Origin of the sequence: Bifidobacterium ruminantium DSM 6489, assembly GCF_000770925.1 — a bacterium.
Taxonomy (GTDB): domain Bacteria; phylum Actinomycetota; class Actinomycetes; order Actinomycetales; family Bifidobacteriaceae; genus Bifidobacterium; species Bifidobacterium ruminantium.
Map to the genome: position 1 here is coordinate 1 of NZ_JDTK01000010.1, position 57,671 is coordinate 57,671.

The 57,671-nt window shown below is 57.6% G+C and carries 33 protein-coding genes, 6 pseudogenes and 1 CRISPR repeat array (1 of these 40 running past the window's edge); of the genes and pseudogenes, 8 read left to right on the plus strand and 31 right to left on the minus strand.

Annotated features, from left to right (window positions below; translation table 11 throughout):
- Positions 1-247, minus strand: a pseudogene (locus OU26_RS10330) (hypothetical protein); the annotation flags it as partial.
- A gap of 538 nt (positions 248-785) precedes the next feature.
- The gene (locus OU26_RS05260) at positions 786-1,004 is read right to left on the minus strand and encodes a DUF262 domain-containing protein (RefSeq protein WP_051593015.1); all 219 of its coding nucleotides are present in this window, start codon (positions 1,002-1,004) and stop codon (positions 786-788) included.
- Between the two features lie 256 nt (positions 1,005-1,260).
- Here OU26_RS05260 and OU26_RS05265 point away from each other — a divergent pair, with 256 nt between their 5' ends.
- Positions 1,261-2,049 carry an FxLYD domain-containing protein gene (locus OU26_RS05265; RefSeq protein WP_026647219.1) on the plus strand — a complete coding sequence of 263 codons (789 nt, stop codon included), beginning with the start codon at positions 1,261-1,263 and terminating at the stop codon, positions 2,047-2,049.
- 394 nt (positions 2,050-2,443) lie between these two features.
- Here OU26_RS05265 and OU26_RS05270 read toward each other — a convergent pair whose 3' ends face one another.
- From OU26_RS05270 to OU26_RS05330, 13 genes are all read right to left on the minus strand, one after another.
- Positions 2,444-3,859: a hypothetical protein gene (locus OU26_RS05270; RefSeq protein ID WP_152571328.1), complete on the minus strand. Its 1,416-nt coding sequence runs from the start codon at positions 3,857-3,859 to the stop codon at positions 2,444-2,446.
- A 7-nt stretch (positions 3,860-3,866) separates the two neighbouring features.
- A complete protein-coding gene (locus tag OU26_RS05275) occupies positions 3,867-5,588 on the minus strand; it encodes a DUF1998 domain-containing protein (protein WP_026647217.1) in 1,722 nt (573 codons plus the stop codon).
- Positions 5,582-8,953, minus strand: coding sequence for a helicase-related protein (locus OU26_RS05280; RefSeq protein WP_160257600.1), 3,372 nt, complete (start codon positions 8,951-8,953; stop codon positions 5,582-5,584). Before OU26_RS05280 ends, OU26_RS05275 begins: the two co-directional genes overlap by 7 nt.
- An 8-nt stretch (positions 8,954-8,961) precedes the next feature.
- The gene (locus OU26_RS05285; RefSeq protein WP_026647215.1) at positions 8,962-9,906 is read right to left on the minus strand and encodes a hypothetical protein; all 945 of its coding nucleotides are present in this window, start codon (positions 9,904-9,906) and stop codon (positions 8,962-8,964) included.
- The gene (locus OU26_RS05290; RefSeq protein WP_026647214.1) at positions 9,900-10,886 is read right to left on the minus strand and encodes a hypothetical protein; all 987 of its coding nucleotides are present in this window, start codon (positions 10,884-10,886) and stop codon (positions 9,900-9,902) included. The genes OU26_RS05285 and OU26_RS05290 overlap by 7 nt, the downstream gene beginning before the upstream one ends.
- 342 nt (positions 10,887-11,228) lie before the next feature.
- Positions 11,229-16,324: a CRISPR direct-repeat array (repeat unit 29 nt; unit sequence GGGATCATCCCCGCGCATGCGGGGAACAC).
- A gap of 61 nt (positions 16,325-16,385) precedes the next feature.
- Complete coding sequence (gene cas2e, locus OU26_RS05295; RefSeq protein WP_026646756.1) at positions 16,386-16,745, minus strand: type I-E CRISPR-associated endoribonuclease Cas2e; 360 nt, start codon at positions 16,743-16,745, stop codon at positions 16,386-16,388.
- Positions 16,739-17,782 (minus strand): type I-E CRISPR-associated endonuclease Cas1e, encoded by a 1,044-nt coding sequence (gene cas1e, locus OU26_RS05300; RefSeq protein ID WP_081815652.1) that lies wholly within the window; start codon positions 17,780-17,782, stop codon positions 16,739-16,741. Before cas1e ends, cas2e begins: the two co-directional genes overlap by 7 nt.
- The gene (gene cas6e / locus OU26_RS05305) at positions 17,779-18,480 is read right to left on the minus strand and encodes a type I-E CRISPR-associated protein Cas6/Cse3/CasE (RefSeq protein ID WP_026646754.1); all 702 of its coding nucleotides are present in this window, start codon (positions 18,478-18,480) and stop codon (positions 17,779-17,781) included. Before cas6e ends, cas1e begins: the two co-directional genes overlap by 4 nt.
- A 10-nt stretch (positions 18,481-18,490) precedes the next feature.
- On the minus strand, positions 18,491-19,237 hold the full coding sequence (cas5e, locus tag OU26_RS05310) for a type I-E CRISPR-associated protein Cas5/CasD (protein ID WP_081815651.1): 747 nt from the start codon (positions 19,235-19,237) through the stop codon (positions 18,491-18,493).
- 19 nt (positions 19,238-19,256) lie between these two features.
- Positions 19,257-20,372 carry a type I-E CRISPR-associated protein Cas7/Cse4/CasC gene (gene cas7e, locus OU26_RS05315; protein WP_026646753.1) on the minus strand — a complete coding sequence of 372 codons (1,116 nt, stop codon included), beginning with the start codon at positions 20,370-20,372 and terminating at the stop codon, positions 19,257-19,259.
- Between the two features lie 57 nt (positions 20,373-20,429).
- Positions 20,430-21,062: a type I-E CRISPR-associated protein Cse2/CasB gene (gene casB, locus OU26_RS05320; RefSeq protein WP_033498946.1), complete on the minus strand. Its 633-nt coding sequence runs from the start codon at positions 21,060-21,062 to the stop codon at positions 20,430-20,432.
- A gap of 2 nt (positions 21,063-21,064) precedes the next feature.
- Positions 21,065-22,750 (minus strand): type I-E CRISPR-associated protein Cse1/CasA, encoded by a 1,686-nt coding sequence (gene casA, locus OU26_RS09670; RefSeq protein WP_051592956.1) that lies wholly within the window; start codon positions 22,748-22,750, stop codon positions 21,065-21,067.
- Between the two features lie 221 nt (positions 22,751-22,971).
- On the minus strand, positions 22,972-26,076 hold the full coding sequence (locus tag OU26_RS05330) for a CRISPR-associated helicase/endonuclease Cas3 (protein WP_026646751.1): 3,105 nt from the start codon (positions 26,074-26,076) through the stop codon (positions 22,972-22,974).
- A 227-nt stretch (positions 26,077-26,303) separates the two neighbouring features.
- On the opposite strand from OU26_RS05330, the pseudogene OU26_RS09440 reads away from it, so the two are divergent.
- Positions 26,304-27,015 (plus strand): annotated as a pseudogene (locus OU26_RS09440) (alpha/beta hydrolase).
- A 12-nt stretch (positions 27,016-27,027) separates the two neighbouring features.
- On the opposite strand, the gene OU26_RS05340 reads toward OU26_RS09440, so the two are convergent.
- The 4 genes and pseudogenes from OU26_RS05340 to OU26_RS05355 form a co-directional block, all read right to left on the minus strand.
- On the minus strand, positions 27,028-28,248 hold the full coding sequence (locus tag OU26_RS05340; protein ID WP_026646750.1) for a Fic family protein: 1,221 nt from the start codon (positions 28,246-28,248) through the stop codon (positions 27,028-27,030).
- Between the two features lie 598 nt (positions 28,249-28,846).
- Positions 28,847-32,161: a mupirocin-resistant isoleucine--tRNA ligase gene (ileS, locus tag OU26_RS05345; RefSeq protein WP_026646749.1), complete on the minus strand. Its 3,315-nt coding sequence runs from the start codon at positions 32,159-32,161 to the stop codon at positions 28,847-28,849.
- Between the two features lie 416 nt (positions 32,162-32,577).
- Positions 32,578-34,049 (minus strand): annotated as a pseudogene (locus OU26_RS09445) (glycoside-pentoside-hexuronide (GPH):cation symporter).
- 269 nt (positions 34,050-34,318) lie between these two features.
- Positions 34,319-35,398: a LacI family DNA-binding transcriptional regulator gene (locus OU26_RS05355; RefSeq protein ID WP_033498948.1), complete on the minus strand. Its 1,080-nt coding sequence runs from the start codon at positions 35,396-35,398 to the stop codon at positions 34,319-34,321.
- Between the two features lie 21 nt (positions 35,399-35,419).
- On the opposite strand from OU26_RS05355, the gene OU26_RS10495 reads away from it, so the two are divergent.
- Both OU26_RS10495 and OU26_RS05360 read left to right on the plus strand, forming a co-directional pair.
- On the plus strand, positions 35,420-35,686 hold the full coding sequence (locus OU26_RS10495; protein ID WP_227561954.1) for a hypothetical protein: 267 nt from the start codon (positions 35,420-35,422) through the stop codon (positions 35,684-35,686).
- A 241-nt stretch (positions 35,687-35,927) separates the two neighbouring features.
- Complete coding sequence (locus OU26_RS05360; protein WP_026646748.1) at positions 35,928-36,785, plus strand: hypothetical protein; 858 nt, start codon at positions 35,928-35,930, stop codon at positions 36,783-36,785.
- Between the two features lie 369 nt (positions 36,786-37,154).
- Here the strand turns inward: OU26_RS05360 and OU26_RS05365 are convergent, their stop codons facing one another.
- The 6 genes from OU26_RS05365 to OU26_RS05390 all read right to left on the minus strand — a co-directional run bounded on the left by OU26_RS05365 (position 37,155) and on the right by OU26_RS05390 (position 47,388).
- Positions 37,155-39,173, minus strand: a complete 2,019-nt coding sequence (locus OU26_RS05365; RefSeq protein ID WP_026646747.1) for an ABC transporter ATP-binding protein — start codon at positions 39,171-39,173, stop codon at positions 37,155-37,157.
- A gap of 41 nt (positions 39,174-39,214) precedes the next feature.
- Complete coding sequence (locus OU26_RS05370; protein ID WP_026646746.1) at positions 39,215-41,032, minus strand: ABC transporter ATP-binding protein; 1,818 nt, start codon at positions 41,030-41,032, stop codon at positions 39,215-39,217.
- Entirely contained in the window at positions 41,033-41,647 is a 615-nt protein-coding gene (locus tag OU26_RS05375) for a MarR family winged helix-turn-helix transcriptional regulator (RefSeq protein ID WP_237743763.1), read from the minus strand.
- 248 nt (positions 41,648-41,895) lie between these two features.
- A complete protein-coding gene (locus OU26_RS05380) occupies positions 41,896-43,191 on the minus strand; it encodes an MFS transporter (RefSeq protein WP_026646744.1) in 1,296 nt (431 codons plus the stop codon).
- A 55-nt stretch (positions 43,192-43,246) separates the two neighbouring features.
- Positions 43,247-45,934, minus strand: coding sequence for an alpha-L-rhamnosidase (locus tag OU26_RS05385; protein ID WP_033498949.1), 2,688 nt, complete (start codon positions 45,932-45,934; stop codon positions 43,247-43,249).
- A 140-nt stretch (positions 45,935-46,074) separates the two neighbouring features.
- Complete coding sequence (locus OU26_RS05390; RefSeq protein WP_026646742.1) at positions 46,075-47,388, minus strand: MFS transporter; 1,314 nt, start codon at positions 47,386-47,388, stop codon at positions 46,075-46,077.
- A gap of 206 nt (positions 47,389-47,594) precedes the next feature.
- Between OU26_RS05390 and OU26_RS05395 the strand changes: the two genes are divergently transcribed.
- Positions 47,595-48,626 carry a LacI family DNA-binding transcriptional regulator gene (locus OU26_RS05395; RefSeq protein WP_026646741.1) on the plus strand — a complete coding sequence of 344 codons (1,032 nt, stop codon included), beginning with the start codon at positions 47,595-47,597 and terminating at the stop codon, positions 48,624-48,626.
- Positions 48,627-48,751: 125 nt separating this feature from the next.
- Here OU26_RS05395 and OU26_RS10270 read toward each other — a convergent pair.
- Positions 48,752-50,065: pseudogene (locus OU26_RS10270) on the minus strand (glycoside hydrolase family 3 C-terminal domain-containing protein); the annotation flags it as partial.
- Between OU26_RS10270 and OU26_RS10500 the strand changes: the two are divergent.
- Positions 50,063-50,218, plus strand: a pseudogene (locus OU26_RS10500) (TetR/AcrR family transcriptional regulator); the annotation flags it as partial. The pseudogenes OU26_RS10270 and OU26_RS10500 sit on opposite strands and share 3 nt — an antisense overlap.
- 201 nt (positions 50,219-50,419) lie before the next feature.
- On the opposite strand, the gene OU26_RS10615 reads toward OU26_RS10500, so the two are convergent.
- Together OU26_RS10615 and OU26_RS10620 are read right to left on the minus strand one after the other, a co-directional pair.
- Positions 50,420-50,704 (minus strand): SDR family NAD(P)-dependent oxidoreductase, encoded by a 285-nt coding sequence (locus OU26_RS10615; protein ID WP_272944581.1) that lies wholly within the window; start codon positions 50,702-50,704, stop codon positions 50,420-50,422.
- A gap of 14 nt (positions 50,705-50,718) precedes the next feature.
- Positions 50,719-51,108, minus strand: coding sequence for an SDR family NAD(P)-dependent oxidoreductase (locus OU26_RS10620; RefSeq protein WP_202805763.1), 390 nt, complete (start codon positions 51,106-51,108; stop codon positions 50,719-50,721).
- Positions 51,109-51,197: 89 nt separating this feature from the next.
- On the opposite strand from OU26_RS10620, the gene OU26_RS05415 reads away from it, so the two are divergent.
- Positions 51,198-52,376, plus strand: coding sequence for a glycerate kinase family protein (locus OU26_RS05415; RefSeq protein WP_026646740.1), 1,179 nt, complete (start codon positions 51,198-51,200; stop codon positions 52,374-52,376).
- A 96-nt stretch (positions 52,377-52,472) separates the two neighbouring features.
- Here the strand turns inward: OU26_RS05415 and OU26_RS05420 are convergent, their stop codons facing one another.
- A complete protein-coding gene (locus tag OU26_RS05420; protein WP_026646739.1) occupies positions 52,473-52,922 on the minus strand; it encodes a PH domain-containing protein in 450 nt (149 codons plus the stop codon).
- 89 nt (positions 52,923-53,011) lie between these two features.
- Positions 53,012-54,457: an MFS transporter gene (locus OU26_RS05425; RefSeq protein ID WP_237743764.1), complete on the minus strand. Its 1,446-nt coding sequence runs from the start codon at positions 54,455-54,457 to the stop codon at positions 53,012-53,014.
- A gap of 611 nt (positions 54,458-55,068) precedes the next feature.
- Between OU26_RS05425 and OU26_RS09455 the strand changes: the two are divergent.
- Positions 55,069-57,400, plus strand: a pseudogene (locus tag OU26_RS09455) (glycoside hydrolase family 3 N-terminal domain-containing protein).
- 135 nt (positions 57,401-57,535) lie between these two features.
- Here OU26_RS09455 and OU26_RS05435 read toward each other — a convergent pair.
- Positions 57,536-57,671: the final stretch of a TetR/AcrR family transcriptional regulator gene (locus tag OU26_RS05435; RefSeq protein WP_026646737.1), read on the minus strand. The gene runs 500 nt beyond the window's last position; the window shows 136 of its 636 coding nt (coding positions 501-636); the start codon falls outside the window, past its right edge; its stop codon occupies positions 57,536-57,538.

A 57,671-nucleotide genomic window follows, 5' to 3' on the forward strand; every position in this document is an offset into this window, starting at 1 on the left:
TCCGGATCGCGATCTGGATGTCGAGCTCGCGCTCGGTCCGTCGTCTGGCCTCGATGCCGGCGTCCAGCCCGTCCAGACGGGCCTGCATCTCCGCAAGTCTCCGCTCCAGCGACGCCACCGCGTCCGCCAGGCCGGCCGCGTCCCGCGGGCCGGCGGCGGCCGGCGGCATGGCCGCCGGCGTAGAGGGCTCCACGCCGGTTTTCCCCTCCCCGGCCGTCGAGGGCTTCCTTCTGGGTGTTTGTGTCACGTGCGTCTCCTTGGATCCGGCGAGCATCTGCCGTTTCCAGTTTCCCGACGACGGACGCCTCCACGCCCAGTTCGGCGGCCGCCTCGCGTGATTTCAGCCGTCCGGACGCGACCGCGACCACCGCCTTCCGCTTCAGTTCCTCGGGAACCGGGCCGTGCCCCGGTTTGCGTTGGCCGGGCGCCAGCTCGTCGATCCACGCGGTGAGCAGCTCATGGCTTTTCGGATAGCCGAGCGCGCGCATGGTGCGTTTCAGACGCCTGCCGTGCCCGAGGTAATGGTCCACCACGACCCGTTTCTGCTCGTCCGTGTACCGCCGGTACCGTTTCCCGCGAGTGGACTGTCTTCCGGCGCGTTCCTCCTCGAGGCGTTCCCGGTACCACACCGGCAGCATCCCCCTGCTGGGATAGCCGAGCTCGTGTATCACGTCCGCGGCGCAGCGCTCGTATCTGACGTACAGGTCCACGGCCCTGTCGCGCTGCTCCTTGCTGTACTTCGCCATAAGGGGGTTCTCCTCCCGGTCGGGGAGTCCAAGAAAACGTCACCACCTCGTACTGTGGACGCCAACTTGCAGAAACACAATCCACACGACCGAACCGGTGAAATGCGTGCGGTCCGGATGCCTGCCCGCCGTGACGATGTCAGTCCACAACTGGCGGCATTGCGCCTCGCTCCACGAGTAACGCCGCTGGTAGACCGGCACCGTGAAACGCAACGATCCAGTGAACAGGTCCAACAGGACCTTCTTGCCGGCATCCATACGGACACTCCCCTCAACCTTGAGCTTTCCGATATTCCATTATCGCGCCATGCGAAACGGGATAGCACCTATTTCGGATGCATGCGCGTCGATGGCGAATCGTCCGGCTGTAATGCACCAAAACAAATATAATTCGTTTTTTGAATTGCTGGATGAGCTCTCCCTTCCATACTATGCAATGACGTCCCAGGAAGTTTGCGACGGGATATCAAGGGGATATGCTGTATGTGTTCTGGAGAGAATTGGAAGGAGAAAAATGCTCAAGAGAATCGTTGGTGCCATCATCACGCTGACCATGGTTGCCGGAGTATCCGCTTGCGGAACGCAGCAAAGCAATGAACCCAAATATGCTGACGATGAGGCTATGTCGGTGATTGCCAAAGGCCTGCAAAAGCGTTTCGATGTTCTGGATCAGCAAGAAAAAAATAAGGAGAAAGACAGCGCCAAGAACCTTAAGAAGGCGGTTCAGGCTGAAATCGATAACGACAAGGAACTGAAATCCAGCCAGTTCAAGAATTCCAAGATGCAGGAGGATGTTATCTCGTATCTCAACCTCGTCGACGATTCGATGGACGTGTTGGATAAGTATGGGTACGACACGGCTAAATACGACGAGCAGTGGAGCAAAGTTTACGACAAAAGGACTGCGCAGCTGAAAAAACTTGTCGACAAATACGGTCTGAAAGTGGATGCCGCTCACCAAGATGAATTCAAGGAACTTATCGCCAACGGCACCTCCGTCCAAAAAGAGAACGAGACGAAGGACGCCATTGAAGGATTGTTGAATAATGTGACCTTTGATAAATCAGATGACGGATATGGATATTACACATATTCCGCGGTGATTGAGAACACCACCAAATACTCATTTAAGAACGTCTCCCTCATCCTCGCGTTGTACGACGCTGATGGAGTCAAGGCAGAGGAAGCTTATGCCAGCACCAATTCCTGGGCTCCTGGCGAAAAAGTGAAGTTCGAGGCGAGCAGCGATGTCAATGCTGCACAGGTGAAGCCATCCTTCCAGTATTACGATGTGGACGAGTGATACCTCACAATTGAACTGACCTAGACTATGGGTGGTGTCATCCGACATAAAACGTTGGATGACACCGCCCGTTTATTTTGTCTACCTTAGGAAGAAATGATTCGTTTAAGAACATTTTCAGTCATTGATTTTTTTGAGTAATGATGCAATGTCTTTATCGCCTCTTGTCTGAAGGCGATGCGCCAGTTTGATAATGGACGTTTCTTTTGGGAAGGGCACGGCAGATGCCAATTGACTGAGTATTTGTAGATTTCAGGACCACTGATTATCCCCTTTTCAATTGCAGGGTCGTAACCTGTCTATCTTGTGTTCGAAGTCAATCTTTGAACAGGTGGGATTCCCCGAATGCGCACCTGAGCGACATATTTGGATGCCATGTCTTCAAAACAGCTGATTAGGATATTTCTTCGACAGGATTCGTGATTGCATCGTTATTTTTTAGGATTCTGCCGGTGCGAATAAGAAGTCCGAGGGCTTTTTCCAATGCGGCGCTGACTTCAACCGACTCATTCGGAATATCGAATACCTCAGCCGTTCTGTCGAAAAGGATCGACCGATTCGTCTGAGGCTGTCTGGCGGCTATCCGATGCATTACCAAGGCGATTTCCGGAATGCAGATTTGGTCGATGGTACGTCCGCGGACAATCCGGTATTCTCTATCCGATATGTCCAGGGGGAAAAGAAATCCTCCTCGGTAGGCGATCTTCGTTTTGGCGAAACGTATCGCCCAATATAGATAATCATCTATATTTTCCTTTGGGGCTCCATCATCGAGCATTGGCTTGAATAGCTGACTGCGGAGTAGCCCATATTGCAGAGGGAATTCTTCGCGGACAAGCTCGACCACATTCTCGACGACCCAATCTGCACGTGTCTGCGACGAATCTCTCATGGGAATCAAGCCGGAATCAATGGGATCGGTGAAAACGAACCCGTAGCCGGTCTCGTCGTCGTTTTGCATGCCGGCCGTTTCGGCAGCATCGTTTTCCGTGACCAATTCTGCCTGTTCCGGATCGGACTCGTCGATGGAATCGGATTCCGACACGTTGTCCGGTGAGTTTTCAACGACCTGCTCGCCCGGATGGTTTTTCTGAGTTGATACGGCCGTGTTTGAATGCAGGATATGTGGCAACGAGAGAAGGAATCGAGTCGGACTGTTGCCGTATCCGACGCATGCGCAGGTGCTTGTATCAAAATTCTCCTCGACCAGACCATTGTGCAGGAGCAGGGAATGGGCTATACCGAGATTCGCATCAAGCAGATGGTTTGAGCAATCCATGCCATACAGTGATTTCGACTCATCGAAAAGCACTGCCCTGCATGTGTCCGGATTGTGGTAATACAAGGCGTTCAGAACGGTCATGAGCTCCATGACGCTTATCTCGTTCGCCTGTTTGCCTCGGATGACGCTGAAGGGATATGCGGCGGAGGATGGAATGTAGAACCTGTCATCGGTTTGGATGATGGAATTCTCGCGCAGAAGCTTCGCGAGTTCCAGGCTAATGGTCCTATGCAGCCTTAAGAAACCGGAATTCATTTCTCCAGGCGCTTTCGACCATGCTGATTGGAGGATTTGCCTGCGGAGAAGCGAATCGTTGATTGGATATTCATGGCCTATCAATGTCCTCAGGGTCATGTTGACCCATTCCGACAGTTTTTCGACCGACGCATTCTCCGGATAATTAGTGATGGAGATGGGCTTCATTATATCCAAACCGTATTTTTCCAACACGATTAAACGGGATACCGGTTCCTCCAGTTCCAATGTCGGCTGCGTTTCCATATCCTCGATTCCCTTCATGTCTTCCAACGGCGGATTATCGACTCTGATACTCGACAAAACCGGTCGTCGAGCCTCTTCCGATAAGCAGAGCGCGATCAAGATGCGAGTTACGAGGCCTTGATTCGCAACTGGTTTCCGGCAACATGCAGCAGTGGTGGCACGCCCCGCCATATCCTCCCCTGTCACTGCCGATGCAGACAGGATCCTGCGGACACCAGCGCGCTTCCTCAATCGCCCTCCTCATGATTTCGCAAAGCGCCTCCGAATCCGCGAGATCCACCAGACCGCCCAATGTCCCCAAATGGTCGCTGTTCGCGGTGTAGATCAGGAACCCGTAATGCATCCCCTCCTCCACGTAGAGGCGTTCGCACAAGCTGGCCGTAGGATAACCGCAATGATGGGCTATCGCGGATAGGAAGATATGGGCGAACGTGTGCGCAAGCGCGTAGGTGCTCGCCTCTCTCCCACTGGTCTTCCGCCATTTCTCCACGGAGACCGGATTCATCACGAAAAGCAGTCCTTCGCCATTCGCCCGGTATGCGGGCAGCCAATCCTTCCGCCCGTTCCGGCTCCATAACAGGTTCTTGCCCTCCTGCGGCGAGAATCCCTTCCCGTCCTCGGTCTCGACGAGACGTTGGAATCCTCCGAGGACTCTTGTCTCCGACAGCCTGTCAATCCTCACGAGTCTGGAGAACATGCCTTTGCCGCCAAAAAGGTCCGGATCATCTGGAAATACCGCATCCTGGAAGTCGAGCAGTTCCCTTGCCGCCCTGCCTTGCGGCCTTGGGCCGGTGAGGACGTCCCATTCGTTACGTCTGACGGCGGTCTCGTCCCAGGATTCGTCCCAATCCGAAGGTTCGAGCGCCTCTTTGACATGCCGTTCGAAATCGTCGAGGGACATGTCTTCCAATTCGTCCAGGAATCTTTCGGCGCGCTCCTTGAGCAGTCCCGGTTCGGGGGAAAGCTCGAGCATGGATTTGCGGTCGATGAGCCAGTCCATGAGATCGTCCCGGAGCCCGTGTTTATTCGGGAGCCTCAGTACTGACAGGTTCTCCGGATAGTAGATCTGCGTGTTCGTCCTTTCGACGAGGGTCATGTCCTCCTTGCATTCCTCGGGTCTGGCATCAGCTTCCCATGCCCGTATGCCGTTGCATTTCTTCCGTATCGGATAGTTGGTAGGGCCGGAGGCTGCTCCGCAATCCAAGCATTTGCAGCCAAGCGGACCGTTCAGCGTGACTCTACGTATCGCGGCGTTGGAAGAGCACGGTTTGCCGTGATGCGCGATTTCCGCCCAGTCGATCTCCTCCAAATGCCCATTCGGACAGATCCAGAACATGTCGACCTGATTCCCATAAAATCCGCAGTTCGGATTTGGGCATTTAGCGTGGGGTGTATCGGTTTCCTTGGCCTTGAATATTCTAGAGCAGTTCCAATTAGAGCATATTTGGGAGAGCGGGAAACGGTAGACGGACACCGTCGGGGCCGTGTCTTCGCTCCAGCCGTTCCTTCGTGTCGGCATGACCACGAATCCATCGACTCCGCAGATGCCTTCCAGATAGGGTTCATGAATGTACAGCTTCTCAAGCGTCTCACGCCGTTCCTCTTCCGACCTGCAGTCCTCGCAGATGCTCGCGTCCCAATCGTCAAGGGACGCGACCACGGCCGTGATGCCGTTGCTCAGACGGACCACGCTACCGGGGCCGGAATAGGTGGCCAGAGCGCTTTTCTTCACCGGACTTGAGTATTTCGTCACCATGCTTCGTCTTCCCCGTCCTCGTGGTTCTGAATCGAATAGACGGGGCGCAGGCTCCTCACGGCAGGGCTGAACCCCGCGTCCCCTTCAACGGTTCTCATGCTTTGGAGGATATCCCAGTGGGCTTCGTCCCTGTGCTCGGCGGGCGCGTCATCCCCGTATCCGCGGAGGAACTGGCTGCCTCCATCACGAAGGATCCATTGGATGCCGTCGTCCGCGTGCTGGAGAGTATTCATCAGCTTCGAGTATTCCGTCTCGAGATTGGCCTGGAACCGTTCCAGTTCCTCGGAATCGTCTACGGTCGACGAGAACCAGCCCGATATCAGCCGTTTCGCATACCCGGCCTTTTCCTCGGCCTGTTCCTTGACATAGCCCGGCCAGCCGGCGCCAAGCGAGCGGATGAGCATGGTCAACGCGGTGGAGAGCCAGCGCCGCACCGCTTTCCCGGCCATGGGCGTCACGCTGGTCGCCTCGACGGCCACATAAAGACGATCATGGTTTTGGATGAATGACTCGAAGTAGGACTGGTCGCGCCGGTTTCCGCGGTTGTGCACCACAAGGATGATGGCTGGTGAGGTGGTGCGACGTCCCACTCGGCCGGTCACCTGGATGTACTGGCTAAAGTTCTTAGGCATGCCGACCACCGTCATCAGACCGAGCCTGTCGACGTCGAGTCCGACCTCGATCATCGATGTTGCGTAGCAGAGGTCCACGCAGTTCTTCGCGCTGTTGTCGACGCCGAGGAGGTTCAATGTCGCGCCGACGTTCTCGGTCGCGACCGCCGTTATCTCTTTTCTCATGCTCATGGACCGGGAAGCCAGGGTCTTCCCGTCTTTGGGCAGTCCGGAATCCAATCCGGTCCGGCGGCGCAGCGTCCTTAGATCCATACGCATTTTGGAATCGACACTCGACTCCAACCGCGCCAGCGTCCAACGGCTAGAGAAAAAGGCGACGTTCGTCCACCACGGATCATTAAGCATTCCTCTGTTGCGCATCACGCCGACAAGATATGCGATGACGGACATCGGATAACGCTGGTTATCTTCGGACGTGCCGATAGCCGGGGAGAAGCCGACGTATTCCTTGTACTCCGAGTCCTTCCCGATGGAAGCGAAGAAATTGTCCTTGCTGGACACGCCGGCCGGAGGCACGAGACAAGCTTCCCTGCCGTAAAGTCTGCGGATCTGGTTCTCGTAGTCGCGTGTCGTGGCGGTCGAGGCGACTACGTAGGGGCGTGTGCCGTCTTTCTCTTCGCATAATGATTCGAAAACCGATTCGAGTCCTCCGTAGATACTTCCGAGGGGCCCTTCGATGAGGTGGAGCTCGTCCTGGATGAACAGCGCTGGAGGATTGGTAACGCGTTTGACTTCGCCGTTTTTTCCTTTTGCCAGTCCGAATAGTCTCTCGGCATTGTCTGTGCGCCATGCGAGGCGCACGGTCTTGTCCACCGTCGCGACGATGAAGTCGGGGCATTTGGCATATATCTGGTCGTCGACGACATGGATCGGCAGGCCCTCCCCGGATGATTGCTCCAAGCCGAACGGGCATCGCCGATCCGGACAGAACGGCAACAGCGTCTGATTATCCAACATGTATCCTGACAGGTGGCTGCCATCGACCTGCCGGTCCATTTCGGCTCCGCACCATGGGCATTGCGTGGTCAGGAATCTGGATACGGGCATCCCCTTGGACAATGCGTTTTTGAGCACGGTAAGCGCCTGGTTCTCAGAGTTCGGAGTCACGGCGCCGCCGAGCCAAGCACCTATCGACACGGGAGCCAAGCCGAATTCTTCCTTATGGGCGCGTCGTATCAGTTCCAGCGCGCAGATCAGCGAGGACGCTCGTTGGAACTGTTGCGACGTCAGCAGGCGGAGCGTGTATCTCATAAGCACTTTGACGCCCTTGCATTGCCTTAGTCCCTTTTTCCGGAGAGTGAGACGTTCATGGAGGATGGCGAAAGCCGCCAGGCCGAAATACGCTTCGGTCTTGCCGCCACCGGTCGGCATCCATATCACGTCGGCTTCGGGCTTTCTTTCCAGTAATGACGGAATCGACGCCAGGAGGAAAGCCATCTGGAACGGCCTCCATCGCGCCTGTCCGGCCAGTTCCTTGATTTTCGGATAATATTTCGAATCCATGGCCCGTCGTTTCGACTGGACCGCCGCGCGCTGCAATGCCATCGCCTCGTTGGCCAGACCAAAGCAGAGACCGGCGTCTTCGTCGGAATTCACCAGTCTCCATCCCTGACGGATCCGCTCGAGGAAGTCCAGTTGTTTTCGGATTTGCCTGTCCGGATAATCAGAGTGGCCATCGATGCCCATGGAATCCGCGCGCATGGCTTGTTCGCCAATCCATGTCTCGTATTGTTCGACAAGCGCCGATACGGCTTCTTCCGCCTTCTTGTTCATCTGGGCGAAATCCATCATCTTGAAATCGACACCGACATCGCACATATCCGGTTTGAATACCTTGACGACGGGAAACGACTCGGTACGCACTTTCGTGTTTCCATCGTATTCCGTCGCGGCGCAGCCATGCCCGGCGACATAAACAGGGGAATCCGAATAGGAAAGAGACAGGTCGCTCCCATCCATCGCTCCAGGCAATGGCAGCAGCTCACGTAATCCGGAACAGACGAGACGACATTGGAACAGGCTTCGTTCGTTCGCCTTCTGGTTGCTGGACGCCGGGTCCGAACGATTCGCGGCCCACACCGTGCAATAGAGGGACTCCCCCACATGTCTGATTGATAGTCCGGCTTCTGCGCGGCAACCATCCTTTACCGGAATACCGAAAATCTGGTTTCCCCTACCGAGATCGGCTTCGACCGACCAGCGGATGGGTCTGCGGATCCAATACTGCGACACGTGCTCGTACCTGGCTGCGGAGAATTCCAATTCGATGACGGGAGGATTGAAATCCGGTATCCGGAATGTCACGCCGATCACTGCGTTCGATTCCGTATGCTCCTTGTCATGTTCCTCGTCGTCATCCCTGTCCGGGACGAAGTCGTTCTTCGATTTTCGGCGGGGTTTGGACTCGTCCCCGAAATCAAGCTCGTCTTGGCCGCCTTCCTCGTCGTCATCCTGCTCCTTTGATGTTTTCGAAGCATTCAGGATTCCGATCCTGTAGACCTTCAACGGAGGATCGCGAAGGATTTCCTCCCCGTCGGAGTCCAAAAGCGCTCCGATATCGCGTTTGCCGTCTTCCTTGAACGTTTCCAAGGCCGGAACCACTTTGGGAGTGTTCGTGTATCCCAACGATGCGGAATCGCCGGTGGCGAGGGGACCGACAAGATGTCTCCGTAGCCCTTCGACAAGCCATTGGCGGGATTCGACGGCTTCGTTTTCCTTCTCTCCTGCTTTCATCTTCTCCCTCATCTGTCCTGATGGTTCCAATACTCTCCGAGCAGGCGCCCGAGTTCCACCGCAAGTCCGCGTTCATCGTCTTCTACGCTCACATAGACCAGTTCCTCATCGTCGACTCCAAAATCAAAGATCTCCTGCTCGTACCCGTTTTCATCCGGTTCGGTTTCATTGTTGAAGTCGGAGCCGTTGTCCTGGTCTCCGGCCAACAGGCTGGAGTCGGCAATGACCTCGGGCATTTCATATCCGGGCCAGGGAGCGTACCTCTCGACCTCGAAGTCTCCGAACATACGGAAATGGAAGACATGCAATTCCTCACATGGAGGGGCGCTGATAAGCCAGCCCACGTATTTTGCCCTGTCGCCCTTATCGATTTTATGGAAGGCGAAGTATTCCGGGAGGGTGAAAAGCAGACCATATCTGTATAGGCTCGCTGTGCGGGCGGAAGCGTTATCACGCAGATATCGCGCGTACAGGGCATCCTGCTTGAGGTTCTCCTCCACCAGATCGATTTCATCCTGATTGCGGAGGATCAGGCAAGTATCATCGCCATCGCCCATGGCGATGGCACCGGAAACCGCCTCATAGCATGGGTTTCCGCAGGAAAAAAGATTATCCAGAGCTGTTTCAAGACGCTGACGCTCTTCGACGAACTCTCCGGCGAAAGCATCGTCCAACTGTTTTCGGGCATCGGACAAGCCCGGAATCGATCTGGCCGACAATGGGGTAAACGCGAGCATGTAAAGCGAATCGCTGATTTTCTTGAGATCATTTGACGCGCTGGCAGGCAAGGCGACTTGTCCTGTTTTGTATTCAAGTTTCCGGTACGCCTTGAAAGCCTCCGACAGTTCGTCCCAATCGTAAGGATGGTCATAAATGATCCGGTCGACATACAACTCGCGAATGGAATCGTCAAGAAGGTCATGGGCCGCTTCCCTATAGCCGTCGCTCACCATTCCTCCTCGAGAGTGTCTTCCTCAGTGTCCTCCTCATCGTAATCCGATACGACGGGTTGTGGTTCCACTTCCTTGACCAGCCACTGCAGACAGGGAATCGAAGAGACCAGGTCATCCTCTTGACTGACGAAATCATGGAATATCCCTTCAGTCTGCGACATCGTCGCGTCATAAGCCATATGGTCGTAAATCGATACAGCATGGTTCTCGTCCCTTGGAGACAAAGTCACCACGACAGGACTGTTTCCGAATGCGCCGTATCTCCTCACTCTTTCGTATTGGCTCCATCCATTGGCGACCACAAGACCTGCTTTGACCTGAGATGTCCAGGAATCGAGGGATCTTCCTGTGGTAATTAGGATAGGAGTGCGGAAACAGTCGTTCCTCAAATCGCAGGGGCCTCTGTCCACGGTGTCATTGAGGATCAGCGAGCCAAGCTCATCGAGTTTTCCGAAAGCATCAATGCTCAAAAGATCCTGTAGACATCTGAGAATGGAACCTACATTTCTCGTAACGACCACAATCGGCTTAAGACTGTATTTCATCCATTCGCCGCAGGGGTTCGTAGTGTTCAGCTCCCGATGAATCCTATCGCTCAATTTCTTTTTCAACGGTTGGGGATCCCTCTTGTTGATGATGAAATCATTTGGCAACGTCACAGCAGGCCACTTGGAAATAGGCACTTTGGAACCCGCCAAACGAATGTGCCCCTCATCGCCAGGGACCTCTGACGCTTTGAGATCGGCTAACCGGCCGTTCTGCACTGTTGCATACCATTTGTCGGGAATGAGAGCGTCACCATTATCCGACAGGCAAATCGCCTGCAGGGCGCCAACAACAATGGGCCAGAAAACCAGCGGAAGACGGTTTCTCGGGATGGAAGCCATCAGAAAAGCATGCAGACCGGCAGACGAATCCGCTACGCCGCATTCCGTAATCGCATTTCCGAAATCGACCAGGTCCGATAAAACGTCATCCATTAGAACATCTCCATGCAAGTCAGGCTTTTGTAAAGCTCCCAGTATCAGTCCCCTTTTCACTGAACTTCATTGTTCCATCCTCCTAGCTTTCCCACCAATACGAACCATGCTACCCCCTGCTGAACGACACAGCGGTAAATCGTCAACCGAAAAGACTCGTTTCGAAACTGTCGTTATCATCAAAGAAAACTGAAAGGCAGAAGAAGAAAGCAATCGGCCTAAACCACAGTCCGAATCACACGAACGCAAGAGCATGCCGTCGGATTCGAATTCATGAATCGGCTGCACAGACTATGCGAGCGGACAGAACGTTTTATAAGCGTGGTAGTGCACATGCCACCCGGGATCATCCCCGCACATGCGGGGAACACTACAGCAGCCGCGAAACCCAATACGTGCGATCGGGATCATCCCCGCGCATGCGGGGAACACCGCCTGATTGATTCTTCCCGCATCGGACTTTCGGGATCATCCCCGCGCATGCGGGGAACACCGCCAATCATCCCAAAATTCGATGTCCACGAAGGGATCATCCCCGCGCATGCGGGGGAACACCAGTGAGGTGGAATTCTGATGTTGGATTATCAGGGATCATCCCCGCGCATGCGGGGAACACTTGTGAGCTCTACGTAATACGGAATACCTCACAGGATCATCCCCGCGCATGCGGGGAACACTCGTTCAACACCTGGTCATAGTAAAGCGTGCCGGGATCATCCCCGCGCATGCGGGGAACACCCGCCCGCATCCTTCAGCCAGTTCACCGCACCGGGATCATCCCCGCGCATGCGGGGAACACCATAAGGTCATTGACGATTTCACGCCGGAGCAGGGATCATCCCCGCGCATGCGGGGAACACGCATTGAATGCGCAGGACATGAGCAGTAAGCAAGGATCATCCCCGCGCATGCGGGGAACACCTGGTCAGCATGTCAACTCCTTTTCTGTATCCGGGATCATCCCCGCGCATGCGGGGAACACTTGGTGACCTTCGCGGTCACGGTCAATCCGGTGGGATCATCCCCGCGCATGCGGGGAACACGCAATAGTGAGCCTGTACGCTGCGGGCAACGAGGGATCATCCCCGCGCATGCGGGGAACACTTGCCAGACGCATTGAGATTGTCAATCTCATGGGGATCATCCCCGCGCATGCGGGGAACACAGCCGGAACCGGAACCGAAACATGAGCCGGACGGGATCATCCCCGCGCATGCGGGGAACACCTAAGAGCTTCGGCAAGGCGGTAAGCGCGAAGGGGATCATCCCCGCGCATGCGGGGAACACTTATCCTCACTGCTGTCGTCCCAGTCTTCATAGGGATCATCCCCGCGCATGCGGGGAACACCCTCGTAGTACTTGTTTAGAGCGTGCGAGGTCGGGATCATCCCCGCGCATGCGGGGAACACTATGGCTGATGTCTTCGGGCTTAGTTTTGCCGGGGATCATCCCCGCGCATGCGGGGAACACAAATTCCGCCGCTCCAAAGGATTCTTCAGATCGGGATCATCCCCGCGCATGCGGGGAACACAGGCTCCACGGCATTGCCAAGGATTACTGCCGGGGATCATCCCCGCGCATGCGGGGAACACGGCGCGCAAGCCGAATACCTCATATGCAAGACGGGATCATCCCCGCGCATGCGGGGAACACCGAATTCCGCCATACTACTTGGCTCAAGTCGAGGGATCATCCCCGCGCATGCGGGGAACACCCCCGGTTATCCCACCGCCGCCTGTTGGGTCGGGGATCATCCCCGCGCATGCGGGGAACACAGAACGTCTACTTGGTTTCGTCTGTTTTTGCTGGGATCATCCCCGCGCATGCGGGGAACACTCCGAGAGACCGCCGACGGTCAGGAGGAGATACCGGGATCATCCCCGCGCATGCGGGGAACACTATCAAGCATCTTCGTCGCAATCATAACCTACGGGATCATCCCCGCGCATGCGGGGAACACATTGTGGATTCCCGCTATCGTAGTGGCTTGCCGGGATCATCCCCGCGCATGCGGGGAACACCAAGGTGACGCAGCTTGTGGTGATCCCCGCGCGTGGATCATCCCCGCGCATGCGGGGAACACTTGCCTCCTGACATGATGGACGCCAAAAGGCGGGGATCATCCCCGCGCATGCGGGGAACACATGGTTGTATATGCAACTATCTCTAGGTTACGGGGATCATCCCCGCGCATGCGGGGAACACCCGTCCTCACAATCAAATCTGGCTCCAAATTCGGGATCATCCCCGCGCATGCGGGGAACACCCCGTTATCCAAGCTTGGGGAATTGCTAGGGAGGGATCATCCCCGCGCATGCGGGGAACACTATCAAGCATCTTCGTCGCAATCATAACCTACGGGATCATCCCCGCGCATGCGGGGAACACCCGACTCCTTCGGCTTGACCTCATCATCTACGGGGATCATCCCCGCGCATGCGGGGAACACTATTTTATTATTACTGCTGAGGGTTTTCAGGTGGGATCATCCCCGCGCATGCGGGGAACACCTGCCGATCGTGTTCAATTGCGCCATCTGATTGGGATCATCCCCGCGCATGCGGGGAACACATGACTCCTTCGGCTTGACCTCATCATCTACGGGGATCATCCCCGCGCATGCGGGGAACACTATTTTATTATTACTGCTGAGGGTTTTCAGGTGGGATCATCCCCGCGCATGCGGGGAACACATTCTCCGTATGAGACCGGATAGCCGCCCACCGGGATCATCCCCGCGCATGCGGGGAACACGACAGCCAATGGCGCCAGAATCGACTGTTTCGAGGATCATCCCCGCGCATGCGGGGAACACCGAATGGATCCAACCACGGAAATACACGGCTAAGGATCATCCCCGCGCATGCGGGGAACACTTCACCGGTGGTGCCGGTGATTTCGGCCACACGGGATCATCCCCGCGCATGCGGGGAACACATTGTTGTTGCCGGTGGGATTGTCCACGTCCGGGGATCATCCCCGCGCATGCGGGGAACACGTGGTGAGCGTATCCGGCAGGGTCACCGACTCAGGATCATCCCCGCGCATGCGGGGAACACCAGACGGTCATAAGCTTGCGACGCGCGTAGGCGGGATCATCCCCGCGCATGCGGGGAACACTCCCCCACTCTCGCCGCCGGACTCAACACCATGGGATCATCCCCGCGCATGCGGGGAACACTATATTAACAGCACCACAATCAACGGGTTGCTGGGATCATCCCCGCGCATGCGGGGAACACCGTGACCGTGTACGCGCTCGAATCATCCAAGATGGATCATCCCCGCGCATGCGGGGAACACGGGCATGTTTGCTTGTACCCAGTCATATATCTGGGATCATCCCCGCGCATGCGGGGAACACATCGAACGTTTCATCGTCGGGTTTGCAACCGAGGGATCATCCCCGCGCATGCGGGGAACACCAAGGCGTCAGCGACGGTCTATTGTAGAGCTTGGGATCATCCCCGCGCATGCGGGGAACACGAAAACCGATACTATGACCGCGAAATAGGCGTGGGATCATCCCCGCGCATGCGGGGAACACATAACCATGTAATTGTTGTCGTATGTGTAATCGGGATCATCCCCGCGCATGCGGGGAACACGCACATGTTTGCTTGTACCCAGTCATATATCTGGGATCATCCCCGCGCATGCGGGGAACACATCGAACGTTTCATCGTCGGGTTTGCAACCGAGGGATCATCCCCGCGCATGCGGGGAACACCTAACCATGTAATTGTTGTCGTATGTGTAATCGGGATCATCCCCGCGCATGCGGGGAACACGCGGTTTTCGTCGCCACCGCGACCATGATGCGAGGATCATCCCCGCGCATGCGGGGAACACACTTGGAACAATGTTTCAGCCCGTTATGGACTGGGATCATCCCCGCGCATGCGGGGAACACCCGACATCCTCTACGCGGCGCGCGTCGTGACCGGGATCATCCCCGCGCATGCGGGGAACACTCAGCAACCGTTTCAACACCTCGCGGCTGATACGGATCATCCCCGCGCATGCGGGGAACACTGATGTTCCAGGGTAGAGACGCGTTGCGTACCGGGATCATCCCCGCGCATGCGGGGAACACTAGCGTGCTGTTATCGAACGTTTCATCGTCGGGGGATCATCCCCGCGCATGCGGGGAACACTCCAATGATCTGCTTTACGCCGATACGCATGAGGGATCATCCCCGCGCATGCGGGGAACACGCGTTGACCTTGCGCAGCTTCTCGGGCGGCTGGGGATCATCCCCGCGCATGCGGGGAACACATTCCCGCTGCGATGATTCAGAACGGCGGCGAGGGATCATCCCCGCGCATGCGGGGAACACTAGGTTATATCGAATTTACTTAGTTCAACATCGGGATCATCCCCGCGCATGCGGGGAACACCGTTCCGGCGCATTGCGCCTTGTAAAAAGAATGGGATCATCCCCGCGCATGCGGGGAACACTTGGAGGATGTGCTTCAGATGACCGTCTACGAGGGATCATCCCCGCGCATGCGGGGAACACATCAAAAGGTCGGGAATCACCCGCCGCACCTGGGGATCATCCCCGCGCATGCGGGGAACACATGCGGGGTTCTTGTCCATGAGATGCAGCATCGGGATCATCCCCGCGCATGCGGGGAACACCCTGCAAGAGGTTCGTGACCATCGTCAATCCGGGGATCATCCCCGCGCATGCGGGGAACACACCGGCGGACCGTCCGGCGTGTACGGCTCCCTGGGATCATCCCCGCGCATGCGGGGAACACGGCGGCAAAAGCGGTGGACTGTTTGGACGCGCGGGATCATCCCCGCGCATGCGGGGAACACCCGTAGGCTGCAGCGTTAACTCCACGCGATGCGGGATCATCCCCGCGCATGCGGGGAACACTCGGTGATAATATCATCTTCGACCACGTTTCCGGGATCATCCCCGCGCATGCGGGGAACACTAGAGCGATGCACCGAACTTCCCCACCAATGAGGGATCATCCCCGCGCATGCGGGGAACACGGGCGGCACATTCCTGCGCGATGTTCCACGTGGGGATCATCCCCGCGCATGCGGGGAACACCGTTGGACGGCGGCAACAGACGGCGCAACACTGGGATCATCCCCGCGCATGCGGGGAACACCTCGTATTGGCGCGTTGGCGCGAACACAGAACGGGATCATCCCCGCGCATGCGGGGAACACAATTTTGATAAAAGCGAAAAACGCACAAACTGGGGATCATCCCCGCGCATGCGGGGAACACCACCAATGAGTTTAATAGTAGTTTCGCCATCTGGGATCATCCCCGCGCATGCGGGGAACACGTCCGGCAGCAACTATTAGGAGAAATCAAAGTGGGATCATCCCCGCGCATGCGGGGAACACCAAAGTCCTGGACATGACCGTGGGACTTGACAAGGATCATCCCCGCGCATGCGGGGAACACACTAAGAAATTAGCACGATACCAAGGCATCCGCCTTCGTATCAGTGTTTTTTCATTTAGTTTTACTTTGAGTACTTCTTCGCCTTTCGATATTTGCTGGCATTACTCCAACCACGCCGAGGAGTACCAGAGAATGATGCTTCCTTCATTTCTTTAGGACGTTTGACGAGTTCCAAACCTTCATAATCCATCGGCGTCCAATCCGCCCGATGCACTTTAAACGCCAGATGCTGTTCATTGCGCGCAGAATAAACCATAATGGCACGTCCCACCTTCGACAGCTCGACGATGCGCTTCCAAAGCTTTTCACGAATTCGCGCATCGATATGACCAACGAACACCCCTGGAGATATCTCCAACAGCCATCGGGTAAGATCGCCTCGCAAACCGGCCGGGCATGCGGTCAACACAACCACTACCATTTTCCTTCATCCCATTCGTCATCAGCATAGGATTTTCCAGCGGCAACCTCTCCGATCCGTTCATCCCACAAGCCCACATGATCTGCATCAGCAATATCCTCATCAGGCTCCGGAGAACCAAGTAATGCTCGAATGTCCTTCACCATTCGTTTAAGGAGGCCAAGGTCATACACCGCATCCCTGATGTTATGGCGAGTCGCAGAACCGATATCTTCAGGCTCCGTAGCCGCCGTTTCGAAAGCAACTGGGATAGATAGCTCGGCCTTATATAGATCAGCGACATCGTAGACAAATGATCGTTCATGCCCGACATGCACAAATCCCAGCCCCGGCGAACAGCCGAGTGCCACAATTGCGGCATGAGCCAAACCATACAGACAAGTGTGTGCGGCGGACAACGCCTTGTTGATTTCCGAACCGGCCATGAAATCATCATGGTCATATGTCCGTTTATCCCATTCCACCCCGGTACGAGCGGAGCATTCACGGTACACGCGTCGTATGCGAGCGCCTTCGCGTCCGCGAAGCTGTTGCATGGTCAAACCACTCACATCTTCACCCGGGAAACGCATCTGATACATCTGGCGTGCCACGGAAAGACGCTTCCGAGTGTTTGATACAAGTTCCGCCTGCCGCTGCAGGAGTGCGGACGAATGCGTCAGCGGTTTTCCGAATGCATACATACGTACGCCCCGTTCACCGACCCAGATTACGGTAGCCCCGTTCTCCCCTATTACGGTCATTGCCTGATGCGTTACTCGTGTTCCCGGTCCCAGCATCAGTACGCTCAGCGTTGCCGCCGGGATATGAGTCACACCGGTACTATCGGTCGCGGTAATGGCATTATCGTCGCGACCGATAGTGCAATGCTCGAAATAGGCAAAGGACAAACGATCCTCAGCACGAACAAGTTCGGTGATCTCCGGCGGCGGAGTTCCCAAAGATGAATGTGCTCTTTTTATCGGCTTGTCATCCACCGCCTTGTCAGAAGAAGCAACCTGAGATTCATCACCATCTTCAGTCTGAGGAACCATCATTCAGCCCTGTTCTCTGTCTCCGAAGCAACCGTCAACAATCCGCATCCGAAACCCTTCGCTCTCCCTACGCCGTGACACAGAGTTCCACGGAACAGGTCAGCATCAGTAACTTCAAGATGTCCTTCGAAAACGGCCGTGGCCAAGGTAACGATTGCATTGCCCCGTTTGAACTGTTCCTTATGACGTTCCTTCACTATCACGTCAGGCTGCCCAGCTTCATTGTCAAGAATCCTAAAGCCGTGTGATGCCGAACGATCAATCAACCACTGCATTTGCTGATCGACCGTGACATGGCCTTGGATCTTGCCAACAATTCCCTCGGCTCGATGCCGGCGCCCTCTATCCTCGCTTGCCTTTCGAACCGGATTCGCACGAAGTCTGAAATGCCATTGCTGACCTTTTGCGATACGTTCGAGCAGCGGGGCATAGTTCTTCGTCTCCCACTCCTCATGCATCGGCCAACCGGCTTGTTCGACGATATGAGTGAAATCCGGCTTTTCCGGACTCACTACATAGAGCCAGACACCTTTATCGTTCGTCAGCGCATCCAACCGCCAAAGGATGCGACCCTCATCGTTCTTTCGAACAGCATCAGGAGGAAAGCTGCACTCCACTGCGGCGTGCAGCTTGTATGGCGAACCGATAAGCTGCCGCGCACCATAGCGTGCCTTATTCAAAGGAATTCTTGAGATAAACATTGCTTCTCCCCTATGCAAAGTTCATGGGATCATCTTCACCTGTGGATTCGAAGGAGGGAGGCCGACCATTACCGTCCTCCTTATTCTTCGGCCCATCGGGGTTAGATATGCGATATCGCCGTACGGCACGATCCGCATACCGACGCCCGCTGGAGCTGAAACTCAGCGGCAGATCAGACCAAGACTCCGCGTTCTCACCTTCCAATGCATCACAGACGATTTCAAGGTCCGGATACCTATAACGGCGGCGATACCAGTTCGCCGCATGCCAGCGTTCGGACTCTAGAGCCTGCCTGACATCCTCGTACTCGTCATGGATTCCCAATGACAACGGATAATCAGGCGGGCAGGAACGCCTGCCTAGGTAAAGCGGCCACTTAGGTGAGTGAATCGCCTGCTCCAAGGTTTCCAGAACCGCTCGATCAGCACCAAGCGCGACCAGGAAGCGTGCATCCGACAGATAATAGCGATATGTCAGTGGCATTTCCTTGTCGAACTTATTGGAATTGCGCTTTCGTGTCATGGATTTCTCCGTCTGCAGATCGCGGATTACCCTGCCACGTTGTTCAGTGCGCACGCCGAACGATATCCCTAGCAAATCCTCTACGGAATCCTCACGACTGCGACCCTGCGCCGAAGCCAGCATACCGATTACGCCACTTTTGGTCGGCTCGTTACGTGTCTCACGCCGAACGAATCGCGAAGAATCGCCCCATGACTGCAATGGACCCGCCAATTGCAATAACAGAACGCTCATTGTAGATCCTCCTCGAATGTCACGCCGAGTATACGGCGTTCAGAGTTTCCCGCAAACCATGCTCGAGGTCCGGCAACGAGACCTGTTCGCTCCACTCCTTCAGGGAATCCACTTCCTTACCAGAAGCGATATACCATGCCTTCACCGGCTCCTCGTTATAATTCACGCGGATCTCATTCAAACGGTTGCCGAGACGCTCGATGCCCTGACGGGAAACGGACAGTCCTTCCTCTCGCCTCACCGGTTCCTCGAACGCATCCGCAGCACTGATCGGCTGGGAATCACGAAGCACCACCACCACGTCTTCGGGCAGCGTATGGTTGGCAAAGGTGTTCTGCTTGCCGGAAGGCATGGATTTGATGAAGGCCTCGACAAAGGCAACGGCACCCTCCACAGCCGTGGAGGTATCCTGCAGCTGTTCCTTCAATGCGTCGATGTTCACCGTCGCGTATCGGTACAACGTCGAGGAATTAAAACCGACCGTATCGATCATGGCCGCGCCCGCATTATCCTCCGATGCGCAGTCATCGACTGCGGTGAAGTAATCATATTCAGGCGTGATTTGATCGATGGAGAACGCGTGAGCCACCTGTGCGGAGGCGTCGGTGTTCAGATCCGGGGCATCAGCCAGCATACGGCCGAACAAGGCGATGTCGATGGCCTGCGGACCATGGAAAATCTCGGATACTTCCTTCTTCATCTTGGAGGGATCCTTGCCCTCATCCGAAGCGGTAATCGCCAAATCGGCAAGTTTGTCGATCTCATTATTGGCGATGAAGATCAGGTAATCCGTTACCGGAGAACCCTTGTCGGAGCCGGCACGATCCGAAGCCTTGACCTTGATGCCGGCAGCAGACAGCACCTTCTGTCCAAGGTCTTCGGCGGATTCCGTCAGGTCAGGTCGCTTCGCTGCGATGGAGGCGGCAATCAGCGTCACAACGCCCTTGGTGCGCTTCCCCAGTTTGCCGCTGTCCAGCATGCCGTCGAAGACGCCGCGCATGGCGCGCTTCCAAGCCTGACTGGAGACACGAGACCTCAGAGCGCCTCCGACGTATGCGGTTTTTGGGCTGCCCGTGTCGTCCCTATTGATGTTGCTCGGCGGTACCTGCTGGATACAGTGGATATCCATGAACATGATTTGTCCTCTTTCCTAATCGGTTTAACTGCTTTGTATTTTTCTGAACGAATTTGGTTATTGCTTTTCCTGCGTTGAAGCGGGTTTCCAGTAGTAATCCCTGCCCCACCGCTGGAATACCTCGCCACGATGGTCAGGAAACTGCACCAGATACAGGTCATAGGCCAAAGAACCATAATCGATCTGGACGTCGGCACTGCGCATCAACGTAATGAGAGCACGGACGCTACGAATTATTCCATTGAAATCAGGAGCGTTCTCAGCAACTCGTAATCGTCGCAGGACACCCTTGGACTGTTCGGGGTCGGGAGCAATCGCCTTGCACGCACGACCGAATGTCATTCGCTGACTCGGGTCGCTCTGGTAACGCTGAGCGACTCCCTGCCTCTTTGATTGCTGATGCACCGCATATAGTCCCAACGCAGATCGAACCGCATTGACCTGACGATCAAATTCAGACGAATTGTCAGACGGCGCGACAAGATCCTGAGGCCAATCCGTGAACAGCTCGTCACCAATCAACATCCAGGATGGGGACATTCCATCCAGATCCCGACGCATTCGTGCAAGACGGGCACGGCTGCTTGGGCTACTGCCGCTCTCGGCGGCATATTCATGCTGTACACTGAATATCAGTTTAGCAGCATATTTACCGACGGCATTCGCTTTGTCATATATGGATGACGTCATAGTCACTTTCCTCCTTTATCCGAATGTACAGGAATCTCCCGTGTGAGAGAGCCGAGTTCCTTATTCAGCTTGGACCGGAACAACAGCTGCGCACGAGCCGCGTTCATCACTCCCATAACACCAGCTTCATGCTCATCGAAAACAGGCACTGGAGACTGTTCCAAGTAACTCTGCCCTGCTTCAAGCAACCGATGATGGACCTCATCCTTCCAATCATTGGAATACTCAATGGGATCATTGGATTCGTCGAAGGCCGCCAGCCTGTCCCGGAAAAGTCCGTCAAGATCCGCATACACGCTTTCCCGGATCTGCTCCGCCGTCTCAGTGGACTTGCTTTTATCTCCTGCCGAGGTCCGTAGATTACGGACGAACTGCACCAAGGCCTGCACCGCATTATCGGTGCATTTCACCGCATCCACCACCGCCGCGATGCCGGCATAATCATGGCGGAACATCACCGTATTCAGCGAAAGCGTATCGTCGATTCCGGTTTCAAACACGCTACTTTGTGTTCCATAGGTCATGCCCTGGGCATGGAGCGTCACCAGATTCAGCACGTGGTCTCCGGAATCGAGCATCTCGGTGCGGATTTCCTCCAGCCATCGGACAAGGCCGGGTCTGAAATCACTATCATCCTTCACACAAAGAATGGGTTCCAGTCCACGCCACAACGCCTTGCTCGCATCATGCATAACCGGCATATGCGGAGGAGCGGGAAGCCCCAGCTTCTTCTGCTGCGGGATGCTTTTCCGCCAAGCGGTCATCTTCTCGAAACCATCGGTGTTATATGGAGCCACAACGTCTCCGTAACAGGACACCACACCAACGATCCTCGTACCCTCTTCGTTCGGCACCAGACGGAGACGACGCGACTGCCATGTCATCGCCTGAACAGGTCCGGCAAACGTAGATTGATTATCCAAGTCAGAAGAAGACACCTCGTCTTGTTCCCAAACCGGGATATCCTGTTCGTTGCCGAATAGACGATATCTCTCGGAGTCGTATTTCGTATCGTAGAGAACCCAATTGAGCATCAGTGTTTCAAAGAAGTTCTTCCCCTCCGCATACAAACCACCAATGCCACCCAGCCAACCGGTGCCGAGCATTCCTTTGGGGGCATACACCTTCCCCTTGTTGACATGCGTATTGCCCTTCACCGGCGTCTTGATTCCCGCGGTATCGAATGCCTGCATGAACGCCAGCCACCGACCGGCTTCAGCAAATGAGATGCTGTCGGTCGCCTCCATGCTCCGCATCGAGAACAGGTACTTGTTCAGTTTGGGAACGTCAGCAATCATTCCCGAAACCGGGGAATAAGGCTTGGCACCCACGTATTCCAAATCGGGAATCTGGAAGAACGGCCGCTCTCCAATCAAGAAGAAGCGGTCTTCCCATTTATCAAGATACCGGTCCACGATATCCATATCGAAATGTTCCGAAGAAAAGATTTCTTTCCACAGCTCGCGCATCTGCTCCTCGTTGATGCCGCCGACACGGTATGCGCGATACAGAATCGCAAGGAACAGTCGGATCAGCGGAAGCTTCTGCTGCGGGATGTCACCCGACAGCTCCTTGATATCCGGAGCATCCGAGAAAACCTGCCGCAACGATATCTCGTCAGGGCGCCCGTTGAGATAGACAACCTGCACCCAAGGCTCGTCCAGCAAGGAAAAGATATTGTCTGTCATCGATTCCCTCCCTATCAGCTTTGACTTCGTCTTTCAACGAAGACAATACACCCAATCATCAATTCTGTCAATGAACGTAAAAGTGTCAGAGTGAGTTGTTTTGATAGATATACCGGCAAGCCCTCAAAAAAAGAAAGCTTGCCGAATTCAACCCCGCGCTCGCGGGGAGCACCACGCATCCCGACACTTTTACGGGATCATCCCTAAGAAATAAGGACATCTCAATTATCCTCTTTCTTGTGATATGTCAATCCCGCCTCACGCGAATAAGCGACTACATGGCCGCATAGTTCGGAAGATACAAAGCCATTCTCCTCCTCATGAAGGAACAACGCCAGCTTCCCCGCAAGCCAAGGAGACTCCTGCCAGCACGCAGCCTCGGAGACGCATCCATCTTCCAACGCAGCTATCAAGGAGTCGATTTTGTCTGGCAAGCACAATCCCATTGGCAATCTCACCGAACACTGGGCTGCGATTTTAGCAACCGCATCATCCGGAATAACATTCGTCGGAATAACAGCGCCATTCGCCACACCGACGCGCTCATCCCCCACCCAGGGCATCAAATGCACTTCATCGTCACATTTATGCAGCAGCATAACCTCCACCGTATCCTGGGTATCTCTTACCGCACGCTGTCCTTTGTCTTCATCATTCTCATCAACTTGTGGAGAGAACCAATTCACCAGCGAACGATTCTGATTCATCGACTTCACCGACTGCAGAAGATAAGTACCAGCTTTCTCCTTTTTCTCTTTTCTCTTCATGTCTCGTCTTTCACAAGCATCGTCATATCGGGCCAACCATGCGGGAGGTATAAGAGCACGGTGATTGTCTCCATACGCGCTTCGCACGGTATGCGCAATATCTTGTGGCAACTGCTGAGTACAGGAAGCGCCGGCATCACTCAGTTCCAAAACCGAAAGCGACTCCATCAAGGCAGCGGCATCGTACACGACATCCACACCCTTAGCGAATCTAGGTCCTTCGGCCGCCCATGCTTCGACACCACGGATATAGCAGGTCGCCATTCGCAAGGATCGAGGACGATCACATTCGTCATCGCCGCGGCGATGACGATGTACACGTCCCAAGCGCTGCATAATCAAGTCCACCGGCGCAATATCCGTTATCAAAGCATCAAAATCGATATCCAGTGACTGTTCCAGCACCTGCGTGCCAACAACTATCAGCCTTTCCGGGCGTTTCCCATTCCCAACCGTGCTCTCAGGCCCCAACAGTTCGCGAAGCTCACGCTCATTAGACATACGATCAATGTCCATGAAACGGGAATGCGTCAGCCTTACAAGATCGTTTCCATAACGCTCGCTCAACAGCTCGAATGTTTGCTGTGCACGCCCAACCGTATCGCAAATCACGCCGATACAGCCACCATCCACAAGCAACGTATCCGCCAAGTTAAGCAATGTCTCGTCATCATCATCGATGATTCCACACCGAACGACCATCGATCTGCCAGACGGTTTTACATCTGCATGTCTGACTTCACGGTCCTCGGTATATGTCAGTAAAGGGTAGGCATCTGAAATGATATGCCTCTCCTTTTGCCCCATAGAAGCATGATTCGTGCCATTACGCTCGACTCGACTATTGCCGGCACGTAGCATCTCCAAGATGCTGCCTCCCCCTGCAGCATTTCCGGATTTGCTCTCGGTTTCGCCCCAACCTTTCAGATAGGCTTCAACCATTTCAGTACGCTGCCGCTCAGGCAATGTCGCAGACAACAGGATGACCGGGGTCCGATAACCGCCAAGCCATTCCAAGGCCATCTTGAGATATTCCTGCATATAGGCGTCATACGCATGGCATTCGTCGATGATGACGACCTTATTCGCCATCGCAAGTTGGCGGAGCACCACATGCTTCATCTGCAGAGCGCCCATCAATACTTGGTCGACCGTGCAGACGAGGAAATTGGCGAGCGCACCCTTCTTACGTCCCCAGAGCCAGTCGGAGACAACGGTTTCCGGCGGTACATCAATCTGTTTTCCTGAACTTCTCCGCCCATCTTCATCTTGATCAACAGAAGAGAATCGGCGATGCGACGAAGCGATAATGTTTCGGAAATCATTGTTTAATTGTGCTTTGCCGTGAGCCAGCCAGACTGTTTTCTCATTAGTAAAATCGCAGGAGGGCAACGCTTCCAACCAGTGGTGCACTCGGGTGAACATCGCATCTGTGGTGGCCATCGTGGGCAGCGCCACGCATACACCACCTCGTCCAGTGCGTTGGGCCAGAATCTCAGCGGCAGCGAGAGCAGCTTCTGTCTTCCCTTCTCCCATGGGCGCCTCAATTACCATAAGTCCCGGCTGATTGGTCTTACTGGCGATTCGAATGGCTTCCTCTTGGACGGGACGGACTTTCGCACCTTCAGGAAGTCTGAAACGTGTCGAGAAAAGCTCTTGACAAGATGGTGGGACATCTTCCGGCACCCACGCATGAGGCAATTGCACATATGACCATGCCCTACTCGCACGGTTCCGCAGACCAGTCCATGATTGAATATCGTCATTTTCCCTGTCATCCAAGAGGGATGACGTTTCATCATCATCCGTCCAAGACTCTGTTCTCACCAAGGGGAACATGGCATCATCGCTATTGCTGGCGATCCAGTCTGCCATAATGACCAATCCCGTTATCAATACAGCCGACTGGGCGCTGAATCTTGCGTCGGAAAGGGATGCCCATTCGCTTTGCCTCATGCCTGCTATATCAGCGACAAAATCAATGAGCTCATCCTGAGTCGCAACCCACTCGACGGCATCTAGGCCGGACCTCTTTTTCTCCAGTCGTGTATCTTCAAGTTTGCTTTTATCTGGAGGGGTACCATGATGTCCACCAACAACACACGCATACTGTCTGGTTGTTTTTCTGTCCCAACCATGGACGCGTATGAGGTATCCTTCAAGAATGGCCTCGCCCGCAATGGGATGTGTGGGACGATTGTGATCCCTCAAACCGGCAATCATGGGAAGCCCCGCTCTCTCGGCTTTCCAAGCAAAACTTTCGGCCTCTGCGCCGAAAGTGATGGGTTTCGATTGGAACACTGGCGTCGCTTTACCGATATCATGCACGCCTGCCAGAAACACCGCCAGCTTCTTCGCCAGCTTTTCGTCTCCGCTAAGGTCCCTGATAATCACGTCTTTAGTACCTTGGGGAACCCAAGTATCCCAAATTTTCGTTGCCATTGCAGCAGAATCAACCATATGGACATAAAGCGGCAACCATTCGGTGTCATCCGCACGATTCGTCTTACCCCAAATTGCTTTTGCCTGCGTAGATAATTTCAGCCCATCATTAAACATACGTTTCCCCCTCCGTTTTTGCATGTTTCTCAGTACATTTCCCTCATCACGAGGCTCTTAGGGGATATCATAGGCTGTGAAAATCGGTAACATGCTTAGCTTAGAAGCAGAAGACTCTCAAGTGGAATAATCTGCATATACGCATACTCATTGGTATGCCTATCCATATCTTTCCATTTTCAATTCCAAATGGAAAGATATGAGCGCACCAAGCACAAGGAGCACACATGCGGTTGGAAATGACAGGAAGTTTTAATACCGATGGGAGTACGGCATCGTCCAACGACCTGCTGTTCCTTGGATTCCACGGGTACAGCAACGATGAATCGGAGATGGTGCGCATCATCAACGCAATCTGTGCAACCGGCAGTCCCGACAACACGCATCACGCCAACGGCAACGCAAACAGCAATGCCAATGGCATCAACAACCGCAATCACCCTTCCAGCTTCCCCATCAAGCCCAACTACATCTCATTCCGCGGCACATATACGCGCCCCATACATCGGCAGCCACTACTGGTATCCCGACGGATGCTCCGTCAGCGAGCGCCAACATGAGTGCAGCCAGGTCGGCGCCGAAGTGGTGCGTATGCTGCAATCACCGGTATTCCAGAGTTTCCGCAAGGTGTTAATCGGTTTTTCACAGGGCGGATACCTGTCGTATCGCATGACTACGGAGTATCCGGACGTGTTCGATATGGCGGTGTTGCTCAGCCCGTCATTCAAAGGGGAAACAGCGGACGCGATCCCTGCCGGCCGCACACGATTCGCGCTTTGCTACGGTAGCGATGACCGTACGATTCCGATCGCCGACCAGCAGTGTGCCCGTGAACAACTTGGTTCGACCGGTCGTTGCACGTATTTCGAATATCCCGGCATGGCGCACAACATATGTGATCGGGAAATCGCCGACGTGCGCGCCTGGCTGGGATTGTGAGCCCGGTTTTAGTCACCCCCTTCGCAATCCGGCGGCATATTCATCAAGCACGTCAAGAATGCCACGATGCTCGTATACAACGCTGCGTTGCTTTCCCGTACGTGCCACCACAACGCCACGCTCACTCAAAGTTTTGATCGCACGCTCCGCTTGCGGTTTGGACAGTCCCACTGTTCGCTGCAGGTATCGCGTGTTGATAATCGGCTGAGCAATCAAATTCGGCAGCACACGCCAAACGGCGGCATCGGAACGCACACCGCGCAGATTCGAACGCGCTTCATCCAACTGTTCGCATAAATCATCGATGAGTTTCCTGCCGCTTGTCGCGGCGAACCGACAAGCCTGTGCGAATCGTCTGACAATCGGCGCGGCATCACCTTCACGGAAAAGGGTCAATGCTGCGAAATAGTCCTCGGTATCATGCAGCAAACCGGCGGAAACGGGAGGCGTGGTATTACGCGACAATCCCTTATTGCGAAGAATCGCATGCACCAGCGCACGCCCGCACCGACCATTGCCGTCAGCGAATGGGTGAATGGTCTCGAACTGCGCGTGAGCAATCGCACATTGCGCGACCACCGACAAATCATCACGCTCGATGAACTCAAGCAGATCCGCCATCGCGCCAGCGATCAGCTCAGGCTGCGGACCGACATGAGCAGCGCCACGTGGCGAATAACCATCGGTACCAACCCATACCAGATTGGTACGGTACGTACCCGCGTATTTTCCCCAACCTCGTTGAGCGGAGAGCAGGGCCTCATGCATGGCAAGAATATTGTTTTCCGTCATGCTATCGCCCAACTTCAGCGCAGCCTCCATGGCACGCACATTGCCAACCACGACCGCCGCATTGTCGCTCGTGCCCTCATCAATAGTTTCCAACGCAAGATTCTTCGCACCGACCGTCAGATTTTCTATCTGGGAAGACGACGAAGCTTCCGTGCGCAGCAGCACCGCGCTCATTGGACCAAGCACATGGCTACCCTCCCCCAGTTTCACAGCAGCATAGGCGTCGAAAGACGCCAGCGCGCATGATGCCTCCTCACAATCCGCAAGCAACTCGGAGGGAAAAACAAAACGCAAATCCGCAAGACTGATTGGAATAGTCGACTCATATTCGCCATTGCCACGAGAACGACGGGACCGTGAGACGGGAGCATCTTCCGGAATATGCCAGACATGGTGCTCTTTTCCGAGCGGAGGAATTACAAGACTTTCATCACTATCCATGTTTCCCTCTTCCAGTTAGCTACACTTATTGAATTAAGTGTAGCTTAATTCTGCGTTAGCTACACTTATTTGAATAAATGTAGCTAACTAACGGGCGGTGCGACGGATACATTAGATGCACTAGGTAATGCGGATGGACATGCACGTCTGCCCAGGCAAACGAGTCAGCGCAGCTCTGCGATAATTTCGCGTCGATGGCGACGTATCGGCGAATCGCATTTACATATAGAAAAAGCCGGACGGTGGATTTTCGGCGGCATACCCATATTGGGCATGCCCTTCAAATCCGCCGTCCGGCAACGCGACTGCTTCTCAAGAATGTGTGCTTGACTCACATGGATGGTACTGAGAACCATTCGCTTAACGATCTGCTTCCGCATGCTTCGGCCACGTCAAACAACGCGGCCACGCGCACGGACACAAATCAAGTCTTGCGCGGTTCGAGCCGCGGTGGACAATGCCACGGCGGCTCGAAAGCCAAAGGATTACTCTAGCCGCAGCTTGGAATAATCGCAAGCCGATCGAAATCCGTGAAGTTCATGAAAACTTATGAAAGTCCACAAACTTCACGGAATACCAATTCAAACCTTGGCTTGGTTCAGGCCTTGGCGACTTCCACGGCCAGCTCGGAGCCTTCGGCGCCGGCTTCCACGCTCACGCTGTCGGCGGAGGTGTCGTGTGCCACCAGATCCTTGAACTGTTCGATCTTCGCCACGTCGCCGGCCGGAACGGTCAGCTTCAGCGTGATGCGGTCGGAGATCTCCAGGCCGGCGGCCTTGCGGGCCTCCTGCACGGCGCGGATGGCGTCGCGGGCGTAGCCTTCGGCCAGCAGGTCGTCGTTCAGTTCGGTGTCGAGGATCACGAAGCCACCGGTCGGCAGCGCGGCGGATACGGAGTTCGCGGCTTCCTGCGCGTCCTTCTCCTCCACACGGTTGATCAGTTCGTATTCGCCTTCCTCAAGCGCGATATCGCCGTTCGGGGTCTCGCACACCGGCACGCCGGCGGCGTCCACATGCCAGGCACCGCTCTTGGAGGCCTTGATGGCGAACTGCACGTCCTTACGCAGGCGCTTACCCGCCACGCGTGCGTTCACGCGCAGCTCGTTCACGATCTTCAGACCCTGGGAGCCGGCGTCCTCCAGCGTGCAGAACTCGATGTCCTTCACGTTGAGCTCACCCTTCAGCACGTCGCTGTATGCGGCGACCGCATCCGGGTTCTCGACCACCACGGTCAGCTTGGCGAGCGGCTGGCGCACGCGGATCTGCTTGGCCTTACGCATCGACAGCGTGCCGGACACGACCTCGCGCACCTTCTCCATCGCGTCCACCAGCTTGGCGTCGTCCTGCAGCACGGCACCCAGCTCAGTGGTCTCGCCGGTCTTCTCGTCGGCAAGGAACGGCCAGTCGGCCAGATGCACGGATTCACCGCCGGTCAGGCCGCGCCACACGGCTTCGGCCTCCATCGGAGCCAGCGGAGCCAACACGCGCATGAAGGTTTCCAGCACGGTGTACAGCGTGTTGAACGCGTTCTCATCACCGGCACCGAAACGCTCACGGTTGTTGCGGATGTACCAGTTGGTCAGCACGTCGATGAAGTCGTTCGCCGCATCGCACGCGTCGGAGATGTAGAAGTTGTCCAGCGCATGCTGGGTCTTCTCCACCAAGCGGCGCAGGCGGGCCAGCAGATAGCGGTCCATTTCCGGCAGCCCCGCCACTTCGTCGGCGCGAAGCTTGCGCGCGTCGTACCCGGCCGCGTTCGCGTACAGGGTGAAGAAGTAGTAGGAGCTCCACACCGGCAGCATCACCTGGCGCACGGTGTCACGGATGCCGTCGGCGGTGACGATCAGGTTGCCGCCGCGCAGTATCGGCGAGCTCATGAGGAACCAGCGCATGGCGTCGGAGCCGAAGTCGTTGAACACACCGTTCACGTCCGGATAGTTGCGCAGGTGCTTCGACATCTTCTGTCCGTCGGAGCCGAGCACGATGCCATGGCAGATCACGTTCTTGAACGCCGGCCTGTCGAACAGGGCGGTGGCCATGACGTGCTGCACGTAGAACCAGCCACGGGTCTGGCCGATGTATTCCACGATGTAGTCGCACGGGAAGTGCTGTTCGAAGGTTTCCTTGTTCTCAAACGGGTAATGGTACTGGGCGAAGCTCATGGAGCCGGATTCGAACCAGCAGTCCATCACGTCGCTGATGCGGTGCATGTGGCTCTTGCCGGTCGGATCGTCCGGGTTGACGCGGGTCAGCTCGTCGATGTACGGGCGGTGCATGTTCACATTGCCCTCATGATCGCGCGGGTAGTCGCCGAAGTCGGCCTTCAGCTCGTCCAGCGAGCCGTACACGTCCACGCGCGGATACTTCGGATCGTCCGAAACCCACACCGGAATCGGGGAGCCCCAGAAGCGGTTGCGGGAGATCGACCAGTCGCGTGCGTTCGCCAGCCATTTGCCGAACTGGCCGTCCTTCACATTGTCCGGAATCCAGTTGATCTGCTGGTTGAGTTCAAGCAGACGATCCTTGATCTTGGTGACGGACACGAACCAGGAGCTCACCGGCTTGTAGATCAGCGGGGTGGCGCAACGCCAGCAGTGCGGGTAGGAGTGCACGTAGCTCTTCTCCTGGAAGAGGATGGCACGCTGCTCTTCGGGAATGCGGGCCAGCGGGCCATCGCCGGCGCGCAGGTTGCGCAGGATCGGCTTGTTCGCGTCGAACACGTACATGCCCTCGTAATCCGGGCACAGCGACGTGAACTTGCAGCCCGCGTCGAGCACGTCCACGCTCTTGATGCCCTTGGCGTTGAGCGTGTTCATATCGTCCTCGCCGTAGGGGGCCTGATGGACCAGGCCGGTACCTTCAACGGTGTCGACGTAGTCGGCGGTGAAGATCTGGTAGCCTTCCGGCCCCGGCACCTTGCCCTCGGCGGCGTTCTCGTCGCCTGCGAAGTACGGGAAGACCGGGTAATAGCGCCAGCCCTCCATCTCGGAGCCCTTGAGCTCGCGCACGATCTCGTAGTTCTCGCCAAGTTCCTTCTCGTAGGAGCCGAGCAGCGGCTTGCCGAGATAGAACTTCTTGCCGGCGAACTTGCCTTCGGTCGGGCGCACCTCGACGTAATCGATGTCGGCACCGACCACGATGGCGAAGTTGGTCGGCACGGTCCACGGCGTGGTGGTCCAGAACACTGCGTACGCGTCTTCCTCGTCGCGCAGCTTCACGGCCACGGACACAGTGGTGTCCTGACGATCCTGGTACACGTCCGCATCCATGCGCAGCTCGTGCGCGCTCAGCGGGGTCTGGTCCTTCGGACAGTATGGCAGCACACGGTAGCCCTGGTATGCCAGTCCCTTGTCGTACAGCTGCTTGAAGGCCCACATCACGGATTCCATGTACGGAATGTTCAGGGTCTTGTAGCCGTGCTCGAAATCGACCCAACGGGCCTGACGGTGGACGTACGCCTTCCACTCGTTGGTGTACTTGAGCACAGAGGCACGGCAGGCGTCGTTGAACTTGTCGATGCCCATTTCCTTGACCTGGTCGACGGAATCGATGCCCAGTTCCTTCTGCGCCTCAAGCTCGGCCGGCAGACCGTGGGTGTCCCAGCCGAACACGCGGTTGACCTTGTGGCCCTTCATGGTCTGGTAACGCGGGATGACGTCCTTGGCATAGCCGGTCAGCAGGTGGCCGTAGTGCGGCAGGCCGTTGGCGAACGGCGGGCCATCGAAGAACACGAATTCGTTCTGGCTGTGATCGCCGGACGGACGGCGGTCGATGGACTTCTGGAAGGTGTTGTCCTTATCCCAGTAGTCGAGCACGGACTCCTCCAGCTTGGGGAAGCTGGGGTTCGGCGCGACGTTGGCGCTCTGCTCGCCGGCAGCAGCCTTCGGATACACATGATTGGTGGATTCGCTCACCGTATGCTCCTCGTTTGGCGGTTTCATTACTTACCTTACGAGGACGATGACTTCCGTGCGATCGCGCACGTCCGGCACCGCGGTACCACCTCGCTTGCCGCACTTCCCTGTTGTTCTCACGCAGGTTGTCCGCCTGCGCAGGTTTCGTACGACCGCTTGACATTCGGCTGTCCGGGCCGACCCCGCCGGTTCTACTAAGCCTCGCCAGAAAGCGTCGGCCGTTCTTCCGGAAGCTCCCCGCTGATGACGGATCATCGCTTTTCGTTTCAAATCGTCAGCCTAGCACGCCGTACGAACGTAGAAACGCGAAAAGCCGCACGGTGTCCACCATGCGGCTTTCGTAATCGCAAAACAATCGAAATACAATCGGCAGGCCGACCACGAATCGACCGAAGACGATCGCGCTCGGCGGCGAATCAGCCTTCGTTCAGCTGAGCCTCGAGCTGCCTGACGATATCGTCGTGCATCTTCTCGGTGATCTTCACCTTGAGCAGGAACACGACCGCGCTCAGGATGATGACCGCGAGCGGCACATAGAAGGCGCAGATCTCGAAGGTCCGGATGTTCGCGGCGGTCATGTCGGCTGCGGTGGCGTTGCCGATCATGCCGGCGGCGATGGCCACGGCTCCGACGATGCCGTTCGAGCACGCGCCCGCGATCTTGTCGAGCATCGGACGGACGGACAGGGTGACGGCCTCGTTGCGCTTGCCGTTCTTCAGCTGGCCGTACTCGATGGAATCGGTCAGGGAAAGGATGGCCGTCATCTGGATGAAGGTCTGCGGCAGATAGAAGAAGACAAGACCGACGGTGACGACCGGCAGGCTGGTGGGGTTGATGATGAACAGCAGATAGCCGATGACCATAAGCACCATGCCGCCGAGGTACAGGTAGCGGCGCGGAATGCGCTTGTCAGAATCGGGTACAGCGGAGCCATAACGATGCCCGCGACGACGGAGACGACGCCGACGATGGAATAGGCTGCAGAGTTGTTCAGAATGAACTTGAACAGATACATGAGCACGCCGGTGGTGGCCACGTTGGCGATGGCGTACAGCAGGTAGGACAGGGCCACCCACAGCAGCTGGTCGTTCTGTGCGAGAGCCTTGAACGCGGCGAGCGGGCCGCCGTTGTCCTCGGCCTTGGTGCGCAGGGTGCTGGAGCTTTCCTTGGTGCCGAACGCGACGGAGCACACGGTGAGGACGCCGAGAATAGCCACGATGATGGCGAAGCAGGTCCAGCCGCTCTGGCTCTCCTGATGCTTGCCGGTGAAGATGTAGCTGAAGTAAGTGACGATCGGAATGACCACGATGGTCAGGCCGTTGTAGCCGATGGAGCCGCCGAAGGAACCGAGGGCGGTGTAGGTGGAGCGCTCATGGGAGTCGGAGGACAGCGCCGGGATCATGCCCCAATAGGAGATGTCACGCAGGGAGTAGAACACGTCGAGCACGATGAAGGTGATGACGAACAGCACGATGAACAGCGTGGTGTTGACGTTCACCAAGCCGAACAGACCGGTGTAGACCAGCACGAGCAGAACGGCGGAAACGGTGCCGCCGATGAGCTGCCACGGCTTGAAACGACCCCACTTGGTCTTGGTGTTATCGATGATGTTGCCCAGCAGCGGATCGATGAAGATCTCCGCGATGCGGATGACAACCACAAGGCCGGTGATGACGCCGATGAGCTTGGTGGCGAGCGCCTTGTCGACCCCGGAGAACAGCGAGCTGGTGACGTAGACGATGAAGTAGGTGCTCAGCGCGTTGTAGAAGGCGGATTGGCCGACGTTGCCGAATGAATAGGCCACGCGGGACAGCAGACTGCCTTTCCTGGTTGGCTTCGCAGACCGCTGCGTCTCCTTCGGTGCGGCTGCGACATTGGATTCTGCCATCGTACTTCTCCTTAGAAGTTGTGATTGAAGCTGTAATCGGAAATCATCATTTGATTTCACATGAGTTAAGTATATCCCTTTACCCCTGTTTAGTAAAATTTAACATCTGCGTTGTGCACTGCTGGGCGTGTCGCATTTTGTGCGATTCTGCACATATACATGTCATATTGTGTGCGATTCGCGGTATTTCGCCGACAGTAGACAAACAAAAGGCGATTGATGACGTAGCATCATCAATCGCCTTTCATATTTTTCCGCACATACGTACGCTAAGCAGCCCGTTTCGACCGGGCAGATCGCTTCGATCGGGTCTGCAATTTTGGCCGCGATTCACGTTTCGGCTGCGCCGGCACGAAACTATCTCGCACTTCCAGCGTCGTCGACAGGTACGCATGCTGCCGTACTGTGCGCTTGCTGGCAATCGCATCGGCCAAGGTGAGAATCGCAACGCGCGCAAGCTCGTTCTGGTCGATTGAGAACGTGCTCAACGGTGGCGACGTAAGCTGTGCGATCGCCTGGTTGTTGATGCTGATGACGCTGATGTCGCGGGGCACGATCACACCAACCGCGTTGAACGCCTGCAGCACGCCGACCGCGATGATGTCCGCCGAAACAATAACTGCGTCAGGCAGTGCGCCGTTGTGGTCGCGGATAAACTGCTCCCCCAGCTTGCGACCATTCTCCACGGTGAACAAGCCGTCAGAATACACCAGTCCACGCAGGTCGAGACCATAACGGCCCATTTCACGCCGAAAATATGTGGCACGCCCCTCTTCGTCCACCTCATAAAAATTCGTCAGCCTCCCCTTGCCGCCGATGAATCCGACACGCTTCATGCCAGCCTTCGCACATGCTTCGACCGCGTCATGCATGGTCTGTTGTAGGTCGGGCTGCACGGAATCAAACAGGTTCGGTGCGGGATTCACATCGATGAACACACCGTATGGCATGACCTCATGCAACTCCTCAAGGTCGCTTTCGGCTATGACATTGGCGCCGATAGCCATGAAACCATCGAATTTCCCCTTCTGATTCAACATCTCGTCAAGACTGTGGAAAACAGTGAGCTCCATACGCTGCTGTTTGGCGTTATGTTCCAGCGCCGAACGCAAATCGGCAAAATACGAATCACGCAGCGTTTCGTCGGACTCCTCGTTGTCCAACAAGGCTACTTCGTGCGGAATGACGATACGCTTGGCCTGGGCGCTGTACCCCAGATCCTCGCTGGCACGGATAATCGCACGGCGAGTCTCCTCACGCACCGACAGCGTCGGATCGCCATTCAACAGACGCGACACCGTGGCCTGCGAATATCCCGTGCGTTTCGCAATCTCCTTGATGGTCGCCATCGCTCCCTCACCCTCCCATGGATGCCTCATCAGATTTTAGTAAAAGCATTACTAAATCCATCATATTACATTACCGAACGTATTCTTATAGCCATGACACAGCCAGAGCAATCACGGAAACCGCGAATCGCGCATCAGTCCACGGAACGGATGAACGAACTGCGTGCACAACAAAAATCCTTTGCCCTGCAGAACATGCGGAGCAAAGGACTCGGCAACGCCGGTCTGCCTTTCAAAGCGACCGGTCATAAAGGTGGCATCAGTCGGCAGGGTTCCAAACGCGGCTGACACCGTGGAGAAACGCGGTCACCGTCAGCCCCACGGGCCTGCGGCTGGAAGCGCCCGCCCTTCTGCGTGGCCGACTTGCCATGTGAGCCACCCCTCGATGACGCCACGCTCCGCATCGGTTCTACCGGACGCGTATACATCAGGCCTCTCCCCGATGATGCTGCGGATGGAACCATACACATATCCACATTTTTCACGGAGACGGTTGCGGGGCTGCCGGCTTTCCATATACCGTCAGCGCATGGAAAGCTTTGGACACAATACATTTTTCACATTGGAGCAGGCACGGGAGGAGGCGGCGAGACGGCATCTTGAATGCAGGCAGGTGTTGTCGCGGATAAGGTCACGCTCCTCGGTTCCACTCTATGTAAGTCACGGCACAGCGCTGGAGCTGCATGGCATGATTGCCACCATGAATTATTTACCCGGATATGGTTCGGAGCTCGTTCACGTTTCGGTGTGCCGGCAACGTGACCTGCGGAAAATCCAGGGGATGAAATTCCATTACGCAAGGCATGGCGTAGACGTGGTGCACGCCGACGAATTGGTGTCAAGCGTCTCCGCGATGCAGGCGGTCTGCCAGATTGCGCCCTATGTCGACGAACGGAGTCTGGTGATCGCCATGGATTGGCTCACTTGCGCCAATCCCGATTTACGCGTCTGCACTCACGATGAGCTCTCCGACTACATCCGGAGTGCGCCGCGATTCATTGGGAGCGCCAAATGCAGAAAGGCCTTGCGCCTGTCCAAACCAGGTACCGATTCCCCGCAGGAAACGGTGCTTCGTTTGGAGAGCGATGCCTACGGGCTGCCTGAGGCACATGTCAATTATGAGATCATTGACCACATACGCGGCTCGGGCACGATGAAGGTGGATATCGCCTACCCGGATGACCGCGTCTGCATAGAATACGACGGAAATTACCACTACACCCACGGCCGCTGGATGTATGACCTCGATAAGCGCAACCGGCTGAGGGATCTTGGATTCACGCCTTTTGTCGCCACCCGCGAGCATTTGGCATCCAAACAGAAGCTGAACGAACTGTTCGGCATGGTCGCCCGAGCGATAGCCAGTCACCGTTACGGCTTGGACTAGTTCCGTAGGTGGTTTTTCGCTTCCGTAGGTGGTTGGGTCTGAATACCCGGCATGAAAACGGCCAGAATAAAGCCTTTCTCCAACCCCGATACTCTGACCAACCACCTACGGAACACCCAAACCGCCTACGGAACCGCATGAGTAGTCCCCGCAATGGATTTTTCGCCATTGATTCGGGGAATCCATGAAAAGCCACAGCGGGCGCACCCTGCGTAAAAGGTCATGCGCGCCGATTCATGGGAGCCATATGCGCAGGGGCTGTGCGGAAGCCACATATGTGGCTTCCGCACAGCCCCTGCATTCGTTGAACACTACCGTTCAGCCTGTCCAATTCACCAAGAACGGGACAGGAACGAAGCAGAAGGAGCCTTACTCCAGTTCCACGGCGCCCGTGTACAGCTGGTAGTACTCGCCCTTCTGCGCGATGAGCTCGTCGTGCGAGCCGCGCTCGATGATGCGGCCATGGTCGAGCACCATGATCACGTCGGAGTTGCGCACGGTGGACAGGCGGTGCGCGATCACGAACACGGTGCGTCCCTTCATGAGGTTGTCCATGCCGGCCTGCACCACTTCCTCGGTGCGGGTGTCGATGGATGAGGTGGCCTCATCAAGGATCATGGCCGGCGGGTCTGCCACTGCGGCGCGTGCGATGGAGATCAGCTGGCGCTGGCCTTGGGACAGACCGGAGCCGTCGCCTTCGAGCACGGTCTGGTAGCCGTTGGGCAGCATGCGGATGAAGCTGTCCGCGTTGGTGAGCTTAGCGGCGGCGATGCACTCCTCGTCGGTGGCGTCGAGCTTGCCATAGCGGATGTTGTCCATCACGGTGCCGGTGAACAGGTTCACGTCCTGCAGCACGATGCCGAGCGACTTGCGCAGGTCGGGCTTGCGGATGCCCTTGACGGAGATGCCGTCATACAGGATCATGCCTTCCTGGATGTCGTAGAAGCGGTTGATCAGGTTGGTCACCGTGGTCTTGCCGGCACCGGTGGCGCCGACGAGCGCGACCTTCTGGCCGGGCTTGGCGAACCAGGTGATGTCGTGCAGCACGGGCTTGTCCGGGTTGTAGCCGAAGGTCACGTCGGTGAAACGCACGTCGCCCTGCAGCAGGGTCAGGCGCCCGTCCGACGAAGTGATCGCGTTCTCGCGCGCCTTCCTCGCCACTTCCGCGGCCTTCGGGCTCAGCGACTGCGCGGCCTTCAGGGAACGGGTGCCGTCGTCGCCTTCCTCACGCTTCCAGGCCCAATGGCCGGTTTCGTGGTCCACTTCGGTCATGGTGCGGCCGTCTTCGCCGAGCTCGACGTTGACGAGTGTGACGGAGCCGCCGTCGTCCTCGGGCTTCTCATCCATCAGCTGGAAGATGCGGGACGCGCCGGCGAGCGCCATCATCACCATGTTGAACTGCATGGAGACCTGGCCGAGCGGGTTGACGAAGGAGCGCGACAGGGTGAGCAGGGAGATGAGGGCGCCGAGGGTGAGCTTGTCCGCGCCGGCGAGACCGAAGTTGCCCATGCCGGAGAGCGCCATGAATCCGCCGACGATGGCGAGCAGAATGTAGAGGATGTAGCCCATGTTGCCTACGACGGGCATGGTCACGTTGCCCCAGGTGTTCGCTTCGGCGGAAGCGTGGAACAGTTCCTCGTTCTTCTCGTCGAAGGTCTTCTGGGTGGCGTCTTCATGGTTGAAGACCTTGATGACCTTCTGACCGTTGACGGATTCCTCGACGAAGGCGTTCACGTCGCCGATCCACATCTGCTGCTTGACAAAGTAGCGGCCGGAGCGGGAGACGATGGCGCGCACGACTACGAACAGGATCGCGGCGAACACGAGCACGAAGATCGTGACCGGCACCGACAGCCACAGCATGGAGACCAGTGCGGCCAGTGCGGAGATCGCGGACGAGAACATCTGCGGGAAGGACTGGCTGATGGCCTGGCGCAGGGTGTCGGTGTCGTTGGTGTAGCGGCTCATGATGTCGCCGTGCTCATTGGTGTCGAAGTAGCGGATCGGCAGCGTCTGCTGGTGTGCGAACATGTCGTCGCGGATCTTCTTCAGGGTGCCTTGCTCGACGGTGACGATGAGCCACTGCCATAGCCAGCTGCAGAAGGTGCCGGCGGCGTAGAGGCAGCCCATCAGCGTCAGCGCGCGCAGCAGAGGGCTCCAGTCGGGGTTCTTCACGCCGACCAACGGCAGGATGTAGCTGTCGATCAGCGACTGCAGGAACAGCGCGGAGCCGGCTTGTGCGGCCGCACCGATCAGGATGCACAGCACGATCGCCACGACGTGCCACTTGTATTGGAAGATGTAGCCGAAGATGCGCTTGGTGGTTCCGGGGGCGGCCTTCTGCATCGGCGGCTTTGCGCCCGGCTTGTTACCCGGCTTGGTCTGCATGGTTTTTTCAGCGTTGTTCTTAGTCATTTCCGTTCCTCCTTTCACTTCAGTTCCTCAGGCTGGGCCTGGTTCTTGGTCTGCGATTCGTAGATGGAACGGTATTCGTCGCAGGTCCGCAGCAGTTCCTCATGGGTACCGGATGCGGTGATGCGGCCTTCCTCCATAACGAGGATCATGTCGGATTCCTGCACGGATGCGATGCGCTGGGCGATGATGATCTTGGTGGTGTCGGGAATCTCGTTGTGGAACGCCTCGCGGATCAGCTTGTCGGTTTTGGTGTCAACGGCCGAGGTGGAGTCGTCGAGAATCAGGATCTTCGGCTTCTTCAGGAGCGCGCGAGCGATGCACAGGCGCTGGCGCTGACCGCCGGAGACGTTGGTGCCGCCCTGTTCGATGTACGTGTCGTACCTGTCGGGGAACTCCTGGATGAAGCCGTCGGCCTGCGCGAGCTGGCAGGCGTGGCGGATCTCCTCGTCGGTGGCGTTCGGGTTGCCCCAGCGCAGGTTCTCGGCGATGGTTCCGGAGAACAGCACGTTCTTCTGCAGCACCATGGCGACCTGGTCGCGCAGGACCTCCATGTCGTAGTCGCGCACGTCGACGCCGCCGACCTTGAGCGAGCCGGAGGTCACGTCGTACAGGCGCGGCACGAGCTGCACCAGGCTGGACTTCGCCGAACCGGTGCCGCCGACGATGCCGACGGTCATGCCGGAACGGATCTTCAGGTTGATATTGTCGAGCACCGGCTTTTCGGAGTTATCAGAGTAGCGGAAGTCGACGTTGTCGAATTCGATGGACCCGTCGGCCACTTCCTTGATGGGGTTGGCCGGGTTGGTCACCGTGCTTTCCTCGTTGAGCACCTGGCAGATACGTTCCGCGGACGCCTGGGAAATGATGCACATGACGAAGACCATGGACAGCATCATCATGGCCATGAGGATCTGCATGGCGTAGGTGACCAGTGCGGTCAGGTCGCCGGTGGTCAGGCCAAGGGCGGCATTATTGCCCGAGGCCACGATCTGCTTGGCGCCCATCCATGCGATGAGAATCATCGAGACGTATACGCAGACCATCATGAGCGGGTTGTTGAAGCTCATCACACGGTCGGCCTTGCTGAAGTCCTTGTAGATGCGCTGGGAGATGCGGCCGAATTTGGCGATTTCATGCGATTCGCGGGTGTAGGACTTGACCACGCGGATGCCCTGCAGGTTCTCGTCGACCACGTTGTTGAGCTTGTCGTAGGTGTGGAACACGCGCTCGAACACCGGGTGCACGTACACCGCCAGACCGCACAGACCGAAGGCGAGAACAGGGATGCACGCCAGGAACACCAAGGAAATGGACGGGCTGATGCGGAACGAGAAGATCCACGCCACGATCATCATGATCGGGGCTCGCACACCCAGACGAATGATCATGGAATAGGCGTTCTGCAGGTTGGTCACATCGGTGGTGAGCCTGGTGATGATCGAGCCGGTGGAGAAGCGGTCGATGTTGGTGAAGCTGAAGCCCTGCACCTTCTCGAACTCGTCGTGGCGCAGGTTCTTGGCGAAACCGGCGCCGGCAATTGCGGCGAACTTGCCGGCGAGGAATCCTGCCGTAAGCGAGCACACCGAGCACAGCAGCAGGATCAGGCCGAACTTGATGATGGCCGGCATGCTGCCGCCACTGATGCCCTCGTCGATAAGCGATGCCATCACCGTGGGGATGAGGATTTCGAGAATGCCTTCGATGGCCACGGCCACCGGTGTGAGAATGCTGACTTTCTTATATTCGCGCAGCGATTTGCCAAGCGTTCGTATGAGATGTTGTTTCGGTTGCGACGTCTGCGATTGCGTCGCGTTCGTGTTTGTTTCGCTCACTTACTCTTCCTTTCTCGTTTCGTCTTCCTGCGATTCGTTTCGCGATGCGGTCTGAGGTTCATTCGTTTTCTCACGTAACGCCAGACTGGAATAGCGGCTTTCGTCGCCAAGCATTCCGGTTCGGACAAGATTCGTCTGCATTACGTCGAGCACGCGCATGAATCCACGGATATCGTTCTCGCTCAACCCTTGCAGAAGCAACCTCTCCATGTCGACCGCATTGCTGTGCAGCGCGTCGTTGATACTCCGTGCCTTGTCGGTGAGGATGATCTTCTTCAACCTCGCGTCTTTCGGCACCGGTTTGCGCACGATCAGCCCCTTGCGTTCCATCAGTCCCAGAACCCTGCACGATGTCGACCGCGTGATGCCGAAACGTCGTTCCACATCCTGCGGAAAAACGTCATGGTCCGAGTTGCGCACAAGATAGCAGATGATGTCAATATTGGCGCCACTCAGCTCTTCTGCCTCATATGGTCTGGTGACCGCGAGATACCGGTTGATGATGTTGTGCAGCGATCGGATGGCAACGCTTGGCGGTTTGCCTGTGCCTTGCTCCCAAGCTTGGACGAATGCGGGATCGATCGGATCCGTCCCAATATTCGATTCTTCTGTCACGGTACGTCAGCATAAACCGTTGCATATACAACAGTTGCATATACAACATTCCAGCGTGTCACGCCCGCTGCTCCGTCACCCGCTACTCCACCACCCGCTCACACGGCGCCCCCTGCGGGCAGCAGAAAAGCCAAGGGGCCCGATCCGCACCGGTTCAATCGCGGACCAGGCCCCTTGGCCGTATATCTCTGTCAGATTATCCCAGGCAGATAATCCCTCAATGCGCAACCATCATCGCTTCCACCTTGTCAGGCAACCTTTCTGATCAGCATGATGACAGCCGCACCCACCAACACGGATGCAATGGCTATCGGGAAGATCAGCGCATAACTGCCCGTGGCGGCCACAACCGCACCGGTAGCGACCGGGGCAAGTACCTGACCGACGGTATTGGCAAGATTCAAAATGCCCAGATCCTTGCCCGCCTCGTCGGCGTTCGGCAAAACATCCACGTTCAACGCCTGGTCAACGGCGATATAGATGCCATACCCGACGCCGCCGATGCCCGCAAACAGCATCATGCCGGTCGCAGTGGGCATAACATACGGGATCGCCAACCCCACGGCGATAATCACCGATCCCACCGCCACGATGATCTTGCGCCTATGCAGCTTGTCGGAAATCGGACCGGACACGATCGAGCAGACGATGAGCACGATCATCGAGATCACCGACATGGTGGCCAGGGTCGAGGCCGCCGCTTCCTTGCCCAGGCCGCAGAACTTCTTGAGAATGTACAGCTGGTAGCCGGACACCATGGACCAACCGAAAATCAGCAGCAGACGGCCGGCCAAAGCAAGGTAGAAATCACGGCAGTTCCTGGTGGGCGGAATGAACGATTTGGCGATGGCCGCCGGGCTGAGCCTGACGTTCTGCCTGGTATCGTCGAGCGCACTACCAACCTTGGACGAACGCTCCGCCGGCCAGACGATTACGGTCAGAATGCCGGTGATGCCGAACAGCACAGCGCCGATGACGAATCCCACGCCCATGGCATCGATGAACTTCGACCCAAGGAAGGTGCCGGCGGACTGACCGACGATCATCGCGCCACCGTAGAACGACGAGAACGTGCCGCGCACATTCTCGGGAATGCGGTCGGACAGCACCGCCACGGCCGGGGCGATCATCATATTGACGCCAATCTGCACGATCGACCAGCCGGCGACGATGCCCACCAACGTGGCGCTGGAGAAGGCCAGCACATAACCGGCCGCCGTGATCAGGCCACCGGCCACAATCCACGGCGTGCGCTTGCCGAAACGCGAACGGGTGATGTCGGACAGCGCGCCGAACACGATGTTGGCGATAAGCGCGAACACACAGCCCACCGAGTTCATGGCACCAAGAATCACCTCCGGCGTGCCTATATTGAGCTCGTCAAAACGTTGCGGTAGCAGAACTCCCGACCCTGAAGTGCCGGCCGTCATCCATAGCAGCGAGAACAACGCGAAGCCAAATCCGAAACGGATCTTCTCGCCGGTCGAGAGTCTCCTGCCCGTATCGGGTGCGAGATCCGATGGGGTACCTGCTGATTGCGTCATTGCAATTCCTTTCGATATGGTTCCTTGCCTATTGTTCGATGCACCAAGCGCCCCATCACAGCGCCATGGTGAGATGATGCGTTCCCGCGCCCAGTTCGACAGGTTCGTGATCGGGCAGATCGACCACGGCCGAAGCGCCAACCGGAACGGTCACCTCAAGATCAAGCTTGCCCGCAGCGGTCATCCAGCTCACAGCTGCCTTCCCATACGGGGTGATATGCGAGGTGCCGGCATGGTCGAGTGCGGCATACACGCGCGGCGAGACGCGGAAACGCTTCCAGCCCGGTTCGATGGCCTCCAAACCACCGACGTGCGAATGCAGCCATTCCGCCACGGACCCAAGAGCATAGTGGTTGAACGAGGTCATGCCGCCCGGATTGAGCGAACCGTCCTCGCGCATGGAATCCCAACGTTCCCACGTGGTCGTGGCACCCATCTTGACCTGATAAAGCCAACTGGGACACTGCGTGGAAAGCAGCAAATCATAGGCCTCCTGGTCATGACCAGTGGCGGAAAGCGCCGGCAGCACGAACGGCGTACCCGCAAAACCGGTGCTGACCTTGCCACCGGATTCGCGCACCAGCTCGGCCAGGCGATTGCCTGCCTTGATACGACGTACCGGCTCGCCGTCCAGCAAGCCAAATGCGATGGACAATGCATACGCGCACTGGGTATCGGAGGTCATGGTGCCGTCGAGGTTGGTGAATCGCGCGATATAGCCAGCCGTCACATGATCACGGAGCGCAGCGAACCGTTCGGCATCGTCCGCATGCCCCAGAATCTGCGCGATACGGGCGGCCTGCGCGCACGAACGCGCGAAGAATGCGGTGGCGACAAGCTCCTTTTCGGTCATCGCCTGCGTCGGATCATCCGGCGGAGCCGTGGGATCAAGCCAATCGCCAAGCTGACCCAGAATGTAATCCGGCCTGCGATCCCACACACCGTCTTCGGAAAGGTAGCCCGACACCTCGTCGATCCATCCGCACACCAAATCGTACGAGTCGGCAAGCACCTGGGGGTCGCCGGAATCCATATACAACACCCATGGCACGTTCACCGCGGAATCACCCCATGTGGAAATGGCCTTCGGATGCGCCCAACCGCCAAGCGGAACAAACGGCACATAGAACGGCACCGTCCCCCACTTGATCTGCTCATTGCGCACATCGCGCAGCCACGAGCCAAGGAATCCCTGCGTGTCATACAGATATGCCGCGGTCGGCGCAAACAGGCAGATGTCACCGGTCCAGCCCAATCGTTCATCACGCTGCGGGCAATCGGTGGGAATGGAGACGAAGTTGGAGCGCATCGACCACACCACGTTGCTATGCAGCTTATTCAGCAGCTCATTCGAGCAGAAGAACTCCCCCGCACGCTCCATAACCGAATGGTAGACGCGGCATTCCATATCGTCTGCAGTGAGTTCGTCAGGAAGCCCCTCGATGGTCGCATAACGGAATCCATGCATGGCGAAACGCGGCTCCCACCATGCATCAACGCCATTCGACACATACACGTCGCACTGCTGGCCTCGCCGCAACGTGCGCGTGGCCAGCGAGCCGTCCGGCTCAAGTACTTCCGCATGATGCAACGTCACACGCTCGCCGGACCGCAGGCCTCGCATATGCAGACGGATGCGCTGCGAACAGTTCTGCCCGAAATCCACCAGCCAGACGGTTTTACCGTCGTCATTCACACCGTATTTCGTAATCGACTTGGGTGCATGCAGCTCATGGCCGCGTACAGGCGACGTCACAGGGTTCTCGATGCGGGCGGGATCATATGGCACTTCCGCGACCGGCTTCCAATCGGAATCGTCGAAGCCCGGCATCGACCAGCCTTCCATCTCCTCGCGGGCGTCGTAACGTTCACCCTCGCACATGTCCGAGCAGATAATCGGACCTGGGGCCACCTTCCATTTGCGATCCCACGCATTGGAGTAGACACGAGTCTCGTGGCCGTCTGCGTATTCGACCTCCAATTGGGCGAATACTCCGATCCGGCCCCCATAGAAGTTCGCATAGCCGCCGTCGAAGCCGAGACGACCGCGGTACCAGCCATCGCCGAGCCAGAATCCGAGCGCATTCGCACCGGCCTCCAAAGTTTCGGTGACGTCATAGGTCCAGCATTCGACGCGATTGTTGTAGTCGGTCCAACCGGGAATCAGCGCGTCATTGCCGACCTTCCTGCCGTTGACCTCGGCTTCGACCAGGCCCAAGGCACTGAGATACAGTCGCGCGCGCACCGGCTTGCCATCCAGTTCGACTTCGGTACGCACCAACGGGAGACGACGATGATCGGTTTCGCACTCCGGCCAGGACGGCCCCACAAAATCGGCGATGTGATCGAATTCCTCAAACAATCCGGCTTCGAAGTGCAGCACCTCGCTCACCGCGCTCAACGGGTGATGCGCGGCGGACACGATCTGCACGGTGGCGAACACCTCCTCACGCGACACCAACGGCTCGAACTGCCAAGGCACCAGCACATTGGAGTCGGCGGGCAGGTAGGTTTCCTGTGTGCGCGAGCGGCCACCAGGCACGCGGCGGGTAATGTTCACATGAATCTGGGAGCCGTCCGGAACAGGGCGGGAATAGGTCCAGTTCATGCGCGGCGTTGCGGTGGGGATGCCCAGTGCATCACCGGGGAAATGTTCGATGGTGAAACGAGTGATGCCCAGATCGCCTGTGGACATGGGCTTGATGACCTGAACCTGGGTATCCGTTGAAGCTACGGCAGACATTGGAGACTCCTTCGTCACTTGGAAACTGCTGAATTGATGCTGTTGGGTGTTGATACGAGCACAACCTTCGGAAGGCCGTATATGAATCGGGGCCCGGGAAAAAGGGAAACCGGACCCCGTTCACAGACTTTGCACGGCCGTCAGGCTTCGGCACCAGCCTTGGCCTTGAGCTGACGCTCCTCATCGGTGCCGTACTTGCCCTGCATGCGGATCATCACGGTGCCGGCGATAAGCTCAAGCACGACCACACCAACGAATCCCCACATGGTGGTCTTGATAGTGGCAGGCACCACCAGCATCGGCGTGACCAGCGCGAACAGACCGCACAGCAGGCGAGAGAAACCGTTGATGAAGCCCTGCACGGAAGCACGAATCTCGATCGGGAAGGATTCCTGCGTCCACACCTTGTACATGGCCTCGCCGGCGAACGGAGAGCCGAAGTTCATCAGCGCGGTGGCGCCCACGATGACCCACAGGTTGGTGCCACCCATGGCCAGGCACACCATGGCCACGATGGTGATGGCCATGCCCACGAAGAACAGCTTGTTGCGGTATTTGCCGCCTGCGATGGAGGCGAAGGCGATGTTCAGCGCCAGAGTGATGAAGTTCAAGATGATGCCCAGGCCTGTGGCCAGGGACTGGGACGCATTGGCCTGCACGAACATGTAGGTCTGGAACTGGCCCCACGTGTTGGCCAGCAGGTTCCAGCCGCAGTAGAAGATGGTGATGGCCAGGAAGAATCCGAGCAGCATCTTGCTGTTTGCGGTGCCCGCGAACAGCATCTTGGTGACGGAGACCTTTTCGCCACAGGTCGATGCGACGCCTGCAGCGGCGTCACGGGCGTCGGCCTCCTCATGGAAGCGGCGGAATGTCGGGGACAGCACGCGCCACAGCCATGCGACGACGGCGAATACGGCCAGGATCGCGAACACCACGCGGCCACCGGTCGCCCCCTGCATGGTGGAAACAAGGAACGCGCAGATGAAGGAGATGAACACGCCGACCTGCCAGAATACCTGGGTGGTGGAGACGAGCTGCGCCGCGACTTTGTCGTTCGGAGCGTCGTGGGAGACGATCGTCATGGAAATCGGCAGATCGGCGCCGGAGGCCAGGCCCGCAATGACCAGGCCGATGAGCAGCATGGTGAAGTTCGGGGCGAACACGCAGATCGCGGCGCCGATCGCATACAGCAGGTTAATCCAGTTGAAAACCAGCACTCGACCGATCTTATCGGCCAACCGGCCGCCGAACAGGGAACCGAAGGCGATGGCAAAGGTCATCACGCCGGACAGAACGCCCACCTGACCCGCATCGAGGCCGAGCCCCTTCTGCCAGACGGTGATGGTGGCGGACAGACCGACGATGATGCCGGAGCCGAGCATGGAGCCGATGCCTGCGGCCACGGCGAGTGGCATGTACCCGCCAAGCTTTGTGTCTTTCACTGCAGTACTCATTTCTCTTCTTCCTTTGAAATATTCAATGAGCCTTGCGACCTCATTGTTGCAGTCATTTTCTTCATTGACAGTTGAAATCATACCGCTATGTTTTGAAATTTTCAATTCACTATGCCGTCAGAGTGTTGAATATTTCAAAACGTTTTATTTGAAAAAACGTATACTATCCATAGGTTTCAATGAAAACGGCGCTTCAAGGAGGATCAATGCCAGCCAACAAAAAAGTAGGCATCTCGGATATCGCCAAACATGCGGGAGTGTCCATCGGCACCGTGTCGAACTATCTCAACTATCCGGAACGGGTGTCGGACACCCTGAAGACCCGAATCAGCCGATCGATCGCCGAACTCGGCTATGTTCCCAAGCATGCCGGCACACAAATCCCCCGTTCCAGCACAACACCGGTTATCGGATTCATCATGACCGACATCGAACATTCGCTGTTCACCTCGATCTTCGAAGGGGCGCAGGAGGTCTGCGAAGACCATGGCATGCAGGTAATCGGATTGAACGCACTATCAGACAAACAGCGCCAAAGCGATATGATCCGTTTGCTGATCCAGATGAACGTGGCAGGCATTCTGCTCAGCACCGTGGAAGACTCCCCCGATGACGTGGCCGCGGCACGCGCCGCGAACATTCCGATCATTCTGATCGACCACACCAATCCACGCGACGCCGACCCCGTATGCAGTGTGATGACCGACAACGTGCTGGTCGGTCAGATCGCGGCAGAGGAACTTATTCGCACCGGCTGCCGCAAACTCGCCTTCCTGGCGCACTCCTTCGACTACGAGTCGGTGCAAGATAGGCAGCTTGGCGTGCAAAAAGCGGTGATGCTGGCAGGGGGCGGCGTCTCCGTCGAGATCATCGACTCAGGAGGCCTTTACATAGAGGACGGATACGAATCAGGATCTCGCATAGCCAAACGGACGATCGACGAACGCCCGGATGGAATCATCAGTGCCACGGACACGCTCGGCATCGGATGCATCAACGCCATTCTCGCCGAAAGCGACATCCGCGTCCCCGACGACATCAGCGTAATCAGCTGCGAAAACGCCAAAACCGAGCCCGTAGGCATGCTGCCGCTGACCAGCGTGGAACCTTCGGCTGCGGATATCGGACGCAAGGCAATGACGCAGATGCTTGACCACATCGAAGACGAGGACGCGCACGTGCACGCCACCGCACTGATCAAACCCACTCTGGTACGCAGGCTTTCCACCAAGCACTAGCCGCCATATATCCATCCACGCGCAACCGTATCAGGCAAATGCAGTTAGGCCTGCGATCGCACGCCGGTTCATCGTGCAATCGCAGGCCTAACTAAACTCATCCAGACGTCCGCCCGCAGCAGCCCTTACTTGGCGAGCTTGGCGTATTCGTCAAGCATGAAGGCGGTGATTTTCTTGCCACCCTCGCTCATGAGCATAGGCATGGAGTTGATCGGCATGGACCTGAGGAACATGCGCATCATGTCGTTGTCCGGCAGCTTCGGCAGTTCGCCGCTCTCGCCGGCCGCATACACGGCGGCCACCACCTTGGACCCGACCGGATCGCAGGACCATTCGCCGAACGTGGACCATTCGGTCAGCGGTTCGGCCTTGCCGTCGCCATCAAGCGCAACCATGGCGGCGCCGGCGATGTCGCGGCTGGACGTGCCGACCTCGATGGCGTATTCACCGGCCTCCACACGCCAGTCATTGAACTTCTCGGACCAGTAGGCGAAGGCGCGCTCGTCCAGATCGAAAGAGACCTCAGCCGATTCGCCGGCCTTGAGGAACACCTTCTTGAAGCCCTTGAGCTCATGCTTCGGGCGGGCCACCGCGGCCTTGCCCGGCGCCACGTAGACCTGCACGGTCTCGGCGGCGTCCACATCGGAGGTGTTGGTGACGGTCGCAGTGACGCGGGCGGTGTTGGCTCCGGTCTTCTCCGCCTTGATGTCGGTAAGTTCGAAGGTGGCGTAGCTCAGGCCGTAGCCGAACGGATAATCGACCGCCTTGTTGTAGGTGTCGTAGTAGCGGTAGCCCACGAACACGCCTTCGCCGTAATCAACGTGGCCTTCCTCGCCCGGCCAGTTGACCATGCTCGGATCGTCGTTGATGTCCATCGGAATGGTCTGTGCCAGCTTGCCGGAGGGGCTGACCTTGCCGAAGATCACGTCGGCGAGCGCCTGGCCCCCAGCCTGGCCGAGCAGCCAGGATTCAAGAATGCCCTTGGCATTGGCCGCCCATGGTGCCACGGAGACGACGGATCCGTTGGAAAGCACGACCACGATGTTCTTGTTCTCGGCCGCGACGGCTTCGAGCAGTTCGACCTGCTTGGCGGGAATATCGAGGGTTTCACGGTCGAAGCCTTCGGATTCGGCGGCTTCCGGAAGGCCAAGGAACATGAGTACCACGTCGGCGTTCTTGGCGGTTTCCACGGCTTCGGCTTCGAGCGTGCGATCGGCCGGTTCGAGGTCGAGGGTGAAGCCGGGGGCGAATGCGGCGTCGACGCCCCGCGCGGCGAGGGTGTCGAGGAAGCTGGTCATCTTGGTCGGGGTGATGTGGGACGAACCGCCGCCCTGGTAGCGCGGAGTGCGGGCGAATTCGCCGATGACTGCGATCTTGGCGCCTTTCGCAACCGGAAGGATCGCGTCATCGTTCTTGAGCAGCACCATGGATTCGACGGAGTCGATGCCGAGCAGGTGCTGCGTGTGGGTTTCGCCATGATGGATGGCGTGCAGCTGCGCTGGCTGCGCAAGCCTGGCCAGGATCTCAACGCCATGTGGACCGAATGCGAAGACGTGCTTTTCCCCCTGCCGCAGTGGGAAGGCTTCCGTTAGCGCCCCCAGTGGCTGGAGGAATCGGGACACTAGGAACCCCTCTGAGGGAAAAATCATCCAGCGACTGGAAGAATCCGGACTCCAAGCGGTCTCACAACGGAATAAACCCCAGTCATTGGAGAAATACGGACGCCAGGAAACCCCTCAGAGGGAAAAACATCCAGCCACTGGAGGAATCGGGACACAGAGAGGAGAGTGATATCACGCCGCGGCGCGCGACTTGTCCCGCAAATCGCCGAACACCGGCGTGGCCAGGCCGAAGCCGCCACACACCTCAAGAATCTGACCTGTGGTGAACTGCGATTCGTCGGAAGCGAAATACAGCACCGCGTTCGCAATCTCTTCCGGTGTGGCCATGCGGCGGATCGGCGTGTGATGCAGGAAGAACTCACGGAACTCGTCGTTCAACGCATTCTGTACGACATCAGTGGCGGTCATACCCGGCAGCACCGCATTGCAACGAATGTTCTTACGCGCCTCATGCACGGCGATAAGCTTGGTCAGATAGTTGATGGCAGCCTTGGGATCTGCGAAATATCCGGCACCGCACCGCCGATCGAAGAGATGTTGATAATACTGCCGGACTTGCGTTCCGCCATATATTTCAGCGCGACCTGCGAGGTGATGAACACGGACTTGAGGTTGATATCCACCGTATCGATGAACTCCTGCGGATCGGTGTGCTCGATGTCGAGACCCTTGGCGGGATTGGACGTGCCGAAATTACTGACAAGCACATCGATGCACCCTTCGTCGGCCACGACCTGCTCCACAGCGGATACATAGGTCTCGTCCTTGGAGGCGTCGTTGTATACGAACTTCACGGTTCCCGCTAGCCCGGCTGCAGCAAGCTCGTCGATCTTTCCCTGCGCACGTTCCGCATTGCGCACCGCGAAATCACCTTGCCGCGAACCGCACCGCCGCATTACGGCTATACGATTGGACTGGTCGGCATATCGGCAGTGACTGGAAGGACGCCATGAGATACCTGTTGGCACCGGATTCGTTCAAGGAGGCCGCATCGGCGCATGCCGTGGCGGAGGCGATGCGTCGTGGGGTGCTGGCAGGCGACCCGGATGCCGAATGCCGCATCATGCCGCTGTCCGATGGCGGTGAAGGGCTGACCGCCGCGCTGGTCGAAGCCACTGGGGGCGAACTGCGGTCGGCGCATGTGCACGATGCTCTGGGGCGGCCGATCACTGCACAATACGGGTTTCTGGGCGACGATGGCTCCGCAAGATCTTGCAATGACGGGCCAAACACGCGCACTGCGGTAATCGAGCTGGCTGCGGCGAGCGGGATCGAGCGCATCTCCCCCGCCGACCGCGACCCGTTGACGGCATCCACATTCGGCACCGGCGAGCTGATTCGTGCAGCCGTCAATGCCGGGGCGAATCGCATCGTACTCGGCTTGGGCGGCAGCGCCACCACGGATGGCGGCACCGGCCTGGCATGTGCGCTCGGCTACCGCTTTCTTGACGACCATGATTGCGAACTGCCGTTCGGCGGCGGCGCACTGCACTGTCTCGCCCGTATCGACAGTACCGACATCCACCGCGAAATGCGCGATATTCCCATTGTTCTGGCCTGCGATGTCACGAATCCGTTGACCGGGCCGAATGGCGCGGCCGCGGTGTTCGCGCCGCAGAAAGGCGCGAACCCGCAACAGGTCGCATTGCTCGACGCAGGTCTGCGCAGACTCGCCGATGCCATCAAAACCCTGAACGGCCGTGGAATCGCGCAACAGCCCGGCTCGGGCGCGGCAGGCGGTACCGGCGGCGGTATGTTCGGACTATTCAACGCGAGCATGCGACCCGGCATCGAACTGGTACTGGATCTTCTGCATGCGTGCGAGGCATGCGCATGGGCTGATATCGTCATCACCGGCGAAGGCGCGATCGACGCTCAGACCCCTTACGGCAAGGTGCCAAGCGGCATCGCAAAAATGGCGAAATCACAAGGCAAACCGGTTATCGCCATCGGCGGTACGGTAACGCGTAATCCGCGGACCATGGCCGATTTGCGCAAGACCGGCATCGTCGCGACTTTCGGCATCACGCCCGGACCGGCCACCCTGCCGCAACTGCTCGCCGACACGGAACGCAATATGGAAGGCACCTGCACCGCGATCGCCGGCCTGCTTCGCAATATGGCATAGAGCACGGCATTCACCGAAGTCATGACAATCGCGTCGTGATTCATCACATTACGATTCGACAAATCACGACGTGCTACAGACCATGCATGACGGCTCTCACTGAAGCCCGGCGTAGCCTTCCGTATCGAAATCGTCGAAGCCGCCGTCGAAGCCCGGCCCTTCCGGCCCGGGCCCGACCGGTCCTCCAATGAACTCGCGGGCCGTCATACCGTTCGCACTGCGAGAAGCATCCACGGCATCCTGCAGCACCTGGCGTACCTCGAAGCCGTGAACAATATTCTTCAGCACCACCACGCCGTTGCCGGACGATTGATCGCGCGTATCCAGAACCAGCGTGCTCATGCCGAACAGCCGCTGCAGGAACGTGCGCTCAACACTGATGTCGACAATGCGGAACAGTTTGACCAAATTGAATTTTTCGTTCAGCACGCCCGTCTTAACGCTCAATTCCTTATCAGTAAGCGTATACACAGTGAAGGTGAACGGCGTACGGCACCAATTGCGCTTACGCTGCTGCCACAGCACATTGCCACTTGCAACTTTCATGGGGCTCCTTTGTCTCGCGACCGATATCATCGCAACAACTACAGTTCATGCCATGCTACCGATAGCACGCCCCCAACCGCCGCATCCGACTATGCCGCGCGTTTGGAGAAGCGGAACATGAGCAGGGCGAGGACTTCGCCGGCCACGGCCATGCCGAGGAACACCCACATGCTGATGGAGAATCCGGCCACATAAGCCTGGGCCTGGCTCGTGCCGGAAGCTACATTCGCACCGGCGAACTCGGCGATCAGCGTGGACGCGACCGCGGTACCGACCGCACCGGCAATCTGCTGGACGGTGTTCATCACCGCGGAGCCATCCGCGTTCATCGCGGCAGGCAGCTGGTTCAACGCATGGGTCTGATCGGGCACGAGCACAAAACCGGAGGCAGCCATGAACAGCGCATAGGCGATGGCAACCGACCATTCATGCGAACCGCCGAGCATCATCGCAACATCCATAATCGCCACGCCCACAAAACCGCAGGCAATGAACTTCGGCGGGAAATGCGTCTTCAACGCGCCGCCGATCAGCGGTGCGGAAACCGCGCCGACCACGGCGCCGGGCAGCAGGATCAGCGCCGCGATCATGCTGGTATGCCCCATCCCGCGCTGCAGCAGAATCGGCAGCAGGAAGTTCACGCCAAGCACCCCGCCGGACGACATCAGCAGAATCACCATGCCGAGCGTAAAACCGGGGTGCACGAACGTACGTACCTCGACCAGCGGATGCGCCATCTTCAGCTGCACGGCGGCGAACACGGCCAGCACCACGATCGAACCAACCAGCACCACCCAGAATCGCCAATCGCCGTTCCACTGCGCGAAGAAGCTCACCGCCACGATGATGCCCGCCAAGCCGACGGCCACCAACACCAACGACGGCACCGACAGATAGCCCTTCTCGCCGTGGCGAATGTCGGGAACGGTGTCGCAGCCGAGTACGAACGAGACGGCAAGGAACGGAATCATGGCGTAGAAAATCCAATGCCAGTTAAGGAATTCCATGACCAGCCCGCCGGACACGGGACCGATGGCCGGAGCCGCGCACGTGACGAGACTGACCAGGCCGAGCATCATGCCGCGCTTATGGAACGGCGCCTTGTCAAGGATGATATTGGTGAGCAACGGCAACGAGACACCGGTTCCCAACGCCATGATGAGACGTGCGGCAAGCAGCATCGGAAAATTCACCGCGAGCGCACCGACCACCGTGCCGGCGGAGAACAATGCCACCGCGGTAACGAACAAGCTTTTCGTGGGGAATGTGCGCACCATGAACGGCGATGTCGGAATCGCCACGGAAAGCAACAGCAGGTAGCCGGTGGTGAGCCACTGCACCACGTCGGCGGAGATGGAGAATTCGCCCATCAACGCGGAATAGGCGATGTTGAGTGAGGTTTCCGACAGAATGCCGAGGAAGGTGAGTAGCGCGAGCGCCACCACCACGATGGTGAGTCTGCCCTCGCTCATGGTGCCGTCTGATTGGATCGCCTGCGATTCTTGGTTGCTTTGCCGTTTGCCTCGTATGCTCACAATGCTCCTTACCTGTCTTGTTTGCGCCATCCGCCAATGTATGGCTTTGGATTGTTTGCCCCGCATATATCTAAGGAAGAAAAGTTACGTGAAATTACACTCGCGTATCAGTTCATGCTTCCGACGCCACCCTTCGGTTTCAGCTGGTTTTTACGAGAGAGCCGTTTGTCTGAGCGAATGCCCACTGCTCGCCGCACCACACGTGTCGACACATGCGGTACGCAGTGAGATTCTGCTTTGGGAAGGCTTCTGACGTTGAATATATAGCCAAGCGGGCTTTCCGTAGGTGGTTTTGACATTCCGTAGGTGGCTGCTCATGGTATTGGCACTGAAGAATGGCCTGTTGTAAGCCGTTTGTTTTAACGGGTTCGAAGGCCAACCACCTACGGAAGCGAAGAACCCCCTACGGAAAGCCCTCATCGGAAAATTTGAGGCGGCGTTCGACGAAACAGCATGAACCAGTCACCGACCACACGACCGGCACTGGCCTACGCGCAGCCATACGCAACCACGTGCAACCACCGCGCTCGGCTTGCGAAACTCTACGCCATACTCTAAACTACCAATTGGTAATTAAAGGACAGCGCTTCAACGAAGAAAGTGAGCAATCCATGACCAACACCACCACCGATCTGCCCTACAAGAACCCCGACCTGCCCACCCAGGAACGCATCGCCGATCTGCTCGGGCGCATGACCCTCGAAGAAGGTCGGCCAGATGATGCAGCTTGACGCGCGCAGCGGCGACTTGGACGACCTGATCGTCAACAAGCACGTCGGCTCGATCCTGCACACCTCCCCCGCGGACCTGCCCCGCGCGGTCGAAACCGTGAACACGAAGACCCGTCTCGGCATTCCGCTGATCATCGGCGACGACTGCATCCACGGCTATTCCTTCTGGCCCGGCTCCACCATCTTCCCCTCCCAGCTGGGCATGGCCGTGAGCTTCGACCCGGCCAAGGTCCAGGCCGCGGGCCGCGCCACCGCCGAGGAGGTCTCCGCCACCGGCGCGCATTGGACGTTCTCCCCCGTGCTGTGCATCGCCCGCGACACCCGTTGGGGCCGTGTGGACGAGACGTTCGGCGAGGATCCGTATCTTATCGGCGAGATGGCCTCCGCCATCGTCAAGGGCTATCAGGGCGGCGCCAAAGCTGGCGAGCCGCTCGCCAAGGATGCGATTCTGGCCTGCGCCAAGCATTTCGCCGGCTATTCCGAAACCCAGGGCGGACGCGATGCTTCCGAAGCCGACCTGAGCCATCGCAAGCTGGAATCCTGGTTCCTGCCGCCGTTCGAACGCGTGGCGAAGGAAGGCTGCGGCACCTTCATGCTCGATTACGAATCCATCGACGGCGTACCGGTCACGTTCAACAAGTGGCTACTGTCCGACAAGCTGCGCGGCGACTGGAACTACCAGGGCACGCTGATCACCGACTGGGACAACGTCGGCCGTTCCGTGTGGGAGCAGAAGGTCAAGGCCGATTACGTGCAGGCCGCCGCGGACGCGGTCAAGGCCGGCAACGATCTGATCATGACCACGCCGAAGTTCTACGAAGGCGCCATCGAGGCCGTGAAGACCGGCCTGCTGGATGAATCGCTGATCGATGAGGCCGTGTCCCGCATTCTCGCACTCAAGTTCCGTCTGGGATTGTTCGAAGATCCACGCCTGCCCGACGAGCAGCGCATCAAAACGGTCATCGGCTCCAAGACCCATCAGGAGCTCAACCTGCAGATCGCCCGCGAATCCGTGGCGTTGCTCAAGAACAATGGCGCACTGCCGTTCGCCGCAACCGCAGGCAAGCGCATCGCCGTCGTGGGCCCGCTGGCCGACGACGCCCAGGAACAGCTGGGCGATTGGGCCGGCAATTCCGGCCAGGTCAATTGGATGCCGGAAGGCCAGCCGCGCGGCATGATTACCACCATCCTTGACGGATTCAAGCAGCTTGCGCCCGAAGGATGCGAGGTCGTGTATTCGCGCGGCACGAACATCATCGACCTGGTGGACGATCCGGAAGGCGAGTTCTATCCGGACGGCCAGCCTCGCCCGAAGCTCGCCGTCTCCGCCAAATTCGACCAGCAGCTACTGGATGAGGCGGTGGACAACGCGCGTCATTCCGATCTTGTCGTCGCCGTCGTGGGCGATGTGGTGCAGCTGGTCGGCGAGACCTGCTCCACCGCCACGCTGGAACTGCTCGGAGGGCAGAACGCCATGCTCGAGGCGCTTGCCAACGTGGCCCGCGAGACCGGCAAGCCGCTGGTCGTGGTGCTGATGAGCTCCAAGCCGCAGGTGATGCCGGCATGCGTGATCGGCACCAATGGCGTGATCGTGGACGAATCCGCGGCCGATGGCGTCAGCGCGTTCATGTGGGCACCGAATCCGGGCATGAAGGGCGGCCAAGCCATCGCGGAGATCATCCTCGGCAAGACCGAGCCGAGCGGCAGGCTTCCGATCACCTTCCCGCGCCATGCCGGACAGCTGCCTGTCTACTACAACCAGATCCGTGGCCAGCATGGCAACTGGTACGCCGATCTCACGCAGGATCCGGCATTCGCGTTCGGCGAGGGTCTGGGCTACACGACCTTCGCATATGGCGAGCCGACCATCACCAACGCCCCCACCTCCGGCACGTTCACCACCGACGACACCGTGCACGCCGAAATCACCCTCACCAACACCGGCGAGCGCAAGGGCACCGAAGTCGTGCAGGCCTACATCGGCGACATCGTGACCTCGTACAGTTGGACGGACCGCGAACTCAAGGCGTTCCAGCGCGTGGAGCTCGAACCGGGCGAAACCAAGACCGTCGGGTTCGATATTCCGGTCGCGGATTGCACCATCGTCGACCCGGACGCCAACCGCATCGTGGAGCCGGGCGAGTTCGAGGTGCTGATCGGCCATTCGAGCCGTCGCAAGGATCTCAAGCGGACCACGTTCACCGTGGCGTGAATGGTTCCAGCTTGGTAGTGGTCGGCGATCGTCATCGATGGTCGGCCTCTACCGGCGACTTTTTTTGGGGGGGGCAGCCATCAGACTGCCCCCAAATTCATGTGCGAATCATCATATGCGGATCATCGGCGGGAATCAGCGATAGGAGTCCCACAATGGTGCGGGGAACAGCATGTTCTCCATTTCTGCCCACTCGCCGCACAAATCGACTTCCGGTTCGCGCAGCCACCACAGCTGGATGCCGTCCATGATCTCCATGGCTTTGCGCACC

Excerpts from the sequence above, each read along its gene's own strand:
- OU26_RS05260 (WP_051593015.1), bottom strand. The coding sequence starts at position 1,004 with ATGGATGCCGGCAAGAAGGTCCTGTTGGACCTGTTCACTGGATCGTTG.
- OU26_RS05265 (WP_026647219.1), top strand. The coding sequence starts at position 1,261 with ATGCTCAAGAGAATCGTTGGTGCCATCATCACGCTGACCATGGTTGCC.
- OU26_RS05275 (WP_026647217.1), bottom strand. The coding sequence starts at position 5,588 with ATGGTGACGAAATACTCAAGTCCGGTGAAGAAAAGCGCTCTGGCCACC.
- OU26_RS05280 (WP_160257600.1), bottom strand. The coding sequence starts at position 8,953 with ATGAAAGCAGGAGAGAAGGAAAACGAAGCCGTCGAATCCCGCCAATGG.
- OU26_RS05285 (WP_026647215.1), bottom strand. The coding sequence starts at position 9,906 with ATGGTGAGCGACGGCTATAGGGAAGCGGCCCATGACCTTCTTGACGAT.
- OU26_RS05290 (WP_026647214.1), bottom strand. The coding sequence starts at position 10,886 with ATGGATGACGTTTTATCGGACCTGGTCGATTTCGGAAATGCGATTACG.
- cas2e (WP_026646756.1), bottom strand. The coding sequence starts at position 16,745 with ATGGTAGTGGTTGTGTTGACCGCATGCCCGGCCGGTTTGCGAGGCGAT.
- cas1e (WP_081815652.1), bottom strand. The coding sequence starts at position 17,782 with ATGATGGTTCCTCAGACTGAAGATGGTGATGAATCTCAGGTTGCTTCT.
- cas6e (WP_026646754.1), bottom strand. The coding sequence starts at position 18,480 with ATGTTTATCTCAAGAATTCCTTTGAATAAGGCACGCTATGGTGCGCGG.
- cas5e (WP_081815651.1), bottom strand. The coding sequence starts at position 19,237 with ATGAGCGTTCTGTTATTGCAATTGGCGGGTCCATTGCAGTCATGGGGC.
- cas7e (WP_026646753.1), bottom strand. The coding sequence starts at position 20,372 with ATGTTCATGGATATCCACTGTATCCAGCAGGTACCGCCGAGCAACATC.
- casB (WP_033498946.1), bottom strand. The coding sequence starts at position 21,062 with ATGACGTCATCCATATATGACAAAGCGAATGCCGTCGGTAAATATGCT.
- casA (WP_051592956.1), bottom strand. The coding sequence starts at position 22,750 with ATGACAGACAATATCTTTTCCTTGCTGGACGAGCCTTGGGTGCAGGTT.
- OU26_RS05330 (WP_026646751.1), bottom strand. The coding sequence starts at position 26,076 with ATGTTTAATGATGGGCTGAAATTATCTACGCAGGCAAAAGCAATTTGG.
- OU26_RS05340 (WP_026646750.1), bottom strand. The coding sequence starts at position 28,248 with ATGGATAGTGATGAAAGTCTTGTAATTCCTCCGCTCGGAAAAGAGCAC.
- OU26_RS05355 (WP_033498948.1), bottom strand. The coding sequence starts at position 35,398 with ATGGCGACCATCAAGGAGATTGCGAAACGCACGGGATATTCGCAGGCC.
- OU26_RS10495 (WP_227561954.1), top strand. The coding sequence starts at position 35,420 with ATGCCTCATCAGATTTTAGTAAAAGCATTACTAAATCCATCATATTAC.
- OU26_RS05360 (WP_026646748.1), top strand. The coding sequence starts at position 35,928 with ATGGAAAGCTTTGGACACAATACATTTTTCACATTGGAGCAGGCACGG.
- OU26_RS05365 (WP_026646747.1), bottom strand. The coding sequence starts at position 39,173 with ATGCAGACCAAGCCGGGTAACAAGCCGGGCGCAAAGCCGCCGATGCAG.
- OU26_RS05380 (WP_026646744.1), bottom strand. The coding sequence starts at position 43,191 with ATGACGCAATCAGCAGGTACCCCATCGGATCTCGCACCCGATACGGGC.
- OU26_RS05385 (WP_033498949.1), bottom strand. The coding sequence starts at position 45,934 with ATGTCTGCCGTAGCTTCAACGGATACCCAGGTTCAGGTCATCAAGCCC.
- OU26_RS05390 (WP_026646742.1), bottom strand. The coding sequence starts at position 47,388 with ATGAGTACTGCAGTGAAAGACACAAAGCTTGGCGGGTACATGCCACTC.
- OU26_RS05395 (WP_026646741.1), top strand. The coding sequence starts at position 47,595 with ATGCCAGCCAACAAAAAAGTAGGCATCTCGGATATCGCCAAACATGCG.
- OU26_RS05415 (WP_026646740.1), top strand. The coding sequence starts at position 51,198 with ATGAGATACCTGTTGGCACCGGATTCGTTCAAGGAGGCCGCATCGGCG.
- OU26_RS05420 (WP_026646739.1), bottom strand. The coding sequence starts at position 52,922 with ATGAAAGTTGCAAGTGGCAATGTGCTGTGGCAGCAGCGTAAGCGCAAT.